The organism is Candidatus Poriferisocius sp., assembly GCF_965219775.1.
Lineage (GTDB): Bacteria > Actinomycetota > Acidimicrobiia > Acidimicrobiales > Bin134 > Poriferisocius.
Genome location: NZ_OZ244793.1, coordinates 1,947,520 through 2,005,190, shown reverse-complemented (window position 1 = coordinate 2,005,190; position 57,671 = coordinate 1,947,520). Strand labels below are relative to the sequence as shown.

General features: G+C 68.5%; 36 protein-coding genes, 1 tRNA gene and 1 pseudogene (2 of these 38 only partly in view). 17 read left to right on the top strand and 21 right to left on the bottom strand.

Annotated elements, in window-relative coordinates; all coding sequences use genetic code 11:
* The 8 genes and pseudogenes from ACOQPQ_RS08925 to ACOQPQ_RS08890 all read right to left on the bottom strand — a co-directional run.
* Nucleotides 1-1,302, bottom strand: the 5' portion of a protein-coding gene (locus tag ACOQPQ_RS08925; RefSeq protein WP_420639090.1) for a circularly permuted type 2 ATP-grasp protein. 204 nt of this gene lie to the left of the window's left edge; 1,302 of the gene's 1,506 nt are visible here — the first part of the coding sequence; the start codon lies at nt 1,300-1,302; its stop codon lies off the left edge, out of view.
* 224 nt (nt 1,303-1,526) lie between these two features.
* Nucleotides 1,527-2,642, bottom strand: coding sequence for a DUF222 domain-containing protein (locus tag ACOQPQ_RS08920; RefSeq protein WP_420639089.1), 1,116 nt, complete (start codon nt 2,640-2,642; stop codon nt 1,527-1,529).
* Between the two features lie 273 nt (nt 2,643-2,915).
* The gene (locus ACOQPQ_RS08915; protein WP_420639088.1) at nt 2,916-3,194 is read right to left on the bottom strand and encodes a hypothetical protein; all 279 of its coding nucleotides are present in this window, start codon (nt 3,192-3,194) and stop codon (nt 2,916-2,918) included.
* A 270-nt stretch (nt 3,195-3,464) separates the two neighbouring features.
* Nucleotides 3,465-3,539 (bottom strand) — tRNA-Pro (locus tag ACOQPQ_RS08910).
* An 83-nt stretch (nt 3,540-3,622) separates the two neighbouring features.
* Nucleotides 3,623-6,190: a GLUG motif-containing protein gene (locus tag ACOQPQ_RS08905; protein WP_420640383.1), complete on the bottom strand. Its 2,568-nt coding sequence runs from the start codon at nt 6,188-6,190 to the stop codon at nt 3,623-3,625.
* 426 nt (nt 6,191-6,616) lie between these two features.
* Nucleotides 6,617-7,258: pseudogene (locus ACOQPQ_RS08900) on the bottom strand (S8 family serine peptidase); the annotation flags it as partial.
* Between the two features lie 18 nt (nt 7,259-7,276).
* A complete protein-coding gene (locus ACOQPQ_RS08895; protein ID WP_420639087.1) occupies nt 7,277-10,867 on the bottom strand; it encodes a S8 family serine peptidase in 3,591 nt (1,196 codons plus the stop codon).
* Between the two features lie 18 nt (nt 10,868-10,885).
* Nucleotides 10,886-11,365 (bottom strand): CarD family transcriptional regulator, encoded by a 480-nt coding sequence (locus ACOQPQ_RS08890; RefSeq protein WP_420639086.1) that lies wholly within the window; start codon nt 11,363-11,365, stop codon nt 10,886-10,888.
* Nucleotides 11,366-11,481: 116 nt separating this feature from the next.
* Between ACOQPQ_RS08890 and ACOQPQ_RS08885 the strand changes: the two genes are divergently transcribed.
* Nucleotides 11,482-12,504, top strand: a complete 1,023-nt coding sequence (locus tag ACOQPQ_RS08885) for a hypothetical protein (RefSeq protein ID WP_420639085.1) — start codon at nt 11,482-11,484, stop codon at nt 12,502-12,504.
* A gap of 6 nt (nt 12,505-12,510) precedes the next feature.
* Here ACOQPQ_RS08885 and ACOQPQ_RS08880 read toward each other — a convergent pair whose 3' ends face one another.
* Nucleotides 12,511-13,581, bottom strand: coding sequence for a glutaminyl-peptide cyclotransferase (locus tag ACOQPQ_RS08880; RefSeq protein WP_420640382.1), 1,071 nt, complete (start codon nt 13,579-13,581; stop codon nt 12,511-12,513).
* Between the two features lie 194 nt (nt 13,582-13,775).
* Between ACOQPQ_RS08880 and ACOQPQ_RS08875 the strand changes: the two genes are divergently transcribed.
* Both ACOQPQ_RS08875 and ACOQPQ_RS08870 read left to right on the top strand, forming a co-directional pair.
* Nucleotides 13,776-14,864, top strand: a complete 1,089-nt coding sequence (locus ACOQPQ_RS08875) for an acyl-CoA dehydrogenase family protein (RefSeq protein ID WP_420639084.1) — start codon at nt 13,776-13,778, stop codon at nt 14,862-14,864.
* Nucleotides 14,865-14,915: 51 nt separating this feature from the next.
* Nucleotides 14,916-16,142, top strand: coding sequence for a sulfotransferase family protein (locus tag ACOQPQ_RS08870; RefSeq protein ID WP_420639083.1), 1,227 nt, complete (start codon nt 14,916-14,918; stop codon nt 16,140-16,142).
* A 38-nt stretch (nt 16,143-16,180) separates the two neighbouring features.
* Here the strand turns inward: ACOQPQ_RS08870 and ACOQPQ_RS08865 are convergent, their stop codons facing one another.
* Nucleotides 16,181-17,155: an LLM class flavin-dependent oxidoreductase gene (locus ACOQPQ_RS08865; protein ID WP_420639082.1), complete on the bottom strand. Its 975-nt coding sequence runs from the start codon at nt 17,153-17,155 to the stop codon at nt 16,181-16,183.
* A 69-nt stretch (nt 17,156-17,224) separates the two neighbouring features.
* Nucleotides 17,225-18,337, bottom strand: coding sequence for an LLM class flavin-dependent oxidoreductase (locus ACOQPQ_RS08860; RefSeq protein WP_420639081.1), 1,113 nt, complete (start codon nt 18,335-18,337; stop codon nt 17,225-17,227).
* A 94-nt stretch (nt 18,338-18,431) separates the two neighbouring features.
* Between ACOQPQ_RS08860 and ACOQPQ_RS08855 the strand changes: the two genes are divergently transcribed.
* Entirely contained in the window at nt 18,432-19,364 is a 933-nt protein-coding gene (locus ACOQPQ_RS08855) for an alpha/beta hydrolase (RefSeq protein WP_420639080.1), read from the top strand.
* A gap of 38 nt (nt 19,365-19,402) precedes the next feature.
* Here ACOQPQ_RS08855 and ACOQPQ_RS08850 read toward each other — a convergent pair whose 3' ends face one another.
* The 4 genes from ACOQPQ_RS08850 to ACOQPQ_RS08835 all read right to left on the bottom strand — a co-directional run bounded on the left by ACOQPQ_RS08850 (nt 19,403) and on the right by ACOQPQ_RS08835 (nt 24,549).
* The gene (locus tag ACOQPQ_RS08850; RefSeq protein ID WP_420639079.1) at nt 19,403-20,752 is read right to left on the bottom strand and encodes an ATP-binding protein; all 1,350 of its coding nucleotides are present in this window, start codon (nt 20,750-20,752) and stop codon (nt 19,403-19,405) included.
* A gap of 139 nt (nt 20,753-20,891) precedes the next feature.
* Nucleotides 20,892-23,192, bottom strand: coding sequence for a xanthine dehydrogenase subunit D (gene pucD, locus ACOQPQ_RS08845; RefSeq protein WP_420639078.1), 2,301 nt, complete (start codon nt 23,190-23,192; stop codon nt 20,892-20,894).
* Nucleotides 23,189-23,671, bottom strand: coding sequence for a (2Fe-2S)-binding protein (locus ACOQPQ_RS08840; RefSeq protein WP_420639077.1), 483 nt, complete (start codon nt 23,669-23,671; stop codon nt 23,189-23,191). Before ACOQPQ_RS08840 ends, pucD begins: the two co-directional genes overlap by 4 nt.
* Nucleotides 23,671-24,549: an FAD binding domain-containing protein gene (locus ACOQPQ_RS08835; protein WP_420639076.1), complete on the bottom strand. Its 879-nt coding sequence runs from the start codon at nt 24,547-24,549 to the stop codon at nt 23,671-23,673. The genes ACOQPQ_RS08840 and ACOQPQ_RS08835 overlap by 1 nt, the downstream gene beginning before the upstream one ends.
* A 60-nt stretch (nt 24,550-24,609) precedes the next feature.
* Between ACOQPQ_RS08835 and ACOQPQ_RS08830 the strand changes: the two genes are divergently transcribed.
* The 6 genes from ACOQPQ_RS08830 to ACOQPQ_RS08805 all read left to right on the top strand — a co-directional run bounded on the left by ACOQPQ_RS08830 (nt 24,610) and on the right by ACOQPQ_RS08805 (nt 33,119).
* A complete protein-coding gene (locus tag ACOQPQ_RS08830; RefSeq protein WP_420639075.1) occupies nt 24,610-25,887 on the top strand; it encodes a Zn-dependent hydrolase in 1,278 nt (425 codons plus the stop codon).
* A gap of 65 nt (nt 25,888-25,952) precedes the next feature.
* Nucleotides 25,953-26,978, top strand: a complete 1,026-nt coding sequence (locus ACOQPQ_RS08825) for an N-carbamoyl-D-amino-acid hydrolase (RefSeq protein WP_420639074.1) — start codon at nt 25,953-25,955, stop codon at nt 26,976-26,978.
* Nucleotides 26,975-29,530, top strand: a complete 2,556-nt coding sequence (locus ACOQPQ_RS08820; RefSeq protein WP_420639073.1) for a molybdopterin cofactor-binding domain-containing protein — start codon at nt 26,975-26,977, stop codon at nt 29,528-29,530. Before ACOQPQ_RS08825 ends, ACOQPQ_RS08820 begins: the two co-directional genes overlap by 4 nt.
* A gap of 42 nt (nt 29,531-29,572) precedes the next feature.
* Nucleotides 29,573-30,625: an amidohydrolase family protein gene (locus tag ACOQPQ_RS08815; RefSeq protein ID WP_420639072.1), complete on the top strand. Its 1,053-nt coding sequence runs from the start codon at nt 29,573-29,575 to the stop codon at nt 30,623-30,625.
* On the top strand, nt 30,622-31,626 hold the full coding sequence (locus ACOQPQ_RS08810) for an LLM class flavin-dependent oxidoreductase (RefSeq protein WP_420639071.1): 1,005 nt from the start codon (nt 30,622-30,624) through the stop codon (nt 31,624-31,626). Before ACOQPQ_RS08815 ends, ACOQPQ_RS08810 begins: the two co-directional genes overlap by 4 nt.
* Nucleotides 31,627-31,655: 29 nt before the next feature.
* Nucleotides 31,656-33,119 carry an acyl-CoA carboxylase subunit beta gene (locus ACOQPQ_RS08805; protein ID WP_420639070.1) on the top strand — a complete coding sequence of 488 codons (1,464 nt, stop codon included), beginning with the start codon at nt 31,656-31,658 and terminating at the stop codon, nt 33,117-33,119.
* Between the two features lie 63 nt (nt 33,120-33,182).
* Here the strand turns inward: ACOQPQ_RS08805 and ACOQPQ_RS08800 are convergent, their stop codons facing one another.
* The 3 genes from ACOQPQ_RS08800 to ACOQPQ_RS08790 form a co-directional block, all read right to left on the bottom strand.
* Nucleotides 33,183-34,502: an 8-oxoguanine deaminase gene (locus ACOQPQ_RS08800; protein ID WP_420639069.1), complete on the bottom strand. Its 1,320-nt coding sequence runs from the start codon at nt 34,500-34,502 to the stop codon at nt 33,183-33,185.
* The gene (locus ACOQPQ_RS08795) at nt 34,499-35,743 is read right to left on the bottom strand and encodes a PLP-dependent lyase/thiolase (RefSeq protein WP_420639068.1); all 1,245 of its coding nucleotides are present in this window, start codon (nt 35,741-35,743) and stop codon (nt 34,499-34,501) included. Before ACOQPQ_RS08795 ends, ACOQPQ_RS08800 begins: the two co-directional genes overlap by 4 nt.
* A gap of 61 nt (nt 35,744-35,804) precedes the next feature.
* Nucleotides 35,805-37,301 carry a pyridoxal-phosphate dependent enzyme gene (locus tag ACOQPQ_RS08790; RefSeq protein ID WP_420639067.1) on the bottom strand — a complete coding sequence of 499 codons (1,497 nt, stop codon included), beginning with the start codon at nt 37,299-37,301 and terminating at the stop codon, nt 35,805-35,807.
* Between the two features lie 165 nt (nt 37,302-37,466).
* Between ACOQPQ_RS08790 and ACOQPQ_RS08785 the strand changes: the two genes are divergently transcribed.
* From ACOQPQ_RS08785 to ACOQPQ_RS08765, 5 genes are read left to right on the top strand one after another with little or no spacing between them, the layout of a single operon-like run.
* Complete coding sequence (locus tag ACOQPQ_RS08785; protein ID WP_420639066.1) at nt 37,467-38,645, top strand: BMP family ABC transporter substrate-binding protein; 1,179 nt, start codon at nt 37,467-37,469, stop codon at nt 38,643-38,645.
* Between the two features lie 26 nt (nt 38,646-38,671).
* Nucleotides 38,672-40,195 carry an ABC transporter ATP-binding protein gene (locus ACOQPQ_RS08780; RefSeq protein ID WP_420639065.1) on the top strand — a complete coding sequence of 508 codons (1,524 nt, stop codon included), beginning with the start codon at nt 38,672-38,674 and terminating at the stop codon, nt 40,193-40,195.
* Nucleotides 40,192-41,259: an ABC transporter permease gene (locus ACOQPQ_RS08775; RefSeq protein ID WP_420639064.1), complete on the top strand. Its 1,068-nt coding sequence runs from the start codon at nt 40,192-40,194 to the stop codon at nt 41,257-41,259. Before ACOQPQ_RS08780 ends, ACOQPQ_RS08775 begins: the two co-directional genes overlap by 4 nt.
* 60 nt (nt 41,260-41,319) lie before the next feature.
* Nucleotides 41,320-42,276 (top strand): ABC transporter permease, encoded by a 957-nt coding sequence (locus tag ACOQPQ_RS08770; RefSeq protein ID WP_420639063.1) that lies wholly within the window; start codon nt 41,320-41,322, stop codon nt 42,274-42,276.
* Nucleotides 42,277-42,320: 44 nt separating this feature from the next.
* Nucleotides 42,321-43,466, top strand: coding sequence for an MFS transporter (locus tag ACOQPQ_RS08765; RefSeq protein WP_420639062.1), 1,146 nt, complete (start codon nt 42,321-42,323; stop codon nt 43,464-43,466).
* A 36-nt stretch (nt 43,467-43,502) separates the two neighbouring features.
* Here the strand turns inward: ACOQPQ_RS08765 and ACOQPQ_RS08760 are convergent, their stop codons facing one another.
* The 3 genes from ACOQPQ_RS08760 to ACOQPQ_RS08750 form a co-directional block, all read right to left on the bottom strand.
* Nucleotides 43,503-45,539 carry a molybdopterin-containing oxidoreductase family protein gene (locus tag ACOQPQ_RS08760; RefSeq protein WP_420639061.1) on the bottom strand — a complete coding sequence of 679 codons (2,037 nt, stop codon included), beginning with the start codon at nt 45,537-45,539 and terminating at the stop codon, nt 43,503-43,505.
* An 11-nt stretch (nt 45,540-45,550) separates the two neighbouring features.
* Nucleotides 45,551-54,823, bottom strand: coding sequence for a S8 family serine peptidase (locus ACOQPQ_RS08755; RefSeq protein ID WP_420639060.1), 9,273 nt, complete (start codon nt 54,821-54,823; stop codon nt 45,551-45,553).
* Between the two features lie 125 nt (nt 54,824-54,948).
* On the bottom strand, nt 54,949-56,151 hold the full coding sequence (locus tag ACOQPQ_RS08750) for a CaiB/BaiF CoA transferase family protein (protein WP_420639059.1): 1,203 nt from the start codon (nt 56,149-56,151) through the stop codon (nt 54,949-54,951).
* A 55-nt stretch (nt 56,152-56,206) separates the two neighbouring features.
* Between ACOQPQ_RS08750 and ACOQPQ_RS08745 the strand changes: the two genes are divergently transcribed.
* Together ACOQPQ_RS08745 and ACOQPQ_RS08740 are read left to right on the top strand one after the other, a co-directional pair.
* On the top strand, nt 56,207-56,734 hold the full coding sequence (locus tag ACOQPQ_RS08745) for a hypothetical protein (RefSeq protein ID WP_420639058.1): 528 nt from the start codon (nt 56,207-56,209) through the stop codon (nt 56,732-56,734).
* 103 nt (nt 56,735-56,837) lie between these two features.
* Nucleotides 56,838-57,671, top strand: the start of a protein-coding gene (locus ACOQPQ_RS08740; protein ID WP_420639057.1) for an ABC transporter substrate-binding protein. 1,005 nt of this gene lie beyond the right edge of the window; the window shows 834 of its 1,839 coding nt (coding positions 1-834); its start codon is at nt 56,838-56,840; the stop codon falls past the right edge of the window.

Below are 57,671 nucleotides of genomic sequence, written 5' to 3'. Positions count from 1 at the left end.
GTGGCGGGGGGCGAAGTCGTCCCCCGTCCAGGCGGGCAATCGAGACAGGTTGACCACCTCCTGGGCAATCCAGTTGCGGGGATCGGCCTCGATCTTGCGGCGGGCGTCTTCCAGTTCTTCCTCGGTTGCGTGCGGACCGATCACGATGCCGTACCCTCCGGCCTCGGCCACCGGTTTGACCACCAGCTCTTCGATTCGGGCCAACACTTCGGCCCGCTGGTCGTCGTCCCACAGCAGGTAGGTGGTGGCGTTGGGGATGATCGGCTCTTCCCCCAGGTAGTAGCGGATCATCTCGGGCACGTAGGCGTACACCGCTTTGTCGTCCCCGATGCCGTTGCCCACGGCGTTGGCGATCGACACCGTGCCTGCTCTGGCGGCGGCCATCAGGCCGGGGACCCCCAGCGTGGAATGGGGGTTGAACACCACCGGGTCCAGGAAATCGTCGTCAATGCGGCGATAGATCACGTCCACCCGCTTGCGCCCATGGGTGGTGCGCATCATCACCACGTGGTTGTCCACCAACAGGTCGCGACCTTCCACCAGTTCGACCCCCATGCTCCGGGCCAAAAAGGCGTGCTCGAAGTAGGCCGAGTTGTAGATGCCCGGTGTGAGTACCACCACGGTGGGGTCGCTGCTGCAGGCGGGCGGGGCAATGGACTGAAGGGCCCGCAACAGCGACCGTCCGTAATGGTCCACCGATCGCACGGAGGTGTTGGCAAAGGCGGCGGGCAGGAGTTTGGTCATGGCCGCCCGGTTCTCGATCACGTAGGAGATGCCGCTCGGGTTGCGCAGGTTGTCCTCCAGCACCCGATGCGTGCCGTCACCGTCGCGCACCAGGTCGATGCCCGCCACCAGGCAGCGGGCTCCCCGGGGGACGGGAACGCTCATGGCCTCGCGGGTCAACCCCGTACACGAGTCGATCAGCCAGCGGGGGACGATCCCGTCGTTGACCACGGCCTGCTCACCCACATACAGGTCATCGAGAAAGCGGTTGAGGGCGGTGACCCGCTGAATCAGGCCTCGCTCCAGGGTGGCCCACTCATCAGCATCGATGATGCGGGGGAACAAGTCCATGGGCCAGGTGCGCTCGGTGCCCTCTTCGTTGCCGTACACCGTGAAGGTGATCCCCTGACGGCGAAACGACTGGTCACGTTGTGCCTCCAGGGCCTGCACCTCAGAAATCGTGAGCCGGGAGAACCACTCCTGGACCTGGCGGTACTGCTCCCGGGTCTCCCCTCCCGAATCCGCCGCCTCGTCGTAGAACACCAGAGCCTCGGATGCGGCGGACCGGTCAGAAGCCATGCTCAACGGCCAGTCTCACGTGCTGGTCTTGCGGGCTGTCCGGGTCATGCGTGCCGATTCTAACTTTGGCGGGGCAGCCGGGTCGGCTGCGCCGGTTGCGTGGAGGCCGGGTGACTTTGATGGGTTGGCAATCTACCGGCGGTCGGCGACGGGCATGGGCATCAGGTACCCAGGTCATTCCGGTTGGTTGTTCTGACTTCGGCGGACCGGCAATTGCTGGGCAGTCAATGGCAGGGGTCGAGGGGTCGGCTTGCCGGGGGACTCGGGGGTTGTTGCCAGGGTGGCCGCAGGTAGTAGCGGCCGGTCTCGGGGTGCTGCTCGACGGTGTGGTTGCGGTGGTGGGCCTTGTCGTGGCAACTGTGGCAGACGAGGACGAGATTGTCGGGCTGGGTGGGTCCCCCGTGTTGCCACTCCTGGATGTGGTGGGCCACGCACCATTCCGGGCCCTTGCCACAGCCAATGCAACCCTGGTCTCGGGCCTCGATGGCGGCTCGCAACGCCGGGCTGGCGTGGCGCTGGGCGCCGAGCCACATGGGTTGGTGCTCGGCCTTGGTGAACAGGGCGGGGAGCACGTCGACGTCGCAGGCCAAGAGGTGGAACTCTGACTCGGGCAACGGCGTCCCGTCGGCCAGCCGAGGGTTGCCCAGCCGGTCGTCCACCAGGTCGTAGTCGGCAACCAGCACCAGCGTGGCCCGTTGGGGTTCACCGTGGCCGTCGGCATCGAGGTGGCGGGTCAACAGTTGTTCCAGGGCGTCGGCCCGTTGGTGCTGCATCCAACGGTGTTCCCGGCCACTACGGGCCCGCCACTTCAGGTCGGTGCAGTGGTTGAGGGCACGGCGGATGCGGGTAGCGGCCTGGGGATCGAAGAGGGCGAAGAGCTGCCACATTCCGTCGTCCCGCTCGGTGAAGCTCACGGTGCGCTTCCGGCGGAGCCGGTTGAGGCGGGCTTGACCGTCGTCACCGTCGAGTTCTTGCTGGTGCTCGTTCATGGTCTTCTTGAACTCGTCGGGGGTCTGCTCCTCGGCGGCTTGCAGCATCTTGGCCTCGTCGAGTCGGCCGTTCTGGTGGGCGGCGGTCATGATCTTGGCGTGTTCCGGGCTGATGCGGCTTTCGGACAGCGCATCTCGGGTGGCGGACAGCCGCTGGAGGTGCTCGGCCTGATCCAGGGTGTTCCGGGCCGCCCGGCCGCTCATCCGTAGGCCGCCGAGCACCTCTGCGGCGGGGGCCATGCCGGGGGTCCGACGCTTCTTCTCGGCGGCGGCTTGGGCGATCAGGCCTTCGTTGCGGCTCCGGACTCGACCGAGCGCCTGCAGATGCTCATCCAGCTCGGCATCGCTCATCCCGGCCACATCCACAGGTGCCCCCGCACAGAGGCACCCACAGGAGCAACTCCCGGCACTCCGGCCGTTTCCCCTGGTCACAAGCCCAAGACTCATGCCCCCTAGTCTACCCAGCAGGGTGACACATACCCCCAAAACCCCCAAGAAATCCACAAAACGGTGATACATAATGGGAACTACATGAATTACTACTTAATCTCGCTGCCATGGACGACAAGCGGGCACGTCCTTGGAATCCCTGCCTGGAAGCCTCGTGCAGTTGAGGCTTCCCCCTCACATCGTGGGGTCGACAATGCGATCAAGCTCTTCTCGATACGCCCGCGGGTCGAGGCCTCTGCTGAGATTCGTGTGTTGGGCTGGGGCCTCGTGGGTGGGGCACCAGTCCGGGGCCCACACTGAGACGCCCATGCTGTCGATGTCCGTACCGGGGGGCACCCGGATGAGCTTGCCGAAACGGTTCCAAAAAGTGTCAGTGCTTGTGTCCTGCGAGGCGACAGCAGCATTTGGGCGTTCATCCTTCTTGGCGGCCGTCGTCTTGTCCGTCTCCTCCATGCCGCCCAGACTACGTCCGCAATCGGCGAAGACCTGGCCACAAAGAACGGAACCCGGCAACAGTGATCGCTGTGGTCGGGATGAGGTGTCGCCGGGTGGCCATGGCGGCGAAGTTGCGGGGAATGGGCTCGGCTGGCGCGAATGGGCTCGGCTGGCGCGTCAGAGGGGATCGCGTTTGGCGCGCTAATCGTGAAACCGCGTCAAGTGCATCCGATGCCCGGTACGGGGGGTGGGGGATGAGGGTGGCGCTTTGGGGGTTGGGTGGTGGGGTCGGGCTGGCCGGATTTGAACCGGCGACCCCCTGCTCCCAAAGCAGGTGCGCTGACCAAACTGCGCCACAGCCCGGGTCGGAGTCCAGCGTAGCGGGATGGCGGGCTGGGCCGGCCGTAATATTGCCCCCAGTCAGTCGCTGCTGGGTTTGGGCGGGGTCAGGTGGGGGTGGGTTGGGTCCGGTGGGGGGCGCATTCGTCGGTGGCCTCCTGGGCGGGTTCCCCGTAGGTTTCCTGCACCTCTCTGCATTGTTGGGCGAACAGGGTTTCGAAGAGGTGGGTGTTGTTGGCGGCCAGGATTTCGAGGGTTTGTTGGCGGGCGATGGCGGCGCGCCTTGTGCGGGGCAGTGAGCAGGTGTCGGCGACGCCGTCGCCGTTGCTGTCGAAGGGGTAGGTGGTGAGCCCGCCGAGGCTGCGGTTCACGCAGAAGTCCGGCCCGGTGATGACGCCGGAGTAGAACTCGGGGCCGGGTTCGGCGGGATCTGGTTTGGGGGCTGTCGGGACGCTGGAGCCGCTTCGGTGGGGGGCGCATTCGTCGGTGGCCTCCTGGGCGGGCTCCCCGTAGGTTTCCTGGACCTCTCTGCATTGTTGGGCGAACAGGGTGTCGAAGACGTTGGGGGGTAGGCCGGCCAGGGCTTCGAGGGCTTGTTGGCGGGCGATGGCGGCGCGCCTTGTGCGGGGTAGTGAGCAGGTGTCGGCGATGCCGTCGCCGTCGCTGTCGAATGGGTTGGTGGTGGCCCCGCCCAGGCTGCGGTTCACACAGAAGTCGGGGCCGGTGACGTTCCCGGAGTAGAAGAGCTCGTCGGTCTCGTCGTCCGCCGGATTCTCGTTGGTCTTGTCGGGTGCGGGGGACGGGTTGCTGGACGACGGAGGTGGGGCACGGAAGACGGGTGCTATCACGACGGGTGCTGGTTTCTGCGGGGTGGGGTCGGTCTCGGTGATTTGCTCGGGCTCTTGGTCGCGGTCGTCGTCGGTCTCGGGTTCCTGGTTGTGGTCGTCGTCGATGCTGCTGGCGGCAGCGCCTTCAGCCTTGTCGGTGTCGGTGATATCGGTGTTGGTGGAGGGGCAGATGGCGGGTTGGGTGTCAGTGTCGGTTTGGATGGTGGGGTAGTGGCAGTTCAGACCGAAATCCCAGGTGGTCTTGGGCCAACCAGAGTAGATGCCGGTGTAGTCGGCCGCGTCCACCGCAGTCTCGGTGTCCTGTTGCAACTCGGTGGTGGTCTTGGCGGCGGTGTCCGGACTGCCCAAGCTGCTGGCATGTCCGGTGGTGGTGCTGTCCCAGTAGCTGTTGGTGATGGTGTTGAGGTCCCCGTCGGCCACGAGCCCGCCGGTGTCCCGGGTTCCGGTGATCGCGGTGGTGGCGTAGCTGTTGGTGATGGTGCTGAACCAGGCGGCCGCTACCAGCCCGGCGGCGTCGTCACCGGTGGCGGACCCGTGGGCGTAGCTGTTGGTGATGGTGATATTGGTGGCGGTGCCCACCAAGCCTCCGGCGCTCTCACCGGTGACGGTGCTGTCGGCGGAGCTGCGGTTGATGGTGGCCCGGTGGGAGTAGCTTTCTCCGACCAGACCCCCGGCGTCGTCGCCGGCGGTGACCGTCACCTCCGCGGAGCTGTCGGTGATGTTGCCGGTGTTGCGCCCGCCCAGGCCGCCGGCGTCGTCATATGTGCCATCCGCGGTGACCGTACCGGTGACGTGGACGTTGGTGATGGTGCCGTGGTTCTCACCGGCCAACCCACCGGCGTAGTAGCCGCCGTGGTTGAAGTAACCGTCCGAGGTGTACCAACCGGCGGGGCCCTGCACCGACACCGACACCCCGGCGACGTTCAGGTTGCGGACTTCCCCGCCGGGGAGGATCTCCCCGAACAAACCGAAATACCCGGTCGGTTCACGATCATCGGTCGTACCCGTCGGGATCCGGTTGGCGATCAACAAATTGGAGACGGTGTGACCGTTGCCCTCGAACACCCCCCGATACCCGCCCGGCCGGTAATTCCTCGACGGACCCCCGAGGCCATCCCCGATCGGCTCCCACCCCCGTCCCGAGTTCCACCAAGCGCCGTCGTGGTCGTCGCCGTCCACGTCCCCGTCCCCGTCCGAATCGAAATCCAAGTCCCCGGTCAGCTCGTAACCGGTGCAACCTGTGGTCGGGGGGCAGCCCATCCCGTCCACCGCCTTGGTGAACGCCCCCAGGTACCCAGTCCGGGACGCCGGGTCCACAATGCCGTCCCCGTCCAGGTCGTACCGGACGGCGTCGAGATGGGCCAGTGTGGAGATCTCGATCAGGCCGTCGTCGTCCACGTCGTACTCGATCACGTCGAGGGCCTCCAACACCGCGAAACCGTGACCCCACACGTTGTTCGGATCAGGCATGGTGTCGGGATCGTCCGGGGTGATGTCACGCTGAATGGCGCTGTCCTGGATATAGGAAACGATCTCCGCCGGGGTGTCGTACGCCTCGTCGCCGGCGAAGCGCTGCCTGACCAGCGCCACCAGCCCGGCCACATGCGGCGACGCCTGACTCGTACCCCGCATCCAACACTGCTCCTCCCCCCGCGCAAACGGCTCCCGGGTGGTGATCCGGGCACAATCCACCCCCACCACATCGGGCTTGACCCTCCCGTCCACCGTCGGACCCCGATTGCTATAGGGCTCCACGGTCATCGTGTCGTAATGGGGGGCAGCTCCCACCGTCAACATCCCCGGATTCGTGCTGTCGGCTGGCGTCACCAAGTGACCACCCTCAGAAGCAGGCTTCAACCCCTTTTCGGCGTACGAGATCAACTGAATCCACTCTGGATCATCCTCACAGCCTTCATCGACTTGCACTCGGATTTCGTAATCGGCATTCGGGTTTTCGGCCTTCCTTTCCCATAACATAGCGTCATACGAGAACTCATTATACCCAAATTGTATGTCATGTAGACTGTCAGCTAATGGCAGTCCGGTGCTGACATCATACAAATAGATGCCCAAGTCACACTGCACATCTGACCAGTCCTCCTCCCACCGAAGCCGGGCAAAGATTCTCTCCCCTGGCTCAAGTTGGATATCGTTGCCGACATCAGGGTCGTCCGCGGTGCCAAAATTGTGTACCACAGTGGTGTTGCCCTCATCATCGGTCACCTCGGTCCGCTGGAACGCGCCGTACCACGTATTCTCGGCACCATTGCCCGCAATGCTCACCCACACCGCCCCACTCTCGACCGCCAAGTCGATGGCAGCGTAAACACTGTCCCAATAGGGGGATGTCCCATCACCAGGGCCCTCAAAACCGTTAGTAATGGAATAGTTGATGACATCAACTCCTTCCTCAATCATCCACTCAACGATGGGGAATTTCCGGGAGCCAGCCTCCAACTCGCCGACATACAATGTTGCCTTGGGCGCAATGTCCATCAGCGACTCAGCCACTGCCGTTCCATGGGTCGCAGTGTCGAACCAATTGCCACAATCAGACATATCAGTGGTGTTTCTGGTCCAGCCATTGCAGCGGATGGTGACTTCTTCCGGCAGTTCACCCGCGTCCTGCAACTCGGCGAACTTCGCGAATCCGATGTCGATGACCCCTACCTTGATCCCCTGTCCCAAGTATCCGGCCCGGTGCCACGTGTCCGCATTGGTGAGCCACACCGCCTGATTGCCCACCCCTGGATCATCTTGTGGGACAACGTCCTCGCCCGATGCCCGAGCCTCCCCCGCCCAGGCCAGGGCCAGGAAAAAGACGGCAGCGGCCAACAAGAGGAACCACGAGGAAGGGACGCCCGCTGCCTTGGTTGCCGAACAAACTGGTCTCATGGCTTGGTGCCCACCCGCTCAGGTGAGGGTGTCGTTCGCCCGGTGGGGGGCGCATTCGTCGGTGGCTTCTTGGGCGGGCTCCCCGTAGGTTTCGTTGACTAGTTGGCATTGTTGGGCGAACAGGGTGTCGAAGAGGAAGGCATTGTTCTCGGCCAGGATTTCGAGGGTTTGTTGGCGGGCGATGGCGGCGCGGCGGGTGCGGGGCAGTGAGCAGGTGTCGGCGATGCCGTCGCCGTTGCTGTCGAAGGGGTAGGTGGTGAGCCCACCGAGGCTGCGGTTCACGCAGTAGTCCGGCCCGGTGATGACGCCGTTGTAGAACTCGGGGCCGGGTTCGGCGGGGTCCGGCTCCTGGTCGGTTGAGGGTGGGGTGGCGGAGGTGGTGCCGCGGTGGGGGGCGCAGTCGTCGGTGGCCTCTTGGGCGGGCTCCCCGTAAGTTTCGTTGACCTGTTGGCATTGTTGGGCGAACAGGGTGTCGAAGACGGCAGGGGGCAGGCCGGCCAGGGCTTCGAGGGCTTGTTGGCGGGCGATGGCGGCGCGGCGGGTGCGGGGCAGCGCACAGGTGTCGGCGACGCCGTCGCCGTCGCTGTCGAAGGGGTAGGTGGTGGCCCCGCCCAGGCTGCGGTTCACACAGAAGTCCGGGCCGATCACAACCCCGGAATGGGACGCCACTGCGGATTCGCTGACCTCCTTGGGCTCGCGGACCTCCTGGGGCTCGCGGACCTCCTGGGGCTCGCGGACCTCCTGGGGATCGTCTCTCTCGACGAGATCTAGGGGCGATTGGTCGGACGAGGGCGAATCCTCCTCAACCGCCGATTCCGGCGTGACGAGTTCGGAGGAGTCCGAGGGCGTGACGGAGGGCGAGTCAGGAAACGCGCAGGCTATGGGTTGCCTGCCGTCACCGCCGCTGGCGGGCACAATCGCCGGGTAATGGCAGTTGAGACCGAAGTGCCAAATGTCCTTGGGCCAATCGGCATAGATCCCCGCGTAGTCGGGAGCGTCGACGAGAACCTCGGTGTCCTGACGCAACTCGACGGTGGTCTTGGCCGCGGTGTCCGGGCTGCCCAAGCTGCTGGTCTGCCCGGTGGTCTGGCGGTCCCAGTAGCTGTTGGTGACGGTGTTGAGGTCCCCGTCGGCCACGAGCCCGCCGGTGTCCCGGGTTCCGGTGATCGCGGTGGTGGCGTAGCTGTTGGTGATGGTGCTGAACCAGGCGGCCGCTACCAGCCCGGCCGCGTCGTCACCGGTGGCAGCACCGTGGGCGTAGCTGTTGGTGACGGTGACCTCGGTGGCGGTGCCCACCAAGCCTCCGGCGCTCTCACCGGTGACGGTGCCGTCGGCGTAGCTGCGGTTGATGGTCGCCCGGTGGGAATAACTCTCGCCGACCAGGCCCCCGGCATCGTCGCCGGCGGTGACCGTCACTCTTGCGGAGCTGTCGATGATGGTGCCGGTGTTGCGCCCGACCAGGCCGCCGGCGTCATCATATATGCCGTCCGCGGTGACCGTTCCGGTGACGTGGACGTTGGTGATGGTGCCGTGGTTCTCACCGGCCAATCCACCGGCGTAGTAGCCGCCGTGGTTGAAGTAACCGTCCGAGGTGTACCAGCCGGCGGGGCCCTCCACCGACACCGACACCCCGGCGACGTTCAGGTTGCGGACTTCCCCGCCGGGGAGGATCTCCCCGAACAATCCGAAATACCCGGTCGGTTCGCGATCATCGGTCGTACCCGCCGGGATCCGGTTGGCGATCAACAAATTGGAGACGGTGTGCCCGTTGCCCTCGAACACCCCCCAGTACCCGCCCGGCCGATAGTTGCGCGAGGGACCCCCGAGGCCATCACCGATCGGCTCCCACCCCGCACCACCATTCCAGTAGGCGCCGTTGTGGTCGTCGGCGTCCACGTCACCGTCCCCGTCCGAATCGAAATCCAAGTCCCCTGTCAGCTCGTAACCGGTGCAACCTGTGGTCGGGAGGCAGCCCATCCCGTCCACCGCCTTGGTGAACGCCGCCAGATACCCAGCCCGGGAAGCCGGGGCCACAATGCCGTCCCCGTCCAGGTCGTACCGGACGGCGTCGAGCTGGGCCAGTGTGGAGATCTCGATCAGCCCGTCGTCGTCCACGTCGTACTCGATCACGTCGAGGGCCTCCAGCACCGCGAAACCGTGACCCCACACATTGTTCGGATCAGGAAACGTGTCGGGGTCGTCCGGGGTGATGTCACGCTGAATGGCGCTGTCCTGGATATAGGAAACGATCTCCGCCGGGGTGTCGTACGCCTCGTCGCTGGCGAAGCGCTGCATGGCCAGCGCCACCAGGCCCGCCACATGCGGCGACGCCTGACTCGTACCCCGCATCCAACACTGCTCCTCCCCCCGGGCAAACGGATCACGGGAGGTGATCCGGGCACAATCCACCCCCACCACGTCGGGCTTGACCCTCCCGTCCGTTGTCGGACCCCGATTGCTATAGGGTTCCACGGTCATCGTGTCGTAATACGGGGCAGCTCCCACCGTCAACATCCCCGGATTCGCGCTGTCGGCCGGAGTCACCATGTGACCACCCTCAGAAGCAGGCCCCAACCCGTTTCTTCCCCGCAAGGTCAACTGGATCCACTCCGGATACTCTTCGCACTCCTCGTCCACCTGCACCCGAATCTCGTAATCGGCATTGGTATTGTCAGCTTCCCTTTCAAACACCAAGCTATCGAATGAGAACCCATCCAATTGGAGTTGAGGAGTTATGCTCCTGGCTACCTGGTCGCCGGTGACTGCGTCATACAGGTAGATGCCCAGACCACACTTGACATCGGACCAGTCCTCCTCCTGCCGAAGACGGATGATGATGTACTCGTCTGAATCCACTTGGACTTCGTTGCTGAAATCAGGGTCATCTACAGTGCCAAAATTGTGGACAACAACAGTTTCTCCCTCATCATCGGTCACCTCGGTCGGCTGGAATGGGCTGTACCAATTTTTCAGGGCATCATTGCCAGCAATGTTCACCCATACTGCCCCGCTCTCGACGGCCAGGTCAATGGCGTGGTAGAGGCTGTTCGAATAGGGTGATGTCCCGTCGCCGGGGCCGTGAAAGCCGACAGTGACGGAAAAGTTGATGACATCAACCCCTTCCTCTACCAACCACTCAACGACAGGGTATACCTCGCTGCCACCCCATATCTCGCCAAAATAGAGCTCCGCTTTCGGCGCAATGTCCATCAGCGACTCGGCTACCGCAGTTCCATGTGAAGAGGGATCTCGGATGGCGCCACAATCAGACACGTCGTTGGTGATTTCACCCGTGCGTTGGCACCGGATGGTCACCTGTTCCGGCAGTTCACCCGCGGCCTGTAGGGCGGAGAACTGTCCCAATCCGATGTCGATGACCCCTACCTTGATCCCCTGCCCCAGGTATCCGGCTCGGTGCCACGTGTCCGCCCTGGTCAGCCACACCGCCTGATTGCCCACCCCGGAATCGTCTTGTCGGACAACGTCCTCGCCCGATGCCCGAGCCTCCCCCACCCACGCCACGCCAAGAAGAACGACGGCGGCGGCCAGCACCAGCGACCACGGGGCACAGACGCGCACCGCAGGAGCCACCGAAAGAACTGATTTCATCGCCTGTTGCCCACCTGCTCAGGTGAGGGCGGCCTCCACCCGGTCGAGGGCTTCGTCCTCGGAGACGTTGAGGGAGAAGCTCAGCTCCGACACCAGCACGTTGCGGGCCTTGGTGAACAGGCTCTTCTCCCCGGCGGAAAGCCCCTTGTTCTGATCCCGCAGGGCCAGGTTCCGCACCACCTCGGCCACCTGGTACACATCGCCGGACTTGAGCTTCTCCTGGTGGTTCTTGAACCGACGGCTCCAGTTGGCCGGCTCTCGCACGTCACGCTTGCGGAGCACCTCGAACAGATCCTCCACGTCCTCGGTGGAGATGGGCCAGCGCATGCCCACCTCCTCGGCCTTGTCCACCGGCACCGACAGGACCATCTCACCGTGGGCCATGCGCAGCACCAGGTACTCCGTCTTCTCCCCGAAGGCCTCTTTCATCTCCTTCTTGACCACGGTGGCGGCACCGTGGTGGGGATAAACGACCTTGTCACCTTTTTTGAACGTCATCTCACTCCGTGGGCACTCAAGGGAACCCCTCAAGGATGCCATCCTCGGCGGCGCTTTTGCATCTTTGCTGACGTCTTCCCGACGTTTGCATCTTCCAGAGGGCAGTATGGGCGGAGATGGCATCTGTGCGTACCGAGGTAACCGAGATCGTCACCGGGCTGGGGATGCTGGGCTTGTCGTCGGTGGGCGAAGCGTTGGCCCGGCGACCGTCGGCCATGTTGGGGGTGGACGACCGGCACTACGAGCGGTTGGCCGCTGCCTGGGCAGACGGCCGGCACCGGCTGCAGTTCGAGGAGGCGTGGGCGAACGGCGTGGCGTTTGCCGCCGCCGAAGACGGTCTGCGGGGTCGGCCCCCGAAGCGGGTGGAGTGGAAGGGACCGCACCAGGCCCCCTCCTACGAGCAGACACCCGCCGATCTGCGGATCGACCACGTGTATCTGGTGAGTTGCAAGTACGGGTCGAGGCTGTTGCACAACGTGTCGCCGGGCCACTTGTTCGACCGCCTGTTGGTGGAGCGACGGGGGAGCACGGGAGATTGGTACGCCGAAGTGGCTCCGGTGGAGTACCAGGCCCTGTACCGGGCCGCCCGGGACCACCTGTCGTCCGATGAGGGCGGGTTCGACGACTTGCCGACGGCGGTGACCGCACTGAGCGCCGACCAGCACAAGCGCTTGAAGCGGCCGTTTGCCCGGCGGTGGCCCGAACCGCTGGCCGAGCCCGCCCACTGGTTCTCGGTGGCGGTGTCGCAGGCTTCGGCGGAACGTTGGCTGTCGGCGCTGGGCCAACGGTCGTCCCGCCGGGAGGAAGCCCTGTGGCGTCTGCTGCGACTGCAGCCCGCCCCCTACTTCGTGTTGGGCACCGATCACCGTCGCCGTCCGGTGCGCTACCGGGTGGACACCCCGTGGGACTTTCGCCAGCGGTACGCCTTCAAGTCGTTCGACGTATGGCCCGAGGCCCGGGTGCAGCCGGTGGTGCGTTGGCGGGGGGATCTGATCGTCAAGGCCACCGATACCCCGGTGTACGTGGACGGCCACGTGGAGGTGCGCTGGAGCCACGGCCGATTCCAGGGATCGCCGGAAGCCAAGGTGTATCTGCGTACCCCCCACCTGGACACCCCCGGCTATTCCGAGCTGCGGTAGGCAGGCTCAGGGCCCTCCGTCGAATCGCACCTCGAACACGCTGGGCCAGCGTTTGCCGGTGAGGAGGAATGTACCGGTCTCGGACCGATAGGCGATCCCGTTGAGCACGTCGTTGGTGTCGGCGTCGGCCGGATGGGGGCTGATGATCCCGGCCAGGTCGGCCTCGGCCACCACGAGGCCGGTGGTCGGGTCGATGACCACGATGCGGTCGGTGAGCCACACGTTGGCCCACACCGTTTCGCCGACGCACTCCAGTTCGTTGAGCCGATCGACCGGGGTGCCGTCGGCCTCGGTCACCGCCACCGAGCCGAGCAGGGCAAATGTCTCGGGGTGGCGGAAGAACAGCGCCGCCGATCCGTCGCTCATCACCAGGCGGTCGCCGTCGTGGCACAGTCCCCAGCCCTGCCCCTGGTAGGCGAACCGGTCCAGCAGCTCGAAGGAGTCCTGGTGGTAGACGCCCGCGGTGCCCGCTTGCCAGGTCAGCCAGATCAGGCGGTCGCCGACCAGGGCCAGACCCTCACCGAAGTGCTCGGGATCGGCCGCCGTCTCCCGGAGGACCTGGCCGGTGGTCAGATCGACCATGCGTAGCACCGAGGCTCCCCGCAGGCCTGTGCTCTCGTACACACGGCCCTCGGACCACAGGAGCCCCTGGGTGAAGGCGCTGGTGTCGTGGGGGTGGGTGGCCACCACCTGATAGTCGAGCTCACCTCGCCAAGGATGGTCCGGCGTCGGGGTTGGGGTTTCGGAGCTGGTTGGCGGCGGGGGGCTCGGGTCGAGCGTCGGGGTCGGTGGCGGCAGGGGGCCCGGTAGCGCGGTCGGCGGCGGCTGGGGGCCCGGTATCGGGGTCGGAATAGGGGTCGCCGGGGTGGCAAGCGGGCTTGGTTCCGACGCGGGGGTTTGGGCTTCGGGGATCGTCTCGGGGGTTGGCTCACGTGATGATCCGGGCGTGGGCGCCGGCGTGGGCGAGCCGGTGGCCCCAAGAGCCGGTGCGGAGGTCGGCGGCGGTGTGGAGGCAGGGGCGGTTGGGGTCGCCGTCGTGGCCGGGGGCGGGGGCGTGCCGGTACCGCAGGAGGCCATCACCAGGGCCACCACCACCGCCACCAGGGCGGCCCGCGCCGCGGCGATGGCTGGGCCGAGTGGCCTTGGGTTCCTCGTTCTCCTGCCGGTCAGGACCGCCATTCTGGTCGTTCGGTGTGACCGGTTCTTGGTCGGGGCCATCCGGCCACCGGCTCGGGTGCGCTCATCGGAACCCGGAGTGCCACACTGGGGCGGTGGATTTCTCGTTGCCCGAGCAGGAGCAGGCCGTTGCCGAGCTGAGTCGACAGATTCTGGGTGATCTGTCCACCCCGGAGCGTCACAAGCAGCTTGAGGCCGACGGGGTCAGTCACGATGAGCAGGCGTGGCAAGCCTTGGCCGACGCCGGCCTGGTGGGGATCTCGTTGCCGGAGGAACTCGGCGGGGGCGGACTGGGATTTCTGGCCACCAGCCTGGTGGTGGAGGAGATTGGACGGACCACCGCCCGGATACCGCTCCTGGCACCGGTGGCCGCCATGGCCCTGGCCCAATTCGGTGAGGATCGCGAACTCCTGAGGAAGCTGGCCGACGGATCGGCGCTGGCGTCGCCCGCCCTGGAGGAGGCGGGTCGCCAGCCCGCCCACCCCGCGACCACGGCCACCGCCGACGCGGCCGGTGGCTGGCGGCTCACCGGGACCAAGGAGATGGTGCCGTTCGCCGGCCGGGCCGACGTGCTGGTGGCCCCGGCAACGACCGACGCCGGCGCCGGGCTGTTCGCGGTGGCCGTGCCGTCGGACGGCGTCGCCATCACCCCCCAGGAGACCACTTCGGGGATGGTGGAAGGACGAGTGGTGCTCACCGACGCACCCGCCGTGCGGTTGGGGACCGGGTCGGAGCCGGTGAGGTGGCTGGAGGAGCGGTGCATCGCCGCGCTGAGTGCGGCCACGGTGGGTGTGGTGAGCGAGGCCCTGCGCTTGACCGCCGCCTACACCAGCCAGCGGGAGCAGTTCGGCCGCCCCATCGCCACCTTCCAGGCCGTGGGCCAGCGGGTGGGCGACGCCTACATCGACACCGAGGCCATCCGCCTGACCGCCCTGCAGGCCAGTTGGCGCCTGGATCAGGGCTTGGAGGCCTCCACCGAGGTGGCGGTGGCCAAGTACTGGGCGGCCGACGGGGGTCAGCGGGTGGCCAACGCGGCCCAACACCTCCACGGCGGCATGGGGGTGGACCGCGACTACCCGTTGTGGCGGTACTACGTGTGGGCCAAGCACCTGGAGTTGACGCTGGGCGGGGCCACCGACCAGCTCCTGCGCATCGGCGATGCCCTGGCCGCGGGCACGGCCTGAGCCCGCGTGCCTGCCCCCGGCAATGACGTAAGGGCCAGCGAGCGGGCGTCCATGCCCGCTTCGTTGCGGGCGTTCAACCTCGCGGGTCGGGCCGCCCGACGGGTTCGCCCGGCCTCGACCCGCCTCGACGCCGACGCGCTGGTGGCCAAGGCCCAGAGCAGCACGAACCTGGACGACTTCGGCGGGGATGGCTTCCGGGAGGGCCTCGACCGTTTGGTCGAATCCCTCAACGCCGAAGCCAAGCTGAGCGCGCTGGGACTCGTGGCCATGCGGGCCTTCCTGGGCGCCACCTTGGGGATGCGCCTGCGGGTGGTGGACTGGGCCAAGGGCCACCCCGAGGTGCGACAGGAGCAGATCACCGCCCCGCTCATGGTCTGCGGCATGCCCCGAACCGGCACCACCCTGCTGAGCAACCTGCTCGAACTCGATCCGCAGCACCGATCGGTGTTGTCGTGGGAGGCGACCACGGTGGCCCCGCCGCCCACCCTTTCGAATCGCCGGGAGGACCCTCGCATTGCCGCCGCCGTGCAGGGCACCGGTCGCATGGGCAAGCTGGCCCCCAAGGTGCAGGCCATGCATCCGATGGCGGCCACCCTGCCCACCGAGTGCGTGACGCTGTTGGGCGGGGAGTTCAAGTCGCTCCACTTCGAGACCCTGGGCCGGTGCGACGCCTACGGCGCCTGGTTCGAGCACTGCGACATGACCCCGGCCTACGAGTTCCACCGCCTGTGCCTGCAGGTGCTCCAGTCGACCATCCCGGTGGCCCGTTGGGCCTTGAAGACGCCCGCCCACCTGTGGCATCTCGACGCCCTGTACACGGTGTATCCCGACGCCCGGATGGTGTGGATCCATCGGGATCCGCTGCGGGTGGTGGGGTCGGTGGCCAGCCTCAACACCACGCTGCACGCCACCTACACCGAGACGGTGGACTCCGCCGGGTTGGCCCGGGTGTGGCGGGACAAATGCCACCACGCCGTCACCGTGGGGAGTGAGGCCCGGGATCGCCGGGGCGACGACGACACCGTCTTCGACCTTCAGTACGCCGACCTGATGGAAGACCCGGTGGGGTCGGTGGCCGGCATCTACCGGCACTTCGGCCTGGAGCTGGGCGAGCTGGCCCGGCGCCGCATGGAGGCGTGGATGACGGAGAACCCCCAGGACCGCTACGGCCGCCATCGTTACACGCTGGATCAGTTCGGCCTGCAGCCCGACGAGGTCCGGGAGCAGTTCGGCCCCTACGTCGACCGCTACCAGGTGCCCCCCGAAGGGTTCGACTGAGAGAGCCACCGGGCGGGCGCCCCCTCCGCCTGCTCAACCTAGAGGTGGGGGAGCACCTCGGTCTCGAAGGTGCGGAGGTTGTCCCAGGCCACCTCGGGGTCGAGGCCGCCCATGAGCGGGTGGAACATCACCGCTTCCATCTCGCCCATGGCCTGGATCATCTCGATGGCCTCGGCCGGGGAGATGAGGCTGTGCAACCCCATGGCCCGGAGCTGGTCGGCGTCGTCCACCGGCTCGTACCCGGTGGCCGCCCCCGACTCGGCCGCCCAGCGACCGTAGGCGTTCATCTCGTGCAGGGCGTGGGGAGCCACCTTGGCCCAGGTGGCGTCGGGGTCGTGGGTGATGTGCAGGTAGCCCACACCGCCGGTGGTGGCCGGGCCGGGGTCGGGGCGGCCCAGGCGAATGACCTCCTCGCGGTAGTGGTCCCAGAACTCCGGCATGGTGGGCATGAACCAGTCGGCGATGCGGGCCGCTCGCCGAGCGGCCTTCTCGCCGCTCCCCCCCAGCCAGATGGCCGGGCGAGGATCCTGGTAGGGGGTGGGGGTCACCCGCACGGTGCGGCCCCGGAACTCGAACGGCTCGCCGGTCCAGGCCGCCTTGAGGGTCTCCACCATCTCCACCGTCAGAGCCACCCGCTCGCCGGAGGAGTGCCCGAACATGGCGAACTCCGAGGGCACGTAGCCGCCCGCCACGATCACGCTGATGCGCCCCTTGCTGATCCGATCCAGCACGGCCAGGTCCTCGGCAATCCGCAACGGGTCGTGCATGGGGGCGATCAACGCGGCCAACATGATGTGAATGCGCTCGGTGCGGGCAGCCATGGCCGAGGCCATCGCCACCAGCGACGGCAGGTAGCCGTCGTCGGAGCCGTGGTGCTCCGAGAGGGTGACCGACGTGAATCCCAGATCCTCGGCCCACACCACTTGCTCGATGGCCGCCTCGTACAGCTCCTCCAGCGGCACCGGGCAGATGTCCGGGCATCGGAAGTCGTAGCGGATGTTCAACAGGGCCATGGCCAATCCTCAGCTTTCTCTTCGTTACAACCGTCGGTTCCCGAACGAGTCGGACACGCCACGAGAGCCTCAGTCGTTCTTGAACTCCGGGATCACGTACTTGCCCATGAGTTCGATGGAGGTCATCACATCCTCGTGGGCCATCTTGTAGGGGTTGAGCAGGCAGAACAAGAGGTCGCAACCCACGGCCTCGTACCGCTTGGCCACCTCGATGCACCGGTCGGGGTCGCCCACCACCGCGGCGCCCGAGTCCCAGATGTAGTCCATGGTGAGCTGGCCCATGAGGCCCTCGTCCCGGCTCTTGGCCGCGTCACCGGTGTACTGGTAGGAGCCCAGCTCGGCCACCTCCAGGTCGGCCAGGTAATCGGCCACCGAGGCGATGAGCCCACCGCCGTACTTGGGATACCACACGAACGACTCCTCGGAGGCGGCCCGGGCCTTCTCGTTGGACTCGTTGCAGTGCACCATGGTGAAGGTGGCGGCCCGCTCGTTGCGGAACAGCCCCACCGGCTGGTCGCAATCGGCCTGGCCCTTGCGGTAAGTCTCGATGCGCTCGGCCAAGTCCTCGGGCGGGGAGCCCACGGTGAACGAGCACAGCCCGATGCCCCGCTTGCCGATCTCGTAGTGGCCGGGCACCGAGCTGGTGGCCCCCCAGATGGGCGGATGGGGGTCCTGGCGGGGCTTGGGCAGCACCCGGCGCTTGGGCATCGACCAGTACTCCCCCTCGAACTCGTACTCGTCGTTGGTCCAGCAGCCCACGATGTGGCGCAGGGCCTCGTCCCACTGGGCTCGGGTCTCGTTGGGGTGGATGTTGAAACCTTCCAGCTCGGCCCGGGTGGACGAGCGGCCGGTGCCGAACTCCACCCGTCCGTTGCTGATCAGATCGAGTACCGCCACCGACTCGGCGGTCCGCACCGGATGGTTGTAGGGCTTGGGCAGGAGCCGGACGCCGTACCCGATGCGCAGCTTCTCGGTCTTGGCCGCGATGTGGCCGTACAGCACCTCGGGGTTGGAGCAGTGGGAGTACTCCTCCAGGAAGTGATGCTCCACCGTCCAGAACGAGTGGAAGCCCATCTTGTCGCCCAGCACGGCCTGTTCGATGGTGTGCTGGTAGGCGTCGTATTCGCTGTCTCGTGTCCAGGGCCGGGCCACCGGGATCTCGTAGAACATGGCGAACTCCATGGGGGCCTCCTTGCGGCATCATCGGGCGACGGCACGATGGATGGTATAGGGGTCGTGACGGGGCTGCGCATTCCGCTGAGATAGGGTGCGGCCCATGACACTGAATCCGGCGGCCCGAGCCGTCATCGACATGATGGAAGAGAGCGGGGCGAGCTTCGAAGGGGTCGCTTCGTTGACCGCCGAAGAGGTGCGCGACCGATTCGCAGGTCGCGAGTTGCCGGTGGAGGAGGTGGCCCGCACCGAGGACCGGGTGATTCCCGGCCCCGACGGCACCGATCTGCCGATCAGGATCTACTGGCCCGAGGTCACCGATCAGCCGTTGCCGGTGGTGGTGTTCTTCCACGGCGGGGGCTGGGTGATCGGCGGCATCGACAGCCACGACGGCCAGGTGCGGGAGATGGTGAACCGCTCCGGGGCGGTGTACGTGTCGGTGGAGTACCGGCTGGCCCCCGAGGCCCGCTTCCCGGCCGCCCCCGAGGACTGTTACGCCGCCACGCAGTGGGTGGCGGCCAACGCCGCTGCCATCGGGGCCGACGCCGACCGGCTGGGGGTGGGCGGCGACAGCGCGGGGGGCAACCTGGCCGCGGTGGTGGCCCAGATGGCCCGTGAGCGGGGTGGGCCGGCCATCGCCCACCAACTGCTCATCTACCCCTGTTGCGACATGGACACCGGGGCGTGGCCGTCGCACACCGACAACGGCGACGACTACTTCTTGACCCGGGAGTCGATGGAGTGGTTCTACAACCAGTACACCGACCCTGCCGATCGCACCCACCCGCACGCCTCCCCCATCAAGGCCGACGATCTGGCCGGGCTGCCCCCGGCGTGCGTGATCACCGCCGAGTACGACCCGCTGCGCGACGAGGGGGAGGCCTACGGACGGCGGCTTCAGGAGGCGGGCGTGGCCTGTGAGATCCACCGATACGACGGCATGTTCCACGGCTTCTTCGGCATGACCCTGGCCCTGCCCGACGCCGTTGAGGCCCAGAACACTGCGGCGGCCGCCGTACGAGCCGGCCTGAGCTGACCCCCGCCCCTGCCGCCCCTCAGCCCCACCCCGCAGGCTCAGGGACCCAGAGCGGTGATGGGCAGGACCGTGGTGCCGTCGGGACGGTCAAATGCATAGCCCGTGGCCGTGATGATGAGCAGCTTCGACGGCTCTCCCACACGATCGGTGTTGACCTTGTTGCGCAGCTTCAACAGCGACCGAGCTGCCTCGTCAATCCCTCTTTGTCCTCCCAACTTGATCTCAGCACCGATCCATCGCCCATCTCGGGCTTGAACGATCGCATCAACCTCCAGATTGTCGTCGTCCCGGTAGTGGAAGATCTCGGCATCACTTTGCTGACCGTAGATCCTCAGATCGCGCACCACGAGCGACTCGAAGAAGAATCCGAAGGCTGGGAGGTCGGCGAGCAGCCGCTCGGGACTGGCGCCGATGGCCGTCACGGCCAGCGACGGATCGACGAAGTGGCGCTTCGGTGTGGAGCGCAACGTGGCCCGTGACCTGAGGTGGGTCGACCAGTGGGGGACGTCCTCAACGACGAACAGCCGCTCCAGCGATCTGATGTATTCGGTGGCCGTCGTGCGGTGCAATCCTCGGTCTCCGGCCGCCTCTGAAGCCAGCCTGGAGTAGGAGGCCATCGTGGCGATGTTGCGGCCGATGGCCGCCAGCAATCGCTGCACCCCGGCAGGATCGCGAGTGACCCCGTCTACCGCGCTGATGTCCGTGCGGCACAGTTCTCCCAGGTAGTTTCGCAGGAAGAGCTGGGAGGCTCTGAAGGATTGGTCCAAGAGTCGGGGCCAACCCCCTCGGCAGGTTGCCTCGATGATGTCCTGGACAGTGGCCGGCGGTTGTTGGGCGGCCACCTTGTCCCCGGCGAGCAGCCCGCGCAGCGAGATCTCTCCCGTGGATTCCCCGACCTCAAACAGGGACATCGGTCGCAGGCGGACTCTGGCGATGCGCCCGGCACCGGAATGCCTGGTGATGTCATCGGGTGGCGTGGCCGATCCGGTGAGAATGAACCGGCCATTGCCGTGCCCTTGGTCACTGGCGTGGCGCACTTGATTCCACAGCTCCCCGGCCAGTTGCCATTCATCCAGTAGGCGGGGCTCCTCGCCTTCCAGGATGAGCCCAGGGGCGATGGCCACCGATTCTCGGGCACTGACATCTTGATCGAGCAGCACTTCGCTTCGGGCGAAATTACGTCCGGTCCAGGTCTTGCCGCACCCCTTTGGTCCCTCGATGACGATGGCCGGCATCGCGGCCAGGGCGTCCGACACGGCGGCATCGGCGACGCGGGGCCGGTATCCGGTTGGAGTGAGCGTCGGCGCCACCTCGGCTTTTGGCGGGTCAGCCATGGTGTGCAGCTTAGCGTAGAGCTGTTGGCAACCGACAGTTTGTGGGGTTTGCAACCGACAAGTTATGTCCTATTCGACCGACAGGTTAGGGATCTTGCAACCGACAGTTTGTGGGTGTTGCGACCGACGGGATGCTGATGCCGGGGACGATGGGGAAGTGCGAGGTGGGGCGGGACTGGCCCACCCCGCAGGCTCAGGGGAGGGCGATGTCGGCGGGTCGGATGGGGATGCGGGGGAGATCGAGGCCGGTGGCGGCCCGGACGGCGGCGGCCACCGCGGCCGACGAGGAGATGGTGGGGGGCTCGCCGATGCCCTTGGCCCCGTAGGGGGCGCCGGGCTCGGGCTCCTCCACGAAGGCGGCGATGGTCACCGGCGGCATGTCCAGGGTGGTGGGGATCACGTAGTCGGTGAACGAGGCGTTGCGCACCAAGCCGTCGTCCAGCACGATCTCCTCCATCAGGGCCAGGCCCACCCCTTGGGCGATGCCGCCCTCGATCTGGCCCACCGCCTGGGTGGGGTTGAGGATGCGGCCCACGTCCTGGGAGGTGGTGATGTCCCGCACCCGCACCAGGCCCAGCTCGGGGTCCACGTCCACCGTCACCCGGTGGGCGGCACAGGCGAACGACACGTGGGCGTTGCCCTGGCCGTTCTCGTCCAGGGGCTCGGTGGGGGCGTGGTGGTACTCCACGTCGGCCTCGTAACCGGCGCCGGCGGTGACCTCGCCCAGCGACGCCTCCCGTTGGCCGTCCAGCGACTGGACGTGGCCGTCCCGCAGCACCACCCCGTCGACGGCCACCCCCCAGTCGGCGGCCACCGCGGCCAGAATCTGGTCGCGCACCTCTCGGCAGGCGGCCTGCACCGCGCCCCCCGACATCCACGTCTGACGGCTGGCCGAGGTGGAACCGGCCGAGCCGATGGTGGCGGTCTGGGCCGGCGTCAGGATCACCTCGTCCACCCCCAGTTCGGTGCGGGCGATCTGCTGGGCCAGGGTCACGAATCCTTGGCCCACCTCGGCGCAGGCGCAGGTGATGGTGGCCACCCCGTCGGACACCCGGCAGGCAGCCGCCGAGTAGTCGTCGAACCCTTCAGAGAACATGAGGTTCTTGAACCCCACGGCAAAGCCCGTCCCCCGTCGGGTGTCGGCCGCGTCGGTGGTGCGGCCCGAGCCGCCGGGCAGGTTCCGCCGGTCGTCGGTGGGGGGGAACTCGGCGGCCGGGGCACCCGCGCACTGGCGGATGACCTCGGCGACCGGGAACGTGCCGGTGATGACCTGCCCGGTGATCAGCCGGTCCCCCGGCCCCAGGGCGTTGCGCAGTCGCAGCTCAATCGGGTCCATGTCCAAGGCGGCGGCCAGCTTGTCCATCTGCGACTCGTGGCCGAAGCAGGTCTGCACCGCGCCGAAGCCCCGCATGGCCCCGCACGGCGGGTTGTTGGTGCGCACGGCCAGCCCCACCACGTGGGCGGCGGGCACCCTGTAGGGGCCGGCGGCGAAGGCCGAGGCGTTGGCGATCACCGCGCTCGATGAAGAGACGTAGGCCCCGCCGTCGAGCACCACCCGGGCCTCCACCTTCACCAACCGTCCTTGACGGTCGGCGTGGTGGCGGTACCACATCTTGGCCGGATGGCGGTGGACGTGGCCGAGGAACGACTCGTCACGGCTGTAGACCATCTTCACCGGCTTGCCGGTGTGCATGGCCAACAGGCACAGATGCACCTGCAGCGACAGGTCCTCCCGGGCGCCGAAGGCCCCGCCCACCCCGGCCAGGGTGATGCGCACCTGCTCCTCGTCCACCCCCAGGCAGCTTGCGATCTGGCTGCGGTCCACGTGCAGCCACTGGGTGGACACGAACAGCTCCACCCCGCCGTCGTCGTCGGGCAGGGCCATGCCCGACTCCGGGCCCATGAAGGCCTGGTCCTGCATGCCCACCTCGTAGGTGCCCTCCACCGTCACCTCGCCGGCGCGGTCGAGGTCGCCGTGGCGGATGATCAACTCCCGGATGACGTTGCCGTCGGGGTGGATGGGATCAGCGGTGGCGGCGGCTTCGGGATCGGTCAGCGGGACGGTCACCTCGTAGTCCACCCGGATGGCCTCGGCGGCCCGGCGGGCGATGTCGGGGTGGTCGGCGGCCACCAGGGCTACCGGCTCGCCCACGTAGCGGACCTGATCGCCGGCCAGCACCGGTTGGTCGGGGTGCTCCAACCCGAATGTGCGACTGCCGGGCACGTCGTCGGCCAGCAGCACCGCGTGGACCCCGGCCATGGCCACCGCCGGGCCGATGTCGACGCCGCCGATGCGGGCCGAGGCGTGAGGGGACCGCAGGGTGTGGCCCCAAAGGAAGTCGTCGGCCCACAAATCGGAGGAAAAGGCGAACCGACCCTGCACCTTGGGCACACCGTCGGGTCGGGTCACGTCGGCCCCCACCCCCAGGGCGTCGGCCTCGGTGCCGGTGCGGGTATCGGCGCCGACCACGGAATTGACCGCGGCGGTGGTCATGGCCCGGCCCGTTGCGTGGCCGCAGCCGAGTGGACGGCGGCCAGAATCCGACCGTACCCGGTGCAGCGGCACAGGTTGCCCGACAGCGATTCCCGCACGTCCTCGTCGCTGGGATCGGGATTGGCCTCCAGCAGATCGTGGACGGCCACGATCAGGCCGGGGGTGCAAAAGCCGCACTGCACCGCCCCCTCGTCCACGAAGGCCTGCTGCACCGTGGACAAATCGTCCTCCCCGTCGTGCAGGCCCTCCACGGTGGTGATCTCCTGCCCGGCGGCGGTGGCGGCCAACACCAGACACGAACAGGTGAGCACCCCGTCCACCAGCACCGCGCACGAGCCGCACTCGCCCTCGGTACAGGCGTTCTTGGTGCCGGTCAGTCCCAACCGCTCTCGCAGCACGAACAGCAGGCTCTCGCCCAGATCGGCGTCGGTCACCTCCCGGTCGGTGCCGTTGACCCGTAGCGAATAAGGCTCAAGCATCAGGAAACCTCGGTGTCGGTGTCGGGCGAAGATCCGTTGAAGGCCCGCCGCAGGGCCCGGCCGGCCAGCACCCCCACCGCATGGCGCCGGTAGGCGGCGGAGGCCCGATGATCGTCGATCGGGGCCGAAGCGGCCGCCACCCGCCGGCCGAACTCATCGGCCACCGCCGGGTCGAGCGGGGTGTCACCGTCCCAATCGATACGGTCCGCCGCCCACCGTTCGGCGTCGTTGGTTCGGGGAATCCCCGGAGCCACCGCGCCGAGCGCGCAGCGCACGCTCCGGGCGTCGTGGTCGGCCACCAGGGCCACGCTGGCGATGGAGATGACCATGGCGTTGCGAGGGCCGATCTTCAGGAACTCCTGTCGGCCCGGGGGGCGATCCAACTCGGCTCGCACGATCAACTCCCCCGGCCGCAGCGACGTCTGCTTCACCCCGACCATCAACTCGTCGAGCCCGAGCCGCCGCTCCCCGCCGGGGCCGGCCACCACGATGCGGGCGTTGAGCGCGGCCAATACCGGGAGGGTGTCACCCGCCGGAGAGGCCGTGGCCAGGTTGCCCCCCAAGGTGCCCGCGTTGCGGATGGGGGGCGAGCCCACGGTGCGGGCCGCTTGGGCCAAGGCCGGGGCGGCGTCGGCCAGGGGACCGGTCATCATCTCGGTGTAGGTCACGCCGCTGCCCACGATGACCCGGTCGGCGGCGGTGCTCCATTGGCCCAGTTCGGGCACCTGGGCCACCCCCACCACGTGTCGGGGTCGGCGCCATCCCCGGTTGATCTCCACCATGAGGTCGGTGCCTCCGGCCAGCACGGTGGCCTCCGGTCGGTCGGCCAGCGCACTGCGGGCTTCGTCCAGGCTCCGGGCCACAATCACGTCGCTCACAATGTTCCCCTGCGTCTCCCCTTCCAAAACACCCTGTAACTCTGGCAAAATAATGACACTGTGGCTACTGGAATCAGCGTTGATGGTCAGGGCCTGAGCGACCGACTGGCCGCTTTGGCGTCCATTGGGGCCATTGAGGGTACCGACGGCGCCTGCCGATTGGCCCTGACCGACGAGGACCGGGCCGGTCGCGACCTGGTGGTCACCTGGATGCAGGACCTCGGGATGGACGTCATCATCGACGGCATCGGCAACGTGGTGGGCACCATGGCCGGGGCCGAACCGGGGCCGCCGGTGATGTGCGGCAGCCACATCGACACCGTGCGCACCGGCGGACGCTACGACGGCAACCTGGGCGTGCTGGCCGGCCTGCAGGTGGTGGAAGCGGTACAGAAGGCCGGCCTGGTCACCCGGCGCCCCCTGGCGGTGGGGTTCTTCACCGATGAGGAGGGATCCCGGTTCCCGCCCGACATGCTGGGCAGCCTGGTCTACACCGGCGAGATGGCCCTGGAGGAGGCCCTCGACATCGTGGGCAACGACGGGGCCGTGGTGGGCGAGGAACTGGACCGCATCGGCTACCGGGGCCCCGCCCCGTGCCCGTCGCCCCCGCCCCATTCCTTCGTGGAACTGCACATCGAGCAGGGCCCGATCCTCGACACCGAGGACGTGGTGATCGGCGTGGTCACCGGCGTGCAGGGCATAAGCTGGACGGAGATCACCGTGGCCGGCCAGTCCAACCACGCGGGCACCACCCCGATGCACATGCGCCACGACGCCGGATGGGCGGCCACCCGCGTCGCCGTGTTCGTCCACGAGCTGGCCGAGGAGTTCGGCCCCCCGCAGGTGGCCACCGTGGGCCGGGTGGAACTCCACCCCAACCTGGTGAACGTGGTGGCGTCCGACGCCGTGATGACCGTGGACATGCGCAACACCGACGACGCCCTGCTCACCGAGGCCGAGGACCGCCTGGCCGCCTTCCTGGAGGAGCTGGCTGCCGAGACCGGCACCGGCATCACCTCCCGGCGGCTGGCCCGGTTCGCCCCGGTGGAGTTCGACCCGGCGATGATCGACCGGGTGGAGCGGGTGGCCGCCGAGTTGGGCTACTCCCATCGGCGGCTCTGCTCGGGAGCGGGCCACGACGCCCAGATGTTCGCCCCGGTGTGCCCCACCTCCATGGTCTTCGTCCCCTCCTGGGAGGGCATCAGCCACAACCCCTTCGAGCACACCGACGCCGAGCACCTGGAAGCGGGGGCCAACGTGTTGCTCCGGGTCATGCTGGAGCTGGCCGAGGTGGTGGAAGCCCCGCAGCGGGAGCCGACCGCGGAGGTGTCGGCATGAGCGCCGAGCAACCGGGGCGGCACGAATCCGGCCTCCGGGATGGCGGACTCCCGTCCCTCCCGCCGATGCCCACCCCCCCCGAGGGCCGCACGCGCCTGTCCAGCAGGGTGCGGGAGATCACCGTGGGCGCCGCCCAGCTCGGCCCCATCGCCCGCCACGACACTCGGGCCGAGGTGGTGGAGCGGCTGATGGCCCTGCTGCAACAGGGCAGCGACCAGGGGTGCGACCTGGTGGTGTACCCCGAGCTGGCCCTCACCACCTTCTTCCCCCGGTGGTGGATCACCGACACCGACGAGCTGAACAGCTTCTACGAGACCGAGATGCCCTCACCCGAGGTCAAGCCCCTGTTCGACGAGGCGGCCCGCCTGGGGGTCGGCTTCTGTTTGGGCTACGCCGAGCTGACCCCCGACGGCCACCGCTACAACACCTACCTGCTGGTGGACGGCGACGGGGCCGAGGTGGCCAAGTTCCGCAAGGTCCACATCCCCGGCCACGAGGACCACGAGCCCGAGCGCCCGTTCCAACACCTGGAGCGGGCCTACTTCGAGCCCAGCCCGCAGACCTTCGGCACCTGGACCGCGTTCGGGGGGGAGATCGGGCTGGCCCTGTGCAACGACCGGCGCTGGTCGGAGACGTACCGGGTGATGGCGCTGGCCGACGTGGAGCTGATCCTGATCGGCTACAACACGCCCATCCACTATTTCCCCGATCCGTCCCAGGACGTGTTGGCCGGATTCCACAGCCGCCTGGTCATGCAGGCCGGGGCCTACCAGAACGGCACGTTCGTGGTGGGGGTGGCCAAGGGCGGGGTGGAGGAAGGGGTGGAGGGCCTGGCCGAGAGCTGCATCATCGCCCCGTCGGGCGAGGTGCTGGCCCAGGCAACCACCGACGGGGACGAGCTGGTGGTGGCCACCTGCAACCTGGACTGGTGCGCGGCCTACAAGAACACGCTCTACGACTTCAGCCGCTATCGCCGACCGGAAATGTACGCGGCCATTGCCGAGCCGATGGCGCAGCGCAAGAATCAAACAACCGCAGAGGCCGCGCCGACCAACGGCGAGACCTCTGGCCACCAAGGGGGCATGCCATGACCACGTTGACCGTCAACGGACAAGCGGTGACCATCCGGGGGGAGCACGAGCACTTGCTGGCCGCTCTGCGAGATGAACTGGGGATCATGTCGCCCAAGGACGGCTGCTCGCCCAGCGGCCAGTGCGGCTGCTGCGCGGTGCTGGTGGACGGCCGGGCCCGGGTGGCCTGCCAGACCTCGCTGGAGCGTTCGGAAGGCTCCGAGGTGGTGACCCTGGAAGGGGTTGCCGACGAGGAGCGGGCCCGCATGGCCGACGTGTTCGCCGCCTGCGGCGCCCTCCAGTGCGGTTTCTGCACCCCCGGCATTCTCATCCGCACCAAGTCGCTGGTGGACCGCAAGGGATCGGAGCTGACCCGCGAGGAGGCCTCCCGCCACCTGGGCGGCCATCTGTGTCGCTGCACCGGCTACACCAAGATCCTGGACGCGGTGGAAGCCCTGGCCAAGGGCGAGACCCCGCCCGCCGAGGTGCCCGGCGGGGTGGGCAGCCGGGGCATCAAGTACGAGGCCCGGGAGCTGGCCCTGGGCGACCGGCCCTACATCGACGACATCCGCCCCGAGGGCCTGTTGCACGGTGCCCTGCACCTGGCCGAGCACGCCCGGGCCGACGTGGTGGCCATCGACACCTCGGCGGCCGAGGCCATCGACGGCGTGGTGGCCGTGTTCACCGGGGCCGACGTGCCCGGCGAGCTGCGGGTGGGGATCATCCACCAGGACTGGCCGGTGTTCATCCCCGAGGGCGGCCGCACCTCCTACGTGGGCGACGTGCTGGCCATCGTGGTGGCCGAGGACCGGGCCACCGCCCGTCGGGCGGCCGAGGCCGTGCAGGTGACCTACAACGTCCACCCCCCCATCACCGACCCGGTGGCCGCGGTGACCAACGGGACCGAGGACGCCGTGTGGCAGCTCGACGGCAACGTGCTGTCCCGCTCGGTGTACGCCCGAGGAGACACCGACGCCGCCCTGGCCGCCAGCGCCCACACCGTCCACGAGGTGTTCCAGACCCAGCGCATCGAGCACGCCTTCTTGGAGCCGGAGTCCACCCTGGCCGTGCCCAACGGCAACGGCACCATGCACGTGTACTCCGGCGGCCAGGGGGTGTGGGACGACCGCGATCAGATCGCCTCGGTGCTGGCCGTCGATCCCCAGCAGATCACCGTGGAGTTGGTGAGCAACGGCGGGGCGTTCGGCGGCAAGGAGGACATGGCCAACCAGGCCCAGACGGCGTTGGCCGCCCATCTGTTGGGCCGGCCGGTGTCGTGTACCTTGTCGCGGGAGGAGTCGCTGCGGATGCACCCCAAGCGCCATCCCCTGCGCATCGAGGTGTGGGCCGGGTGCGACGCCGACGGCAAGCTCACCGCCCTGCGGGCCCGCATGGTCGGCGATTCCGGCCCCTACGCCTCGGTGGGCATGAAGGTGCTGGAGCGGGCCGCCGGGCACGCCAGCGGCCCCTACTCGGTGCCGAACATCGACGTGGAGGCGGTGGCCGCCCGCACCAACAACCCGGTGTGCGGCGCCTTCCGGGGCTTCGGGGCCAACCAGGCCCAGTTCGCCATGGAGGGGGTCATGGATCGCCTGGCCGAAGCGGTGGGCATCGACGGCTGGGAGATGCGGTCCCGCAACGCGGTGGTCCCCGGGGCCATCTGGGGACCGGGCCAGATCATGGACGGCGGCTCCCTGGGGGCCCAGGCCTGCCTGGAGGCCATCAAGCCCGCCTGGGACGAGGCCCGCGCCGCCGGAAAGTCGGTTGGCCTCGGGCTGGGGTTGAAGAACTCCGGGCTGGGCAACGGCTTCAAGGAGATCGCCCGGGCGGTGGTGCGCTTCGACGACGACTACCACCAGGGAGGCGGCGTGGAGGTGCGCCACTGCTGGACGGAGATGGGCCAGGGCATCCACACCGTGGCCCAGCAAGTGGTGGTCAGCGAGCTGGGCGTGAGCGCCGACCGGGTGCGGGTGGTGGTGGACACCACCCGGGAGTTGGGCGCGGGCCAGACCACCGGCAGCCGGGGCACCCTCATGGGCGCCGGGTCGGTGGCCGACGCCTGCCAGGCGGCGTTGGCCGACGGCTGCCAACCCGGCGTGGACTACTGCGGTGAGTACCGGGTGGACTGGACCAACAAGCTGTCCGACGGGGTGGAGAACCCCATCATCCACTCCACTTTCGGCTACGCCGCCCAAATGGTGGTGCTCGACGACGAGGGGGAGGTCGAACGGGTGGTGGCCGCCCACGACGTGGGCAAGGCGGTGAACCCGTTGCTGTGCGAGGGCCAGATCGAGGGCGCCGTCCACATGGGGCTCGGCTACGCCCTCACCGAGGACTTCCCGGCCGACGAGAACGGGTGGCCCACCAACATGACCCTCAAGTCGCTGGGCATCCTGCGGCCCAAGGACATGCCCCCGGTGGACGTCATCTTGGTGGAGGCCCCCCAGCCCGACGCCCCCTACGGCATCAAGGGTGTGGGCGAGATCGGCCTGGTGCCCACCGCCGGGGCGGTGGCCGCCGCCCTGCGGTCCCACAGCGGCACCTGGCACAACCGCCTGCCCATGGGGGTGTGAGCCGGTGACGGCGACCGACCCCAGTGGTCGTAACCGGCGGGCGTGACGGTGAGCGACGCCACCGACACCACGCCGGGGCTGGTGTGCGCCCACCACCACCTGTATTCCGCCCTGGCCCGGGGCATGCCCGCCCCGCCCCGGACCCCCACCGGATTCACCGACATCCTCGAGCTGGTGTGGTGGCGGCTGGACCGGGCGCTCGACCTCCACACCCTGGAGTGGTCGGCCAAGCTGGGGGCCCTGGAGGCCCTGGAGGCGGGCTGCACGGCCATCGTGGACCACCACGAGTCGCCCAACGCCATCGAGGGGTCGCTGACCGTGATCGCCGAGGCCTGCGCCGAGGTGGGGGTGCGGGTGAGCTGCGCCTACGGGGTGACCGATCGCCACGGACCCGACGGCGCCCGCCGGGGGCTGGCCGAGAACGAGCGGTACCTGCGGGCCGGCGGCCGGGGCATGGTGGGCATCCACGCCGCCTTCACCTGCAGCGACGACACCCTGGAGCAGGCCGCCGGGCTGGCCGCCGACCTCGGGGTGGGGGTCCACGTCCACGTGGCCGAGGGGGCGGTGGACGCCCCGGAGGCAGCCCGGTTGGTCCCCTACAGCACCGATGAATGGCTGCTCATCCACGGGGTCCACCTGTCGGACGACCACGGGCTGGCCGGCACCATCGTCCACAATCCCCGGTCCAACATGAACAACGCGGTGGGCTACGCCCGTCCCAGCCGATTCACCAACCCGGTGGCCCTGGGCACCGACGGCATCGGCGCCGACATGCTCGAGGAGTTCCGGGTGGCCTACGCCCGCCACCGGGAGGACGACGTCACCGTCGGGCCCGACCCGGCCTGGGGGTGGCTGGCCCAGGGCTGGGAGCTGTTTCCCGAGGCCCGGGCCGACGAGGTGCGCTGGTCGTACGATCCCGTCGACCCCTGGCGGCTGGCCTTCACCCCCGGGGTGCGGGCCCGCCAGGTGGTGGTCGACGGGGAGGCGCTGCTGGCCGACGGGGTGGCCACCCGGGTGGACCCCCACGAGATCCGGGCCAAGGCCGCCGAGGCCGCTACCCGCTTGTTCGCCGAATTGGAGGAGATCGAACCATGAGTTCCTATCCCGTAGCCCTGTACCTGCAGGACGCCCATTCCATGGCCGAGTCCACCGACTTCGTCCGTTACGCCGAACAGCGCGGGTTCCACGCCGTGTGGCAGGCCGACTCCCGCCTGGTGCGGGAGGCCACCGTGCCCATGGCCGCCTTCGCCGCCGGCACCGAGCGCATCAAGGTGGGCAGCGGCGTGCTCGACATGTGGACCCGCAACCCGGCCCGGCTGGCGGCCACCTTCTCCACTCTGGACGACCTGGCGCCGGGCCGCATCCTGTGCGGTCTCGGGGCGTGGTGGGATCCGCTGGCCGCCAAGGTGGGGGTGGACCGTCGCCGCCCGCTGCGGGCCATGCGCGAGGTGGTCACCGTGGTGCGGGCGCTGCTGAACGATGAGAACGTGACGTTCTCCGGCGACTACGTGCAGCTCGACGGCGTGGAGCTGGACTACGTGAACCAGCCCCGCCGAGCCAAGGACGTGCCCATCTACATCGGGGCCACCGGCATGAAAATGATGGAGCTCACCGGGGAGATCGCCGACGGGGTGGTGCTGAACTACCTGGTGTCGGCCGACTACAACCGCCGGGCCATGGACGCCCTGGCCGAGGGCGCGGCCCGAGCGGGCCGAACGGTGGACGACCTGGACCGCCCCCAGCTCGTGGTGTGCTCGCTGGCCGAGGACCGGGCCGAGGCCCTGGACGCCGCCCGCCTGCTGGTCACCCAGTACCTGGGCCAGCAGCCCCACATCATGGCCGCTTCCGGCGTGCCCGAGTCGCTGTTGGAGGAGGTCAACGCCCAGCTCACCTGGCCGGCCACCATGGAGGAGATCGAGGCCGCCTCCCACTCGGTGCCCGACGAGGTGGTGCAGATGCTGTGCGCGGCGGGCACCGCCGAGGAATGCCGGGAACAAGTGGACGAGTACGTGGCCAACGGGGCCACCTGTCCCATCCTCTACCCCCTGGGCCCCGACGTGCGGGCCATGATCGACGCCTTCGCCCCGGCGGGCTGAACTTCCCCGCAATTGGGTTCCGACAAGCCGTGAGCGACCATCGCGCGCAGTGGCAGCCCTGGCTGGAGGAGCTGGACCGGCGGCGGGAGGCGGGCGCGGCCATGGGCGGCCCCGAGCGGGTGCAGAAGTACATGCACTCGCGGGGCAAGCTGGACGCCCGCCAACGCATCGAGCGCCTGTTCGATCCGGGCACGTTCCGGGAGATCGGCCGGTTGGTGGGCACCATGGAGGACATCCCCGGCGACGGGTTCGTGTGCGGCTACGGCCGGATCGACGGGCGGATGACCCTGGCCGGGGCCGAGGACTTCACCGTGCTGGGCGGGTCCATCGGGGCGGGCAACACGGCCAAGCGGTACCGCATCGCCGAGTTGGCTGCCCAGGAGGGTGTGCCCCTGGTGACCATGCTGGAGGGGGCGGGGCATCGCCTGACCGACACCGGGGGCAGTCGGGCCCCCGGCGACCTGCAGGCCTACGCCGACCTCAGCGGGCAGGTGCCCATGGTGTGCATCGTGATGGGGGCCTCCGCGGGCCACGGGGCGCTGGCCGCCCCGCTCAGCGACTTCGTCATCATGACCTCCTACGCCTCCATGTTCACCGGCGGCCCGCCCCTGGTGAAGGCGGCCACCGGTGAGGACGTCACCAAAGAGGAGCTGGGCGGGGCCGACGTGTGTACCCGCATCGCGGGCTCGGCCCACAACGTGGCGCCCGACGACGAGACCGCCATCGACATGGCCCGCCACTACCTGGGGTACTTCCCGCTGCGGTCGGGCGACCCCTCGCCCTACTGGGATGGGTCCGACAATGGGCCGCGGCCGGTGCCCGAGCTGTTGGACGTGATCCCGCCCAACGACCGCCTGCCCTACGACATGCACCACGTGATCGAACTCATCTGCGACGCGGGCACGTTCTTCGAGATCCAGCCGGCTTACGGCCCGGCCATCATCGTAGGACTGGGGTGCTTCGGCGGCCGGCCGTGCGGGGTGGTGGCCAACAACCCGGCCCATCTGGCGGGCTCGGTGGACGCCGCCGCGGCCATCAAGGCCACCGATTTCCTGGAGATGATCGGCCACTACGACCACCCCGTGCTGTTTCTGGCCGACAATCCCGGTGTGATGGCGGGCACCAAGGCCGAACGCGAGGGCATCTTGAAGTGGGGGGGCAAGATGTACCGGGCCGAGCGCCGCCTGACCAACGCCAAAATCGAGATCACCATGCGCAAGGCGTTCGGGTTCGGGTCGGTGGTGATGGCCCAGAACCCCTTCGACCGCCAGACCCAGTCCTACGCCCTGCCCAGCGTGAACATGGCCGCCATGCCCGCCGAGGCCGGGGGCCGGTCGGCCAAGCTGGACGCCGAGACCCAGGCCGAGGTGGAACAACAGCAGCGGTCCGGCCCCTACCGCCTGGCCAACCGCCTCGGTTCCGACGACGTGATCGACCCCCGGGAGATGCGCAACACCATTCTGGACGCCCTCTCCCTGGCCGAGAACCGCTGACCGGACGCCGGGCGGGTCAGTGCCCGGCGGCTCGGTGCCCGGGCTCTTCGGCCTCGGGGGAGCTCAGTCCCAGAGGCGGCGGGCTCGGCGGGCGAGCCGGGCGTGGGCGTCGGCCAGGTCGCAGCCCAGGAGGCGTCCGTCGGCCACCACCGCCCGCCCACCCACGTAGAGGTGGCGGACCCGGCGGTCGGGACCGAGCACCAATCCGGCCAGGGGGTCCACCACATCGGCGATGTCGTCGCCGGGCCACACCGCCAGGTCGGCGGCCATCCCCGGTTCCAGCCCGCCCACCCGCTCGTCCACGCCCAGGCATCGGGCCCCACCGGAGGTGCCCAGGCGGAGGGCGTCGGCGGGCATGAAGGCGTCGGCGGCCGCGGCCCGGAGCCGGGCGGCATACAGCGACTGGCGCAGTTCGGGGAACAGCCCGCCCACCTCGTTGGACGCCACCCCGTCCACCCCGAGGCCCACCGGCGAACCGGCGGCCTCCAGGTCGGTCACCCGGCACACCCCGGCGGCCAGCCGGGCGTTGGACGACGGGCAGTGGGCCACCCCCACCCCGGCGGCCCCCAGCCGGGCCATCTCGTCGTCGTTGATCCAGATGCCGTGGGCCAACCACACGTCGTCGCCCACCCACCCCCAGGCGTCGAGTTGCTCCACCGGTCGGCGACCGAACCGTTCCAGGCAGTGCTCCTGCTCGTCGACGGTCTCGCACAGATGGGTGTGCAGGCGCAGGCCGTGGCGGCGGGCCAGGGCCACCGAGGCCTCCATCAGCTCCGAACTGACCGAGAACGGACTGCACGGCGCCACCACCACGTGGACCATCTCGCCGTCGTGATGGCGGGCGATCACCCGCTCGGTGGAGGCCATGATGGCGTCCAGGTCCTCCACCACGTGATCGGGGGGCAGGCCGCCCTGGGACTCGCCCAGGTCCATGGAGCCCCGGCTGAGGTGCAGGCGGATGCCCACGGTGGCCGCCGCCTCCACGATGGCGTCGAACACGGCGTCGTCGCCCCGGGGGACCAGGTAGTGGTGGTCGGCGGCGCTGGTGCAGCCGGTCACCGCCAGCTCCCCCAAGCCCACCAGGGCGGCCGCGGCCACGTCTTCCACCGTCAGCCGCCCCCACACCGGGTACAGCTCCACCAGCCAGCCGAACAGGTCGCAGCCCACCGCCCGGCCCCGGGTCATCCACTGGTAGAGGTGATGGTGGGTGTTGACCAGTCCGGGGGTGATGATGTCGCCGTCCACGTCCACGGTCACATCGCCGGGGCGGGCCTCCACCGTGCCCACCTCAGTGATCACCCCGTCGGCGATGGCCACGTCACCGGGCCAGCGCGCCCCCCGCAACACCACGCGGGGTTGGCCGTTCCCTGGACCGGTGTTCATCGTTCGACCCCGGTGAAGATCACCGCCGGGGTGGCGTCGGGCGGGGGATTGTCGTGGAGCAGCCCGGCCAGGCCGGCGGTGCCGGTGGGGCTGGCGGGGATGCCGGTTACCGAGGTGCCCAGCCGGTGCGCCACCACGACGAGTTCTTCGGGTACCACCAGCGGGGCGCCCCCGCTGTCGGCCATGGCCTCGACGATGGCCGCCCAGTCGTAGGTCTCGTCGTCCAGGATGCCCGATGCCGCCGAGGCGGGGGTGGGCGTCCACGGCCACATCACCGCCGACCGTTGCCGGCGGGCCTTCTTGAGACCACCCAGCGCTTCGGTGCCGGTCCACGCCCGCTCCAGCGGGGCGCACCCCTCGGCCTGGACGGCCATCAGCGCGGGACGGCGACCGGCGGCGGCCAGTCCCTGGGCCAGCGATGCGGCCAGGGCGCCCCCGCCCACCTGGATGTAGAGGCGGTCGATGTCGGGGGCCTGCTCGGCCAACTCGTAGCCCAGGGTGCGACCGCCGTCGAGGGTGTAGCCGTTGTCGGGTCCCTGGCAGCCGAACGGCACCGCCCCCGCCTGCACCGCCTCCTGGAAGCGCAGATAGGACGGATCGCCCGATTCGCCGTCGAGTCGGGGGCAGAACTCCACGGTGGCCTCCAGCTCCTTCAGGCGGGCCACCGCCCCCGCCTCGGCGTCCACCGGCACGAACACGGTGATCGGCCATTGCTGGGCGGCGGCCACCACCGCGGCGGCCACCGCGGCGTTGCCACACGAGGCGATGGCCAAAGTCGGCCGCCGGTCGGCGTCCCAGTGGCCGGCCCGCTCCCGCCCCAGCAGGTGCAGCATCAGCCCGAACGTGTGGCGGGCCTTGTGGGATCCGGCCACGTTGCCGGTCTCGTCCTTCACCGTGACGGGCCGTGGCCCCGCCGGTGACCCGTCCGGCCCGCCGCCCCCGAAGTCCACCACCGTGCAGGGGGTGCGGGTGAACCCGTGGCCGTCCACCCCGGCCACGGCGTCGTCCAGCCGCTGCGCCTGCTCGATGAACCAGCCGTCGGCGCCGTCGCCCCCGGCCACCACCCACGACCGAAGCATCCGGCGATAGCGCACGAACGGCTGCTCGAACCGCTCGTCCACCGACCACTCGGGCAAGGGCAGCACCAGCACGTGGTCGGCGCCGTCGCCCCGACGGGGGCAGGCCCAAGTGTCGCCGGGGACAACCGCCCCGCAGGAGCAAACCAAGCGGTGTTCGTTCACGGGCGTCTTCTCGGGTGGCCGGCCTGGGCGGCACTGCCGCCCGGAGTCCGCCCAGGGGGTATCACGACCGGGCGACCCGGGCGTTGAAGTCGTCGATCAGCTCGTCCCACACCGGCACCAGATCCCGCAGCGCCCGCCAGAACGACTGGTCGCGGCGAGCGTCGAAATGGCCCAGGTCCACCCCCTGTTGTTCCACCCAGGTGAAGTAGCCCAGGTTGAACACCCGGTCGCGGTCCCGGTCGCTGAGCCGCAGCACGTGGTCGGTGTCCACGGGGCCGAGCCACCGGTCGGCCACCGCGGCCGCTTCGGCGTCCCCGAAGTCGCCCCCGAAGGTGGTGGCGATGGTCTTGGCCCGCTCCGAGCCGTACAGGGCGGCCCCGTCGGTGGCCACCGTCACCATCACGTCGTCGGGGCCGTAATCCATCACGCGGGCCGTCTTGGCCGCCGCCAACAGGTTGCAGATCGACGACAGCCCCAGGTCGTCCAGGTGGGCGATCACGTCGTCGCCCACGCCCCGCCCCGCCAACAGGTCCCGGCCCTCGGGGGAGCCGAACAGCACGCCCAGCTCGTCGGTGGCCCGATCGGACACCGCCACCACCACGTCGGTGTTGGTCACGTTGTGGATCAGGGGCACGTGCTTGTCGCCGATGCCCTGGATGTTGTGCTCGCCGTAGCCGTTGTACAGCAGCGTGGGGCACTCCAGCGCCTCCACCACCGCGGTGACCGAACCGTGGCGCTCCTTCAGCGGGTCGCCCGCCCCGAGCGTGCCGGCCGAACCCGAGGCGGCCACGAACCCGGCCAGTCGGGCACCGGGATGACCGCCGGTGTAGTGCTCCATCACCCGCTCCACCGCGGTGGCGGTGGCGGTCACGTGGCCGAGGTGGTTGCCGTACTCGCAGAACTGGTTGAGGATCACGTTGTCGGGATCGGCGGCCAACGCGGCGCAGGCGTCGTAGATCTCCTTCACGTTGCTCTCCGAGCCGGGGGTGCGAATCACGTCGGCGGGGTCCGACGTCCAGCGGTCGAGCCACTCGAAGCGCTCGGCCGACATGCCCTCGGGCAGCACCGCCACCCCCCGGCAGCCCATGATCTTGGAGATGGCGATCCCTCCGCGGGCGTAGTTGCCCGTGGACGGCCACACCGCCCGGTTGGTCTCGGGGTCGAACTGGCCGGTGACCAGACGAGGGGCCAGGCAGGAGTAGGCGGCCAGCACCTTGTGAGCGCCGATCATGGGGAACCGGTTGCCCAGCAACATGACGATGGGGGACGCCACCCCCGACAACTCCGGGGGGATCACCACGTGCTCGGGTACCGCCGCCCGACCGGCCCGGGTACCGTCGTTGAACCAGTTGACCCGCCACAGGTTGGCCGCATCGGCGGCGTCGGGATCGACCCCGGCCAGGGCTTGGCCGGGGGGTGGCGGGTCGGCCAGTTGGGCAAAGGTCGGCAGCGAGATGCCCACTTGGCGGCACCGCTGTACCGCTCGGTCGCGGGCGGTGGCGTTGACCACCTCGGTTTCGAGACCGAAACCCTCGGGAATACCGGCAAATGCAGTCATGGCGACACCTGTCGAATCGAAGCAGCGAACCGGCGATGACCACAGGCGTGGCCCTCGCGTCAGCGGTCCAGGCTACTATGGCGCAACAGCATCTTGAGCTGATCCAGCGAGGGAATCATCGAGGGAATCATCGAGGGAATAGTGGAGGCGATCATGGAGGGAATCATGACCAAGAAGTTTTGGCTGAAGCTGGCCGTGGCGTTTGCGGTGCTCACGCTGGTGGCGGTGAGTTGCGGCAACGACGATGACGACGCCGAACCGGCACCGGTGGCGACGCCGGAACCCACCCCGGCACCCACGGAGCCGCCTGCTCCGGAGCCGACTGAAGAACCCATGGACGACGAGGTCGTGGCCGCCTTCGTGTTTGTCGGACCGGTGGGCGACGCCGGTTGGACCTGGGCCCACAACCAGGGCCGCCTCTGGGCCGAGGAACAGACCGGTGCCACCACGCTCTTTGTGGAGAGCATTCCCGAGGCGGCCGAGGACTTCCGCAACGTGGTCGTGGACTTCATCGAGAACGAGGGCGCTGACGTGATCTTCGGCACCTCCTTCGGCTACATGGATCCCATGGAGGAGCTGGCCGCCGAGTACCCCGACGTGGTGTTCGAGCACGCCAGCGGGTTCAAGATGAACGACACCAACTTCGGCAACTTCTTCGGTCGCATGTACCAGCCCCGCTACCTGTCGGGCATGGCCGCCGGGGCCATGACCGAGGCCAATCAGATCGGTTACGTGGCCGCCTTCCCCATTCCCGAGGTGCTGCGGGGCATCAACGCCTTCACCCTCGGGGCGCAGCGGGTCAACCCCGATGTGGAGGTTCACGTCAACTGGACCTTCACCTGGTTCGACCCGGCCATTGAGGGCGATGCCGCCTCGGCCCTGTTGGAGGCCGGTGCCGACGTGATCGCCATGCACCAGGACTCAACCGCGCCGGGCCTGGCCGCTGAGGCCGCCGGGGCGCGCTGGGTGTCGTACAACTCCGACATGAGCGGGTTCGCTCCCGATGCGTTCATCACCGCGCCGGTGTGGACCTGGGGTCCGTACTATGCCCGGATCATCGAAGCGGTGGGATCGGGCACCTACACGCCCGGGTCCTACTGGGGCGGTATGGACGACGGCATCGTGGCGCTGGCCCCGCTGGCCGACGACGTGCCCGCCGATGTGGCCGCCGAGATCGACGAGGTGGCCGCTCAGATCATCGACGGCTCCTGGGACGTGTTCACCGGTGAGATCGTGGACCAGGACGGCAACGTGGTGGTGGCCGAAGGCGAGACCATGGACGACGGGGCCATGCTGGGCATGGAGTTCTTCGTGCAGGGCGTCGTCGGCAGCGCCACCGGCTGAGGTCAACCGGGCCGACCCGGTTCCCGGTGGCCAACGACCAGGACCAAGCCGAACATGCGGTCTGGCTCCGGGGGATTGAGAAGCAATTCCCCGGAGTGATCGCCTGTGCCGGGGCGGAGCTGAGAGTTCGTCCCGGCACCATCCACGCCCTGTTGGGAGAGAACGGCGCGGGCAAGACCACCCTGGTCAACGTGCTCGCCGGGGTGTACCGGCCCGACGCCGGTGAGGTGTGGGTGGGTGGCTGGCGGCGGCACTTCCAGTCGCCCGCCGACGCCATCGCCGCCGGTGTGGGCATGGTGTATCAGGAGTTCCGGTTGGTGCCCACCCTCACGGTGGCCGAGAACGTGGTGCTGGGCGCCGCCCCTGCGTTGCTGCGGTCCTCGGAGATCGAGGACCAAGTGGCCGAGCTGTCGGCCGCCTACGGGATGGCCGCCGATCCCGACCAGCCCATTTGGCAGCTCTCCATGGGCGAACGTCAGCGGGTGGAGATCCTCAAAGCCCTCTGGCGCAATGCCTCGGTGCTGGTGATGGACGAGCCCACCGCGGTGCTGACCCCCGGTGAGGCCGCCGAATTGGGGGTCACGCTGCGGGCCATGGCCGACGACGGCCGCTCGGTGGTCTACATAAGCCACAAGCTGGACGAGGTGGTGGCCTTCTGTGACGAGGCCACCGTGCTGCGCCGGGGGAAAACGGTGGGCACCGTCGAACACCTGGCCGCCGAGGATCGGGGCGAGTTGGCCGAGCTGATGGTGGGGTCGACCACCGGGGGTTATGTCGACCGCCCCCCGCCCGCCGAGGCCGGCCCCGAGGTGCTGGCGTTGTCCGGGGTTCATGCGCTGAGCGATCGCGGTCTGCCCGCGTTGCGCGACGTGGACCTCACCGTGCGATCGGGAGAGATCGTCGGCATCGCCGGCGTGTCGGGCAACGGCCAAAAGGAGCTGGCCGAGGTGATTGCCGGTTTGCGTCAGCCGACCGAGGGCGGGGTGGCGCTCCGCCACGACGACATCACCCGCGCCTCGCCGGGAGCCCGCTATCGGCTCGGGTTGGCCTACGTGCCCGAGGATCGCCTCGGGGTGGGGCTTGCCCCCAAGATGTCGGTGGTGGACAACGCCGTGGTGCGGTCTTACCTCGCGCAGCGGCGGGGCATCATGTTGGTGATGGCCCAATGCCTCCAGTTCTGTCGGGCTTTGGTGGAGCGGTTCGGGGTGCGGGTAGGGCGGCTCAACGATCCCATCGCCGGACTGTCGGGCGGCAACCTCCAACGTTTGTTGCTGGGGCGGGAGCTGGCCGAGGAGCCCGCCGTCCTGGTGGCCGCCCAGCCCACTCGGGGCTTGGATGTGCAGGGGGTGGCCGCCATCCAGAGCCACCTGGTGGCCCAGCGGGCCGACGGCGTGGGGGTGTTGTTGATCTCCGAGGATCTGGACGAGCTGTTGGCCCTGTCGGACCGGCTGCTGGTGATGTACGAAGGGCGGGTGGTGGCCGAGTTGGACCCCGACGACACCACCCGGGGCCAGGTGGGGGCGGCCATGGCCGGTCAGGCTCAGCCGTGATCCGCCCGGTGCTGGCCCGGCGGGAGCAGGTGATTCCCGGCGCGCAGGCGGTGGCCTTCGTCGTCGGCATTGCCGCCGCCCTGGTGTTGGGCGTGATCCTGCTGTGGTTGTCGGGCCACAGCCCGCCGGAGGTGTATGAGCGGATGTTCGACTCCGCCTTCATGGGCACCGACTCCATCGCCCGCACGTTGGAGCGGGCCACTCCGCTGGCGTTGACCGGGTTGGCGGTGGCCGTGGCCGGCTCGATGGGTTTGTGGAACATCGGGGCCGAAGGCCAGATGATGGCCGGAGCCACCCTGGCCGCCGGGATGGCCATGGTGGCCGACGGCCTGTCCGGCCCGTTGCTGATCGCCCTCATGGTGGTGTGCGGGGTGGCCGGAGGGATGGTGCTGATGCTCGGCCCGGCGCTGGCCCGGTCGCATCTGGGGGTGAGCGAGATCATCACCACGCTGATGCTGGTGTACGTGGCCATCCGGCTGGTGGAGTGGTTGCAGACCGGCCCGTGGAAGGATCCCGACTCGTCGGGGTTCGCAGTGATCGAGCCGGTGCCGGAGCAGGCCTCGCTGCCGGGGTTGTTCGGTCGGGCCAACGTGGGCACGCTCATCGCGCTGGGGTTGCTGCTGGTGTTCTGGCTGGCCGTCAGCCGCACGGCGTGGGGGTACGAGCTGCGCCTGGCCGGGTCGTCGCCCCGCACGGCCCGCTACGCCGGCATTTCCCTGCGGCGCAAGGTGCTCACCGCGCTGCTGCTGTCGGGTGGCATCGCCGGGGTGGCCGGGGCGGTGCAGCTCATGGGCGCGGCCACCCGGCTGGATTCGGGATTGTCCAACGGCTACGGATTTGCCGGGATCATCGTGGCCGCGTTGGCTCTGATGCGGCCGTCGGGAGTGGCGGTGGTGGCCTTCGTGTTCGGCGCGGTGCAGGTAGGTGGCCAGAGCATCCAGACCATGGGGGTGAGTTCGGCCATCGCCGACATCCTGCAGGCCATGATCCTCTTCGGGGCGCTGGTGGCCGCGGTGTTCTTCAACTACCGGATTCGCTGGTCGGCGCCGGGCTCCGATGAGTGAAGCGATGGTGGCCGTGGTGTCTCTTGAACTCCCGGATTGGCGGGACGGGGTTGGCGGGCCATGAGTGAGGCGGCCCTCATCGGTTTGTTCGTGGCCACCGTGCAGTTCGCCACGCTGGTGTTCCTGGCCGCTTTGGGCGAGCTGATTGCCGAGCGGGCCGGGGTGCTCAACCTCGGGGTGGAGGGGATGATGGCCATGGGCGCGGTGAGCGGCTTCATGGTCGGCCTGGAGACGGGCAGTCCGTGGGCCGCGTTCTGGGCGGCGGCCGGCGTCGGCGCGCTGGTGGGGGGCCTGCACGCGCTGGTGAGCGTGGTGCTGGGGGCCGACCAGGTGGTGTCGGGGTTGGCCCTGACCATCGGCGGGCTGGGGTTGGCCGCCTACGTGGGTCGAAACGTGGTTGGGGAGCGACCCGAGACGGTGTTCACCGACATGGGCATCGCCGGGCTGGCCGACATCCGGTGGATCGGCGACATCTTCTTCAACCAGCCTCCGGTGGTGTACCTGGCCGTGGTGTGCGGGCTGGTGGTGTGGTTCCTGCTGGCCCGCACCCGGCTGGGGCTGGCCCTGCGGGCGGTGGGGGAGTCGGCGCCCACAACCGACGCGGCGGGCCACTCGGTGATGGCCCTGCGGGCGGGGGCGGTCATGGTCGGCGGGGCGTTCGCCGGGGCGGCGGGGGCCTTTCTCTCGCTGTACATGGCGCCGGGCTGGACGGAGGGCATGGTGGCGGGCCGGGGCTGGATCGCGGTGGCCCTGGTGATCTTCGGGGCGTGGCGTCCCGAGCGGTTGGCTCTGGGCGCGCTGTTGTTCGGCTTCACCCTGGCCCTGCAACCCCGGTTGCAGACCTTCGACATCGAGGTGCTGGGGGTGCAGGTCAACCGCATCTCCCCGGCACTGTTGGGCATGTTGCCGTTCCTGCTCACCGTGGTGGTGCTGGTGATCATCAGTTGGCGGTTCCGCCATCGCCCGTCCCCGGCCCCGGCCGCCCTGGGTCTGCCCTACCGCCGAGAAGAGCGGTGAGTACTACCGGGCATACGGCACGTTCGTATTGGCCCTATTTTCTGGTGACCGGCAGCTTGTCAATGGCCTACGGCTCCGTGTTCACCCTGTTGCACGACTTCCGGGAGAAGTTGGGGTTCAGCGAGACCGAGTTGGGTGTCATCGTTGCGGTGGGGTTCTTTGCCGGGTTCATCGCCCAGGTGGGCTTGGCTCGCTTCGCCGATCGGGGTCACGTGCGGCTCTTGGTCCACGCCGGCGTGATCGTGGCCTTCGTCTCCATGTTCAGCATGGCCATGACCGACGAGGCCTGGCAGTTCACGGTGGCCCGCTTCTGCCTGGGCGCGGGCACCGGGGCCACCGGTCCGGCCATCCGTCGGATTCTCATCACCCGTGATCCGGCCAACATGGGGGCCAACCTGGGCAAGATGGGCGCCTTCGACATCGTCGGCTTTGTCCTGGGGCCGGTGATGGCCGGGGTATTGGCCGAGTTCGTGAACCTGCGGGCCCCGTTCGTGTTCATGGCCTGTCTCTACGTGCTGCTGTACGGCTGGATCTTCCGGCTGGATTTGTCGGCCGGAGAGGGGACCACCGTCAAGGTACCGGTGCGGCGTCTCTTTCGGAGCCGCTCGTTCAACGCCGGGATGTTGGGCGGGTTGGCGTTTTTCATCACCATCGGGGTATTCGAGGTTTCGTGGTCTCTGTTGCTCGGCGACCTGGGGGCCAGCACGCTGGTCATCGCCCTGTCCATAGCCCTGTTCGCCCTGCCCATGATCCCCCTGGCCCCCTTCGGGGGCCGATTGGCGCAACGAGAGGGCCCCATGCGGATCATGCCGTACTCGATTCTGGGGGCGGTGGCCTGCATGTTGGTGTACGGCTACGTGGAGTTGGTGTGGGTGATCATCGCGGTGTCGGCCCTTCACGCCATGTTCGACGCCTTCACCATGCCCGCCGGGCAGTTGGCGGTGGCCTTGTCGTCCTCCTCCCAGCAGGCGGCCGCCGCGCAAGGCCTTTACGCGGCCATGGGGTTGTTCGTCGCCGGGATTGCCTCGCTGGTGGGCGGCTTCGCCTATGAGAATTGGGGTCCCGAGATTCTGTACGCCGGGTCGTCCGCCCTGATGGTGGTGGCGGTGGGCGCGGCGGTGGCCCTGGGCGGTGACCTCAGGGGTCCGGCGGACCGGTCCCACCCCGAGCCCGCCTCCGCTCCCTCGTAGGGCCGGCCGGGGTTACCCGAGTCGCCCGGCGGGCGCTCACGCCGGGTGGAGTTCTACCGGGACGCCCGACTGCCACACCATGCCGGTGAGGGGGTCCACGTCGGACGCCGCGGTGGTGAGGGAACACACGTTGGGGTCGGCCCAGCCGTGGGGGATGGACACCGCACCGGGGGCGATCTCCTCGCTGACGCGGGCTGGGCCCACCAGCTCACCGTGGGGGCTGCGCACCCGCACCGGACGGCCGTCGGCGAAGCCGTGATCGGGGTGGATCAACACCTCGGGGCCCACGCCGCCCAGGTCGCGGAGCTGACCGTTCATGGTCCGCATCTGGCGGCGAGGCAGCAGCGCCGGCGGGGCCGTGTCCGCTGGTTGCTCCTCGAGGGCCGTCGCGAGCTGGGCCACGAGCGGCTCCGGGGCCAGTCGCCAGCGCCCGTCGGGCAATACGTTTGTCAGCACCCAGCCGTGGACCGGACCGGCCTCGCCCACCAGCCCCCGCCGGGCGGCCAGCACGGCGGCGACATCCCGGTTACCCCGGTCGGCGATTCGGGCCAGCAGGTCTTCGTCGGTGGCGGTGCCCACGTCCAGGCCCGAGGGCAGCACGTCGGCCCCCAGTCGGCGACCCAGCTCGGCGAACACCCGCCACATCAGCCGCCGGTCCGCACCCGGTGGCACCACCGCGGGCGTGTACTGGGTGGCCACCGCGGGCTGATAGGCGTCGAGCATCCACGGGAGATCGGCTCGCTCCAGTTGTCCGGCCACCGGCAGCAGGTGGGTGGCCAACTCGGTCGTATCGGTCTCCACCACGTCGGCCACCGCCAGCACGTCCAGGGAACCGAGCGCGGCCTGGGTGCGGTCCCGGTCGGGGAAGGCGATCAGCGGGTTGCCGCCCACCACCAGCAGCGCCCGGATGTTGCCCGCCTCGATCTCGTCGGCCAAAGCGGCGCACGGGTACTCCCCGAATCGGCGGGGCAGTTCGGGGCGGCTGGCCGGGCCCGGTTCCGGGCGGCCGTCGGAGGGCTGCCACTGCCGCTGGTCGAGCTGCAGGAGGTAGCCGGGGTTGAACCACATCCCGCCGGGCCGGTCGTAGGAGCCGGTGACCACCGCCAGCGCCCACAGCAGCCACTCGGTGATGTTGGCGTGGCGGCTCATCGACACCCCGGTGCCCGACAGCACCGACAACCGGCCCGCGGCGCGCACCGCGTCGAGCAGGGCGAGGAGATCGGCGGGGTCGAGCCCGGTGCCGGCGGCCGCTCGCTCCAACGTGAGGGGGGCCACCGCCGCCGTCAGCTCGTCGGTGCCGGTGGCGTGGCGGTGGAGGTAGTCCCGGTCGGCGCCCGGGGAGGCATCGGAGGGGTCGGCGGCCAGCAGTTCCCGCACCAGCCAGCCCAGGATCAACCAGTCGGTGCCGGGGCGGGGGGCCAGATGGTGGTCGGCCAGCCGAGCGGTCTCCGTGCGGCGGGGATCGATCACCCACACCGGCCCCCGTTCCTGTTGCGCCCGCAGACGCCGCACCGGGTCGGGCGATCCGTTGCCGTGACCGTGGGACACCACCGGGTTGGTGCCCACCAGCACCAGCAGGCGAGCGGCTTGTTGATCCCACTGGGGGGTCAGACCCGACCAGCCACCCATGAGTTCGGCCACCAACGGGCGCATGGGGGTGTCGATGGTGGTGGCGGTGTACTTCTGGCGGGAGCCGATGGCGGTGAGGAATCGCTCGGCGGCCCGGCGCCCGTTGGCGTCGTAGGCCGAGCCGCTGGCCAGGTACATGGCCACCGCGTCCGGGCCGCTCTCGTCGATGATGGCGCCCAGACGGTGGCGCAGGTCATCCAGGCAGTGGTCCCAGTCGGTGACCGCACCGTTGACGTGGGGGTGGTCCAGGCGTCGGGGATGATGGTGCCAGTCGGGGAGCGCCCGCCCCTTGGGGCAGGTGTAGCCCTGCGACAGGGGATGGGTTGCGTCCCCCCGCACCTTCAGCACCCGGTCGCCCGCCACGGTGACGGTGATGCCGCACATGGCCGTGCAGATCCGGCAAAACGAGTGGATCTCCTGGGTTGGGGGCTCGGCGGTGGGCAAGGTCGGTGGGGTCAGTCGGGGGTTGGGGTGGGGCGTTGGTCGCCGAATTCCTGCCAGGTGGGGGTGCCGTCACGGTCGTGGTCGGCTTTGAGCGCGGGGTACTGGGTGGCGGTGCCGAAGTCCCAGGTGCCGGTGGGCCAGTTGGCGTAGATGCCAGTCGCACTGGTGGGTTGCTGGAGTTGGGTGGTGGTGAGCCCGGCTGAGACCGGGCTGTCCTGGCTCTGGGTTTGACCGGTGGTGGTGGTGTCCCAGTAACTGTCGGTGACGGTGTTGGATGCGCCGTCGGCGATGAGCCCCCCGGCGTCGTCGGCGTTCTGGATGGCGGTGGTGGCGTAGCTGTTGGTCACCGTGATGAAGTAGCCGGTGCCGACGAGGCCACCGGCGGTGACGGTGGGGGGATCGTCACCGAGGCCGAACGGATCGATGAGGGTACCTTTGGCGTAGCTGTTCTCGATGGTGGTTGAAACCGCGTAGCCGATGAGGCCACCAATGGAGATGGTGCCGTAGACGGTGGTGTCGGAGTAGCTGGCGGTGATGTGGCTGCGGTTGCTGTAGGTTTCACCGGTGATGCCACCGGCGGTTTCGCCGCCGGCAATGCCGGTGGTGTAGCTGGTGGTGATGGTGCCCGAATTGCGCCCGACCAGGCCTCCGGCTCTGTCGGAAACGCCATAGGCCCGCACCAGGGTGTTGGTCACCGCTACCGAGGTGACGTGTCCTTGGTTCTCCCCGGCGAGGGTGCCGACGAAGGCGTGCTCGAAGTTCCAGAGACCCGCCGCGTTCTGAGCCCCGGCCCGGCTGCCGGCGGTCACGTTGGCGTCATCGAGGACGAGGTTGCGGACCTCGGCGAGCACCCCGATCTTCTCGAACAAGCCGTAGTAGGTGGCCGTGGCCGACGGGTCCGACAGCGTCTCCCGGGTGTTGTTGCGGTCGATGGACAGGTTGGCGATGGTGTGACCGTTGCCCTCCAGGATCGCTTGGTAGGTGCCGTCGATGGGATCCCAGCCCTTGCCGTCGTTCCAGTAGAGGCGTTGGTGGTCGTCTTCGTCCACGTCGCCGTCGTCATTGGAGTCGAAGTCCAGATCGGCGGTGAGTTCGTAGCCGAGGCACACCTGATCGGCCACGTCGGTTTCGTCCTCGTTGCACCCCATCCCGTCCTTGGGGAACCGGAACGCCCATAAGTACAGGGGCTCGTCGTCGGAGCTGTCGGCCTGGCCGTCGCCGTTGAGGTCGTAACGGATGGCGTCGAGCTGGTGTACCGAGGAAATCTCAATGAGCCCGTCGTCGTCGGTGTCGTGATCCACGTCGAACGTGAAATCGTCGGGCAACTCCGCGAACCCGTGACCCCACAGGTTGTTCGGATCCGGCGTCGCCACCCGCTGGGCGGCCTCGTCCTTCAGGTAGTCGGCGATCTCGTCCGGGGAGTCGTAATCCTCGTCACCGCCGTAGCGGTCGATGGCGAGGGCCGCCAACCCGGCCACGTGGGGTGATGCTTGGCTGGTGCCGCAGAACGTGCCGTAGACCACGCTGGACCCGCAATTGACGCCCACGATCTCCGGCTTGATCCGCTCGTCGTCGGCCGTCGGACCGCGGCTGCTCCAGGAGGACAGGGCATTGATGTTGGAAGTGGGGGCTGCCCCCACCGCCAACATGCCCGCGTTGGCGCTTTCTCCCGGATTGCCCACATGGTGCGTCGAGGATTGCCGCTCCAAGGTGGCGTTCGTCCACGTGACCAACTGAATCCATTCGGGAGGGTCGGGGCAGTTGAGATCCCTGATCTTCAACTCGTAGGTGCCGAATTGGCCCGAAGGAATCCGATAGGACACCACTTCGAGAGGGACGTCGGAGGAATCCCCGTTCTGACGTGCATCGCTCCAAGCGGCAGCCACATGGTTGCCGGTCTTGAACACAAAGAGATCGAGGTCGCAGTCGGATCCCGCCTGGGTGCTGTTGGCCGCCCATTCGTCCTCCCAGCGAAGCAAGGCGGTGAGGGTTCGGTCGCTGTTCGACTGCATGTTGATCTCATTGCCGTCGTCGGGGTTGGTTTGGGTGCCGAAGTTGATCCACAAGGGGGAGTTGTTGCCCGGCATGACCTGGTAGCCGCCGTACCACACGTTTCGGCCGTTGTTCCCCGCCGCGTTGACCCACACGATCCCCTCGTCCACCGCCGAATCGATGGTGCGCAACGGGCTGTTGGCTCTCGGTGACGTGCCGTCGCCCGGACCGTCGTAGGGCCAGATCACGGAGTGGTTGATGACCTGCACGCCTTGGTCCTCCATCCACCTCGCCGCGTCCTGGAGTTCGCCTTGGGTGTACGGATTGCTGATGTAGAACGTGGCGTGGGGGGCGACGTCGGCCACCGTTTCCGCGACTCCGGTGCCATGGACACCCCGGTACTCGCAGTCTTGGACTCTGTTGGTGACGATGGACACCCCCTGGGCGTCTTCGGTGTAGCACCGGGCCACCAGAATGTTGGGCAAATGGCCGTACTGTTTCAAGAGACTGATCCCTTGGAATCCGGTATCGATGACGCCCACTTTGACGCCCCGGCCGACCATGCCCGCGTCGAACCAATGATCGGCCTCGTGCAGCTTGGCCGCGTCGCTGGGCACCAGGGTGGAGGTCTGGGCCGGTTGGGGAGGCAGGGCGGCCCGAAGCTGCGACACTCCGGGTTGGTTCGACAAGCCTCGCAGCAGGTTGACCGGTACGTACACCTCGATGAACCCGTCGCCCACCCAGCGGGGCTCCACTGAGTTTTCCTGCAGCCAGGCCACCACCGGTGCCGTGTCGGCGGCCACCCCGTGGGCGTCGACCGTCATGTACGCGGTGGCCAACACGGCCTTGCCCTTGCTCAGCGGGGCCTGCGCCGCCGCCTGGTCGGCGGCCTGCACCGCTGTTTGGCTGGTTGCCTGGTCGGACCCTTGAGCCGCGGCCCCAACGGCCGACTCGTACGTGGCGAGCACGCCGCGAAGGATCGAATCCATGTTGGATTGGCCCGACTTGTCCACCTCAACCGGCGCCTGCTGTGGCGCGACCGCTGCCGCGGCTTCAGGTTCGGCTGATTCGGGGGTTGGGCGTTGGTCGCCGAATTCCTGCCAGGTGGGGGTGCCGTCCCGGTCGTGGTCGGCTTTCAGCGCGGGGTACTGGGTGGCGGTGCCGAAGTCCCAGGTGCCGGTGGGCCAGTTGGCGTAGATGCCGGTCGCACTGGTGGGGGCTTGGAGCTCTGCGGTGGCTTTGCCGGCGGTGTTGGGGCTGTCCTGGCTTTGGGTTTGACCGGTGGTGGTGGTGTCCCAGTAGCTGTCGGTGACGGTGTTGGATGCGCCGTCGGCGATGAGCCCCCCGGCGTCGTCGAAGTCTTCGATGGCGCCGGCCGCGTAGCTGTTGGTCACCGTGAGGAAGTACCCGGTGCCGACCAGCCCACCGGCCGCCACCGTCGGCGGGACCCCGGCGACCGTTTCCTGGTTGGCGAAGGTGCCTCTGGCGTAACTGTCGGTGATGGTGGTCGAAACCCCGAAGCCGATCAGGCCACCGGCGTTGTCGATGCCGTAGACGATGGTGTCGGCGTAGCTGGCGGTGATGTGGCTGCGGTTGCTGTAGGTCTCACCGGCCAGGCCGCCCGCGGATTCGCCCCAGACGGTTCCGGTGGCGTAACTGCTGGTGATGGTGGCCGCGTTGCGCCCGACCAGCCCACCGGCGGTGTTGAAGTCGTTTATGGCCCACACCAAAGCGTCGGTCACCGCCACTGAGGTGACTTGTCCTTGGTTCTCCCCGGCGAGGGTGCCGACGAACGCGTGCTCGAAGTTCCAGAGACCCGCCGAGTTCTGCACCCCGGCCCGGCTGCCGGCCGTGATGTTGGCGTCGTCCAGCACGAGGTTGCGCACCTCGGCGAGCACCCCGATCTCCTCGAACAGCCCGTAGTAGGCGGCGGTGGCCGACGGATCCGACAGGGTCTCATCTCTGTGGTCGCGGTAGATGGTCAGGTTGGCAATGGTGTGACCGTTGCCCTCCAGGATGCCTTGGAAGGTGCCGATGGGGTCCCAGCCTTGGCCGTCGTTCCAGTAGAGGCGATTGTGGTCGTCCTGGTTCACGATGCCGTTGTCGTCGGAGTCGAAGTCCAGATCGGCGGTGAGTTCGTAGCCGAGGCACACCTGGTCGGCCTCGTCGGTTTCGTCCTCGTTGCAGCCCATGCCGTCCTTGGGGAACCGAAACGCCCACAGGTACAACGGCTCGTCATCGTCGTTGTCGGCCTGGCCGTCGCCGTCGAGGTCGTACCGGATGGCGTCGAGCTGATCCACCGAGGACACCTCGATGAGCCCGTCGTCATCGGTGTCATGGTCCACGTCGAAGGCGAGATCGTTGGGCAGGGTGGCGAACCCGTGCCCCCACAGACTGTTCGGATCCGGCGTCGCCACCCGCTGGGTGGCGTTGTCCTTGAGGTAGTCGGCGATCTCTTCGGGGGAGTCGTAATCTTCGTCACCGCCGTACCGGTCGATGGCGAGCGCCGCCAGCCCGGCCACATGCGGGGAAGCTTGGCTGGTGCCACAGAACGGGTTGTCGTCGCCGTAGGTCAGGCTCGCCCCGCAGTCCACCCCCACGATGTCCGGCTTGATCCGCCCGTCCACGCTCGGTCCCCGGCTGGAGTAGGACGACAACGAGAAGACGTCGGAATACGGGGCCGCCCCCACCGCCAACATGCCCGCGTTGGCGCTCTCCCCGGGGTTGCTCACGTGGTGCGACGACGACGCATGCTCCAGCGTTGCGTTCGTCCACGTCGTCAACTGGATCCACTCCGGGGGATCGTCGCAGGTCAACACAATTATCTTCAGTTCGTAGGTGCCGTGCTCGCCCGACGGAATCCGATAGGACACCACTTCCAGTGGGGTGTGACGGTGAGAACCCGATTGGTAGTTCGTGCTCCAGGCCACCGCATCCCTTAGGGGTCGGGTTGCGCCCGGCCTGTACACGAAGAGATCCAAGTCGCAGTCGGCGCCCGCCTCGGTGCTGTTGTTGGCCCACTCGTCGTCCCAGCGCAAGATCACGTTCAACACGCTGTCTTGACCTTGCAGCAGGTCGATACTGTTGCTGTCGTCAGGCGAGCCGGCAGGGCCGAAATCGAGCCACACGAACCGATCGCCGGTGATGGTCTCGAGGTCGCCGTACCACACGTTGCCCGCCTCGTTGCCTGCCGCGTTGACCCACACGGCCCCGGCTTCCACCGCGGAATCGATCGTGCGCAGCGGGCTGTCCGCTCTGGGTGAGGTGCCGTCCCCGGGGCCGTCGGGCACCCAGCCCACCGAGTGGTTGATCACCTCAACGCCTTGGCCCTCCATCCATTCCACCGCGTCCTGGAGATCACCCTTGGTCCGTGGGTTGCTGATGTACAGGGTGGCGTGAGGGGCCACGTCGGCCACCGATTCGGCCACCGCGGTGCCGTGGACGCCGCCGTACTCGCAGTCCTCCACTTTGCTCGAGATGAGAGAGGAGTCCTCGACGTAGCACCGGGCCAACAGAATCCCGGGCACGTGGCCTTGCTCCTGCAGCGCCTCGATCCCTTCGAAACCGCCGTCGACGATGCCTACCTTGACGCCCCGGCCGATCATGCCCGCGTCGAACCAGTGATCGGCGTCGTGCAACTCGGCCGCGTCGCTGGGCACCAACGTGGGGGACTGAGCCGGAAGCGGAGGCAGCGCCGCCTGAAGCTGGGACACGCCCGGCTGGCTCGACAGCCCTCGCAGCAGGTTGACCGGTACGTAGACCTCGATGTACCCGTCGCCCACCCGGCGGGCCTCCACCGAGTTGTCCTGCAGCCAGGCCACCACCGGCGCGGTGTCGGCGGCCACGCCGTCGGCCCCCACCGTCATGTACGCGGTGACCAACACGGTCTCGCCCTTGTTCACCGGGGCCTGCGCCGCCGCCTGGTCGGCCGCCTGAACCACCGCTTGGCCGGTTGCCTGCCCCGCCGGACCGACGGCCGATTCGTAGGCATCCACCACAATGGCCAGAATCGAATCCATGTTGGATTGGCCCGACTTCTTCACCAGCGGCGGCCCCTGCAGCAGGGCGACCGTCGCTGCCTCAGGATCGACTGACTCGGGGGTGGGGCGTTGGTCACCGAATTCCTGCCAGGTGGGGGAGCCGTCACGGTCGTGGTCGGCTTTGAGCGCGGGGTACTGGGTGGCGGTGCCGAAGTCCCAGGTGCCGGCGGGCCAGGTGGCGTAGATGCCGGTCGCGCCGGTGGGTTGTTGGAGTTGGGAGGTGGTGAGCCCGGAGGTGTTGGGGCTGTCCTGGCTTTGGGTTTGGCCGGTGGTGGTGGTGTCCCAGTAGCTGTCGGTGACGGTGTTGGATGCGCCGTCGGCGATGAGCCCCCCGGCGTCGTCGAAGTCTTCGATGGTGCCGGCCGCGTAACTGTTGGTCACCGTGAGGAAGTACGCGCCGCCGACCAGCCCCCCGGCGGACACCGTTGATGGGGTTTCCTCGTCACCTTCCTGGTCGGTGAGGGTGCCTTTGGCGTAGCTGTTTTCGATGGTGGTCGAAACCCCGAACCCGACCAGCCCGCCGATGCTGTTGCTGCCGTACACGTCGGCCTCTGCGTAGCTGGCGGTGATTTGGCTGCGGTTGCTGTAGGTCTCACCGGCCAGGCCGCCCGCGGTTTCGCCCCACACGGTGCCGGTGGCGTAGCTGGTGGTGATGGTGGCCGCGTTGCGCCCGACCAGCCCACCGGCGGTGTTGAAGCCGTCGATGGCCCACACGAAGGCGTCGGTCACCGCCACAGAGGTGATTTGCCCTTGGTTCTCCCCGGCGAGGGGTCCTGCGAACGCGTGCTCGAAGTTCCAGAGGCCCGCCGAGTTCTGCACCCCGGCCCGGCTGCCGGCGGTGATGTCGGGGTCGGCCAACACGAGGTTGCGGACCTCGGCGAGCACCCCGATCTCCTCGAACAGGCCGTAGTAGACGGCGGTGGCCGACGGATCCGACAGGGTCTCATCACTGTGGTCGCGGTAGATGGTCAAGTTGGAAATGGTGTGACCGTTGCCTTCCAACACCCCTTGGAACGTGCCGATGGGGTCCCAGCCTTGGCCGTCGTTGTAGTAGAGGCGGTTGTGGTCGTGTTCATCCACGTCACCGTCGTCGTCGGAGTCGAAGTCCAGATCGGCGGTGAGTTCGTAGCCGAGGCACACCTGGTCGGCCTCTTCGGTTTCGTCCTCGTTGCAGCCCATGCCGTCTTTGGCGAACCGGAACGCCCACAGGTACAACGGCTTATCGTCGTCGTTGTCGGCCTGGCCATCGCCGTTGAGGTCGTAACGGATGGCGTCGAGCTGATCCACCGAGGACACCTCGATGAGCCCGTCGTCATCGGTGTCATGGTCCACGTCGAAGGCGAGATCGTTGGGCAGGGTGGCAAACCCGTGCCCCCACAAATTGTTGGGATCGGGGGCGGGCACCCGCTGAGTGGCGTTGTCCTTCAGGTAGTCGGCGATCTCGTCCGGGGAGTCGTAATCCTCGTCACCGCCGTACCGGTCGATGGCGAGGGCGGCCAGCCCGGCCACATGCGGGGCCGCTTGGCTGGTGCCGCAGAACGTGCCGTAGGTGAGGCTCGCCCCGCAGTCCACGCCCACGATCTCTGGCTTGATCCGCCCATCCACGGTCGGCCCACGGCTGCTGTATGACGACAACGAGAAGATGTTGGAATACGGGGCCGCCCCCACCGCCAACATGCCGGCATTGGCGCTCTCTTCGGGGTTGGCCACGTGGTAGGCCGACGAGGAATGCTCCAACGACGCACTCGTCCACGCCGTCAACTGGATCCACTCGGGGGGATCGTCGCAGTCGTACACGTCGATTCTGAGTTCGTAGGTGCCGTACTCGCCCGACGGAATCCCGTAAGCCAATGCCTCTACTGGGGTGTCAAAGTATAAGCCCCTTTGACTTTCGACGCTGGCCGTTACGTAGTCGCTTTCGCCAGGCCGGTACACACGGAGATCGAGGTCGCAGTCGGCCCCCGCCTCGGTGCTGTCGTTGGCCCACTCGTCTTCCCAGCGCATCAGGGCGATCAGCACGTCGTCTTGACCCTGTTGCAAGTTGAGACTGTTGCTGATGTCTGGCGAGGCCGTAGTGCCGAAGTTGACCCAGGTACGCCCACCGCTCGCGACGGCCTCATAGTCGCCGTACCACACGTTCCCCGCGTCGTTGCCCGCCGAGTTGACCCACACGGCCCCGGCTTCCACTGCGGAGTCGATGGTGCGCAACGGGCTGTCGGCCTGCGGTGAGGTGCCGTCACCGGGGCCGTCGGGTACCCAGCCCACCGAGTGGTTGATGACCTGCACGCCTTGGCCCTCCATCCATTCCACCGCGTCCTGAAGGTCGCCCTTGGTCTGGGGGTTGCTGATGTACAAGGTGGCGTGGGGGGCCACGTCGGCAACTGACTCCGCAACCCCGGTTCCGTGAATCTCGTCGGAGTCACAGTCCTCGGGGTTGTCCGTCACCACCGACACCCCCTGGGCGTTCTCGAAATAGCACCGGGCCACCAGAATCTCGGGCAAGTGGCCTTGCTCGTGCAGCGCCGCGATCCCTTCAAAGCCGAGATCGACGATGCCCACCTTGACGCCCCGACCGATCATGCCCGCATCGAACCAATGATCGGCCTCGTGCAACTTGGCCGCGTCGCTGGGCACCAATGCGGAGGACTGGGCCGGCCGGGGAGGCAGAGCCGCCCGAAGCCGGGACACTCCCGGCTGGCTCGACAAACCTCGCAGCAGGTTGACCGGCACGTACACCTCGATGTACCCGTCGCCCACCCGGCGGGCCTCCACCGAGTTGTCCTGCAACCAGGCCACCACCGGCGCGGTGTCGGCCGCCACCCCGTTGGCGTCGATGGTCATGTACGCGGTGGCCAACACGGTGTCGCCCCTGGACACCGGCGCCAGCGCCGCCGCCTCGTCGGCCGCCAGTGCCGCTGCTTGGCTCGTTGCCTGGCCCGTTGCCTGACCCGCAGGGCCGACGTCCGCCTCATAGGCGTCCACCACATTGGCCAGAATCGAATCCATGTTGGATTGACCGGACTTGTCCACCACAATCGGCCCCTGCGGCAAGGCGGCCCCCGAGCCTTCGGAAACAGCCGCCACCGGCGGCGTCTCGTCATCGGGCTCACCATCAGGATTGTCGGCCTGCACGTACGTGGACGACCCCGCCACCAACAGCAGCACCCCCAGCACCGCCACCAGCAGCCTCAACGCCTTGCGCCGCAACACCACTGGATACCGCTCCTCAACCCTGCGGCCGTCGTTGCCCATGTCCGTGCTCCTAACCCTCCGAGTTACACCACGAGTTGCCGGACCCTAGCCGACGCACGCGCCCAAGTTTCAGGAGGAAGCGGAGAAGAAGGGAAACCGAACCCAACAGAGGTCAGCGGAGGAACTCAGCCCACGGTGCCCGCCGACCGCAGGTCGGCGATCCGGGCGGGGTCCAGCCCGAGTTCTCCGAGCACCTCATCGGTGTGCTGCCCCAGCGTCGGGGCCAGGGACCGGGGCGACCAGGGGGTGCCGTGGAAATCCACCGGCGTGGCCAGCATGGTGGTGCCGGTGGCCCCGTCGGGCACCTCCACCAGCGCGCCCGACGGTCCGGTCTGAGGATCGGCCAGCAAGTCGTCGAGGGTGTTCACCGGCGCCCAGAACATGTCGGGCTCGGTGGCAAAGACTTCGGCCCACTCCTCCAGCGGTCGAGCGGCAAACGCCTCGTCGAGCGCCGCGATCAGCTCCACTGCGTTGACGGCCCGGTCCCGAGCGGTGGCGAACCGCTCGTCGTCGATCCACTCGGGGTGGCCCACGGCTCGGGCCAGCGGGGGCCAGTGACGGTCCCCTTCCAGGCCCACCACCCAGAACCGTCGCCCGTCGCCCGCGGTGTAGTTGTTGATGGCCGGGTTGCCCATGGCCTCCCGGGTGCCCACCGCCATCGACAGGCCCCACATCAACAGCACGTTGATGTCGAAGCCGATGGTGTACATGCCCTCCCGGAACAGCGAGGTGGACACCATTTGACCCTCCCCGGTGCGTTCCCGGTGGAACAGCGCGGCGCTGATGGCGGCCGCCCCGGCCAGACCCACGTTGTGGTCGCCCATCCCGCCCCGCTGGAAGGGCAGGGCCCCGCCCGGTGGGGTGAGCTGGGCGGCGATGCCGGAGCGGGCCCAGAAGGCGGCAATGTCGTAGGCCGGCCGATCGGCGTCGGGCCCCTCGAGCCCGTAGCCGGTGATGGCGCAGTACACCAGGCCGGGGTTGGTGGCGGCCAGCGACCGGTAGTCCAGCCCCAGTCGATCCAGCGCTCCGGCCCGCAGGTTGGTGAGGAACACATCGGCATCGGCCACGATCCCTTGGGCGATCTCTTGCCCCTCCGGGGTGGCCAAGTCGAGCACCACCGAGCGTTTGGAGCGGTTGTCCAACTCGAACACCGGGTTGGTAGGCATGTCGCCCCCCAGCATGCGCTGAAACGTGCGGGCCGGGTCGCCCGACGGGGGTTCGATCTTGACCACGTCGGCCCCCCAGTCGCACAGAATGCCTCCCGCGGCGGGGCCGGCCACCCACACCCCCAGCTCGACCACCTTCACGCCATCCATCGGACCAGCCATTCCCCGAGCATAAGAGGCCGGCGGGCCGCCCCTAGGCTTCGGGGCCATCAGAGTCTTGTTCGTCTGCACCGGCAACATCTGCCGATCGCCCATGGCCGAGGCATTGTTCGCCCACCTGGTGCCCGAGGCCGAGGTTGCCTCGGCCGGGACCATGGACTGGAGCGGGCAGCTTGCCCACGAGCACGCCGTGACGGCCATGGCCGAGCGAGGGCTGGACCTCTCGGCCCATCGCAGCCGCCGCCTCACCGGGGAGCTGGTGGATGGGGCCGATTTGATCGTGGCCATGACCCGCAACCACGGCTGGGCGGTGGCCGCCCGCAGCCCCGCCAAGGAAGCAGTGACGTTTCTGCCCGCCGAGCTCTCCCGCCTGGCCGACCAGGTGGGCGACCGCAACGGCCCCGATGCGGCCCAGTGGGTCTCGGCGCTGGCAGACCATCGCCGAGCCCAGAGCACCACCCCGTTCATCGGACGGCCGGTCGACGAGATTCCCGACCCGATCGGCGAACCCCTGCCTTATTTCCGGTCCATTGCCACCCGACTGGAGCGAGACCTCACCCCCGCTGCCGCCCGCCTGCGGGGCTGAGGGCCACCTTGCCTTGCACGCACCCGGAGAACTCCCTAAGGTCTGGCAACTCGCAGGCGGGCTCAGCGCGCCTGCCGCAAACCAACCCGAGGGGGAAAGTTCCATGAGATCCCGTTGGCTTCGGCTCCTTGCCGCCCTGTTGGCCTTGGCCGTGTTCGCCGTCTCCTGCGGCAACGACGATGACGACGGCGCCGTCGTTGCCGGTGGGCCCGACCCCACCGCGGCCCCGGAGGCCCCCGCCGACGACCCGGAGCCGTCCGGCAGCGAGCCCAGCGACCCGGAGGAAGAAGCCCCCGCCGAAGAGCCGGCACCGGAGCCCACCGAAGAGGTGCAGGTGACCCAGGAGGAGGCCGAAGAGGTGGAAGGCGTGGTCCCCACCGGCAACACCGGTTTCATCGACGGTTCCATCCTCTCCACCGAGTGCACTGATGGTCGGCCCACCGGGGGCACGTTGACCATGGGCATGTTCGGGGAAATCACCGGTTGGGACCCCACCTTGATCCAGGGGGGCGCATCGCTGGGGGCCACCCAGATGCACGCGCTGTACGATGCGCTGTTGTATCTGGACCTGAAGACCGGACAACTGATCCCCGGCCTGGCCGAGGGGATCACCACCGAGGACAACCAAGAGTTCGTCCTCACGTTGCGTGAAGGGGTGAACTTCACCGATGGCACGCCGGTCAACGCCGATGCTTTCATCTGGAACGTGGAGCATCACCAGAACCCCAATGCGGGTTCGCAGTCGGCGCAGCAGGCGAACTTGATCGCGTCGATGGAGAAGATCGACGACCTGACCATCAGGCTCACCGCCACCAGCCCAAACGCCGTGTTTCCGCAGATCTTCACCAACCGTATGGCCTGGCTGATGTCACCCACCGCCTATGAGGATGGCAGGGATCCGGAGACCGGCCTGAACAGCGACATCAACATCAACCCC

Bases quoted from the DNA above. Each gene is read 5' to 3' on its own strand.
- ACOQPQ_RS08920 (WP_420639089.1), bottom strand. From the start codon at position 2,642: ATGAGCGATGCCGAGCTGGATGAGCATCTGCAGGCGCTCGGTCGAGTC.
- ACOQPQ_RS08915 (WP_420639088.1), bottom strand. From the start codon at position 3,194: ATGGAGGAGACGGACAAGACGACGGCCGCCAAGAAGGATGAACGCCCA.
- ACOQPQ_RS08895 (WP_420639087.1), bottom strand. From the start codon at position 10,867: ATGAAATCAGTTCTTTCGGTGGCTCCTGCGGTGCGCGTCTGTGCCCCG.
- ACOQPQ_RS08890 (WP_420639086.1), bottom strand. From the start codon at position 11,365: ATGACGTTCAAAAAAGGTGACAAGGTCGTTTATCCCCACCACGGTGCC.
- ACOQPQ_RS08885 (WP_420639085.1), top strand. From the start codon at position 11,482: ATGGCATCTGTGCGTACCGAGGTAACCGAGATCGTCACCGGGCTGGGG.
- ACOQPQ_RS08880 (WP_420640382.1), bottom strand. From the start codon at position 13,581: ATGGCCTCCTGCGGTACCGGCACGCCCCCGCCCCCGGCCACGACGGCG.
- ACOQPQ_RS08870 (WP_420639083.1), top strand. From the start codon at position 14,916: ATGCCCGCTTCGTTGCGGGCGTTCAACCTCGCGGGTCGGGCCGCCCGA.
- ACOQPQ_RS08865 (WP_420639082.1), bottom strand. From the start codon at position 17,155: ATGGCCCTGTTGAACATCCGCTACGACTTCCGATGCCCGGACATCTGC.
- ACOQPQ_RS08860 (WP_420639081.1), bottom strand. From the start codon at position 18,337: ATGGAGTTCGCCATGTTCTACGAGATCCCGGTGGCCCGGCCCTGGACA.
- ACOQPQ_RS08855 (WP_420639080.1), top strand. From the start codon at position 18,432: ATGACACTGAATCCGGCGGCCCGAGCCGTCATCGACATGATGGAAGAG.
- pucD (WP_420639078.1), bottom strand. From the start codon at position 23,192: ATGACCACCGCCGCGGTCAATTCCGTGGTCGGCGCCGATACCCGCACC.
- ACOQPQ_RS08840 (WP_420639077.1), bottom strand. From the start codon at position 23,671: ATGCTTGAGCCTTATTCGCTACGGGTCAACGGCACCGACCGGGAGGTG.
- ACOQPQ_RS08825 (WP_420639074.1), top strand. From the start codon at position 25,953: ATGCCCACCCCCCCCGAGGGCCGCACGCGCCTGTCCAGCAGGGTGCGG.
- ACOQPQ_RS08820 (WP_420639073.1), top strand. From the start codon at position 26,975: ATGACCACGTTGACCGTCAACGGACAAGCGGTGACCATCCGGGGGGAG.
- ACOQPQ_RS08810 (WP_420639071.1), top strand. From the start codon at position 30,622: ATGAGTTCCTATCCCGTAGCCCTGTACCTGCAGGACGCCCATTCCATG.
- ACOQPQ_RS08800 (WP_420639069.1), bottom strand. From the start codon at position 34,502: ATGAACACCGGTCCAGGGAACGGCCAACCCCGCGTGGTGTTGCGGGGG.
- ACOQPQ_RS08790 (WP_420639067.1), bottom strand. From the start codon at position 37,301: ATGACTGCATTTGCCGGTATTCCCGAGGGTTTCGGTCTCGAAACCGAG.
- ACOQPQ_RS08785 (WP_420639066.1), top strand. From the start codon at position 37,467: ATGACCAAGAAGTTTTGGCTGAAGCTGGCCGTGGCGTTTGCGGTGCTC.
- ACOQPQ_RS08770 (WP_420639063.1), top strand. From the start codon at position 41,320: ATGAGTGAGGCGGCCCTCATCGGTTTGTTCGTGGCCACCGTGCAGTTC.
- ACOQPQ_RS08755 (WP_420639060.1), bottom strand. From the start codon at position 54,823: ATGGGCAACGACGGCCGCAGGGTTGAGGAGCGGTATCCAGTGGTGTTG.
- ACOQPQ_RS08750 (WP_420639059.1), bottom strand. From the start codon at position 56,151: ATGGCTGGTCCGATGGATGGCGTGAAGGTGGTCGAGCTGGGGGTGTGG.